Annotated in this window: 47 protein-coding genes (1 of these 47 running past the window's edge); 29 read left to right on the top strand and 18 right to left on the bottom strand. The window is 64.6% G+C overall.

From position 1 onward, the window contains the following. Both P0Y43_RS01320 and aguA read left to right on the top strand, forming a co-directional pair. Positions 1–101, top strand: the 3' portion of a protein-coding gene (locus P0Y43_RS01320; protein WP_275635491.1) for an aminotransferase. Its footprint begins 2,800 nt before the window's first position; the window shows 101 of its 2,901 coding nt (coding positions 2,801–2,901); its start codon lies off the left edge, out of view; the stop codon is at positions 99–101. A gap of 242 nt (positions 102–343) precedes the next feature. Further along, positions 344–1,450 carry an agmatine deiminase gene (gene aguA, locus P0Y43_RS01315; protein WP_275635490.1) on the top strand — a complete coding sequence of 369 codons (1,107 nt, stop codon included), beginning with the start codon at positions 344–346 and terminating at the stop codon, positions 1,448–1,450. Between the two features lie 504 nt (positions 1,451–1,954). On the opposite strand, the gene P0Y43_RS01305 is transcribed toward aguA, so the two are convergent. After that, positions 1,955–4,057 (bottom strand): TonB-dependent receptor, encoded by a 2,103-nt coding sequence (locus P0Y43_RS01305; protein ID WP_275635488.1) that lies wholly within the window; start codon positions 4,055–4,057, stop codon positions 1,955–1,957. Between the two features lie 482 nt (positions 4,058–4,539). Here P0Y43_RS01305 and P0Y43_RS01300 point away from each other — a divergent pair, with 482 nt between their 5' ends. Then, a complete protein-coding gene (locus tag P0Y43_RS01300; protein ID WP_275635487.1) occupies positions 4,540–5,862 on the top strand; it encodes an OprD family porin in 1,323 nt (440 codons plus the stop codon). 101 nt (positions 5,863–5,963) lie between these two features. Here P0Y43_RS01300 and P0Y43_RS01295 read toward each other — a convergent pair whose 3' ends face one another. The 14 genes from P0Y43_RS01295 to tssA form a co-directional block, all read right to left on the bottom strand. Beyond that, positions 5,964–6,629: a hypothetical protein gene (locus P0Y43_RS01295; RefSeq protein ID WP_275635486.1), complete on the bottom strand. Its 666-nt coding sequence runs from the start codon at positions 6,627–6,629 to the stop codon at positions 5,964–5,966. 2 nt (positions 6,630–6,631) lie between these two features. After that, the gene (locus P0Y43_RS01290; protein ID WP_275635485.1) at positions 6,632–11,005 is read right to left on the bottom strand and encodes an RHS repeat-associated core domain-containing protein; all 4,374 of its coding nucleotides are present in this window, start codon (positions 11,003–11,005) and stop codon (positions 6,632–6,634) included. Positions 11,006–11,014: 9 nt separating this feature from the next. Then, positions 11,015–11,443 (bottom strand): DcrB-related protein, encoded by a 429-nt coding sequence (locus P0Y43_RS01285; RefSeq protein ID WP_275635484.1) that lies wholly within the window; start codon positions 11,441–11,443, stop codon positions 11,015–11,017. Between the two features lie 13 nt (positions 11,444–11,456). Beyond that, a complete protein-coding gene (locus P0Y43_RS01280) occupies positions 11,457–13,394 on the bottom strand; it encodes a type VI secretion system Vgr family protein (protein ID WP_275635483.1) in 1,938 nt (645 codons plus the stop codon). 11 nt (positions 13,395–13,405) lie between these two features. Then, positions 13,406–16,075, bottom strand: a complete 2,670-nt coding sequence (gene tssH, locus P0Y43_RS01275) for a type VI secretion system ATPase TssH (RefSeq protein WP_275635482.1) — start codon at positions 16,073–16,075, stop codon at positions 13,406–13,408. Next, positions 16,068–17,120, bottom strand: coding sequence for a type VI secretion system baseplate subunit TssG (gene tssG, locus P0Y43_RS01270; RefSeq protein WP_275635481.1), 1,053 nt, complete (start codon positions 17,118–17,120; stop codon positions 16,068–16,070). Before tssG ends, tssH begins: the two co-directional genes overlap by 8 nt. Further along, positions 17,084–18,946 (bottom strand): type VI secretion system baseplate subunit TssF, encoded by a 1,863-nt coding sequence (gene tssF / locus P0Y43_RS01265; protein WP_275635480.1) that lies wholly within the window; start codon positions 18,944–18,946, stop codon positions 17,084–17,086. The genes tssG and tssF overlap by 37 nt, the downstream gene beginning before the upstream one ends. Beyond that, entirely contained in the window at positions 18,943–19,458 is a 516-nt protein-coding gene (gene tssE, locus P0Y43_RS01260) for a type VI secretion system baseplate subunit TssE (RefSeq protein ID WP_275635479.1), read from the bottom strand. Before tssE ends, tssF begins: the two co-directional genes overlap by 4 nt. After that, complete coding sequence (locus P0Y43_RS01255; protein ID WP_275635478.1) at positions 19,452–19,892, bottom strand: hypothetical protein; 441 nt, start codon at positions 19,890–19,892, stop codon at positions 19,452–19,454. The genes tssE and P0Y43_RS01255 overlap by 7 nt, the downstream gene beginning before the upstream one ends. Beyond that, complete coding sequence (locus P0Y43_RS01250; protein ID WP_275635477.1) at positions 19,889–20,329, bottom strand: type VI secretion system amidase effector protein Tae4; 441 nt, start codon at positions 20,327–20,329, stop codon at positions 19,889–19,891. The genes P0Y43_RS01255 and P0Y43_RS01250 overlap by 4 nt, the downstream gene beginning before the upstream one ends. 63 nt (positions 20,330–20,392) lie before the next feature. Further along, entirely contained in the window at positions 20,393–20,881 is a 489-nt protein-coding gene (locus P0Y43_RS01245; protein WP_275635476.1) for an Hcp family type VI secretion system effector, read from the bottom strand. Positions 20,882–20,985: 104 nt separating this feature from the next. After that, a complete protein-coding gene (gene tssC, locus P0Y43_RS01240) occupies positions 20,986–22,479 on the bottom strand; it encodes a type VI secretion system contractile sheath large subunit (RefSeq protein ID WP_275635475.1) in 1,494 nt (497 codons plus the stop codon). Between the two features lie 10 nt (positions 22,480–22,489). Continuing rightward, positions 22,490–23,005 (bottom strand): type VI secretion system contractile sheath small subunit, encoded by a 516-nt coding sequence (gene tssB, locus P0Y43_RS01235; RefSeq protein WP_275635474.1) that lies wholly within the window; start codon positions 23,003–23,005, stop codon positions 22,490–22,492. Positions 23,006–23,061: 56 nt separating this feature from the next. Beyond that, on the bottom strand, positions 23,062–24,093 hold the full coding sequence (gene tssA, locus P0Y43_RS01230; RefSeq protein WP_275635473.1) for a type VI secretion system protein TssA: 1,032 nt from the start codon (positions 24,091–24,093) through the stop codon (positions 23,062–23,064). Positions 24,094–24,486: 393 nt separating this feature from the next. Here tssA and tagH point away from each other — a divergent pair, with 393 nt between their 5' ends. From tagH to P0Y43_RS01155, 15 genes are all read left to right on the top strand, one after another. Continuing rightward, a complete protein-coding gene (gene tagH, locus P0Y43_RS01225) occupies positions 24,487–25,827 on the top strand; it encodes a type VI secretion system-associated FHA domain protein TagH (RefSeq protein ID WP_275635472.1) in 1,341 nt (446 codons plus the stop codon). Between the two features lie 48 nt (positions 25,828–25,875). After that, positions 25,876–26,373 carry a type VI secretion system lipoprotein TssJ gene (tssJ, locus tag P0Y43_RS01220; RefSeq protein ID WP_275635471.1) on the top strand — a complete coding sequence of 166 codons (498 nt, stop codon included), beginning with the start codon at positions 25,876–25,878 and terminating at the stop codon, positions 26,371–26,373. Between the two features lie 15 nt (positions 26,374–26,388). Beyond that, positions 26,389–27,723 (top strand): type VI secretion system baseplate subunit TssK, encoded by a 1,335-nt coding sequence (tssK, locus tag P0Y43_RS01215; RefSeq protein ID WP_275635470.1) that lies wholly within the window; start codon positions 26,389–26,391, stop codon positions 27,721–27,723. Positions 27,724–27,729: 6 nt separating this feature from the next. After that, positions 27,730–29,040, top strand: coding sequence for a DotU family type VI secretion system protein (locus tag P0Y43_RS01210; protein ID WP_275635469.1), 1,311 nt, complete (start codon positions 27,730–27,732; stop codon positions 29,038–29,040). Further along, positions 29,037–32,543, top strand: coding sequence for a type VI secretion system membrane subunit TssM (tssM, locus tag P0Y43_RS01205; protein WP_275635468.1), 3,507 nt, complete (start codon positions 29,037–29,039; stop codon positions 32,541–32,543). Before P0Y43_RS01210 ends, tssM begins: the two co-directional genes overlap by 4 nt. Then, positions 32,540–33,196, top strand: a complete 657-nt coding sequence (tagF, locus tag P0Y43_RS01200) for a type VI secretion system-associated protein TagF (RefSeq protein WP_275635467.1) — start codon at positions 32,540–32,542, stop codon at positions 33,194–33,196. Before tssM ends, tagF begins: the two co-directional genes overlap by 4 nt. Further along, entirely contained in the window at positions 33,193–33,912 is a 720-nt protein-coding gene (locus P0Y43_RS01195; RefSeq protein ID WP_275635466.1) for a PP2C family protein-serine/threonine phosphatase, read from the top strand. The genes tagF and P0Y43_RS01195 overlap by 4 nt, the downstream gene beginning before the upstream one ends. Before the next feature lie 11 nt (positions 33,913–33,923). Beyond that, positions 33,924–36,893 (top strand): serine/threonine-protein kinase, encoded by a 2,970-nt coding sequence (locus tag P0Y43_RS01190; protein ID WP_275635465.1) that lies wholly within the window; start codon positions 33,924–33,926, stop codon positions 36,891–36,893. Then, the gene (locus tag P0Y43_RS01185; RefSeq protein ID WP_275635553.1) at positions 36,893–37,609 is read left to right on the top strand and encodes an ABC transporter ATP-binding protein; all 717 of its coding nucleotides are present in this window, start codon (positions 36,893–36,895) and stop codon (positions 37,607–37,609) included. The genes P0Y43_RS01190 and P0Y43_RS01185 overlap by 1 nt, the downstream gene beginning before the upstream one ends. Beyond that, entirely contained in the window at positions 37,609–38,805 is a 1,197-nt protein-coding gene (locus P0Y43_RS01180) for an FtsX-like permease family protein (RefSeq protein ID WP_275635464.1), read from the top strand. Before P0Y43_RS01185 ends, P0Y43_RS01180 begins: the two co-directional genes overlap by 1 nt. Further along, the gene (locus P0Y43_RS01175; RefSeq protein ID WP_275635463.1) at positions 38,798–40,570 is read left to right on the top strand and encodes a formylglycine-generating enzyme family protein; all 1,773 of its coding nucleotides are present in this window, start codon (positions 38,798–38,800) and stop codon (positions 40,568–40,570) included. The genes P0Y43_RS01180 and P0Y43_RS01175 overlap by 8 nt, the downstream gene beginning before the upstream one ends. Before the next feature lie 69 nt (positions 40,571–40,639). Next, positions 40,640–41,575, top strand: coding sequence for a type VI secretion system-associated lipoprotein TagQ (tagQ, locus tag P0Y43_RS01170; protein WP_275635462.1), 936 nt, complete (start codon positions 40,640–40,642; stop codon positions 41,573–41,575). Between the two features lie 129 nt (positions 41,576–41,704). Then, a complete protein-coding gene (locus P0Y43_RS01165) occupies positions 41,705–42,604 on the top strand; it encodes an NAD synthetase (protein WP_275635461.1) in 900 nt (299 codons plus the stop codon). Further along, entirely contained in the window at positions 42,601–43,041 is a 441-nt protein-coding gene (locus P0Y43_RS01160) for a hypothetical protein (RefSeq protein ID WP_275635460.1), read from the top strand. The genes P0Y43_RS01165 and P0Y43_RS01160 overlap by 4 nt, the downstream gene beginning before the upstream one ends. A 34-nt stretch (positions 43,042–43,075) precedes the next feature. Further along, positions 43,076–43,498 carry a hypothetical protein gene (locus tag P0Y43_RS01155; protein WP_275635459.1) on the top strand — a complete coding sequence of 141 codons (423 nt, stop codon included), beginning with the start codon at positions 43,076–43,078 and terminating at the stop codon, positions 43,496–43,498. Between the two features lie 71 nt (positions 43,499–43,569). On the opposite strand, the gene P0Y43_RS01150 is transcribed toward P0Y43_RS01155, so the two are convergent. The 3 genes from P0Y43_RS01150 to P0Y43_RS01140 all read right to left on the bottom strand — a co-directional run bounded on the left by P0Y43_RS01150 (position 43,570) and on the right by P0Y43_RS01140 (position 46,158). After that, positions 43,570–43,881, bottom strand: a complete 312-nt coding sequence (locus P0Y43_RS01150; RefSeq protein ID WP_275635458.1) for a hypothetical protein — start codon at positions 43,879–43,881, stop codon at positions 43,570–43,572. 188 nt (positions 43,882–44,069) lie between these two features. Beyond that, on the bottom strand, positions 44,070–45,440 hold the full coding sequence (locus tag P0Y43_RS01145) for an ATP-binding protein (RefSeq protein WP_275635457.1): 1,371 nt from the start codon (positions 45,438–45,440) through the stop codon (positions 44,070–44,072). Between the two features lies 1 nt (position 45,441). Beyond that, complete coding sequence (locus tag P0Y43_RS01140; RefSeq protein ID WP_275635456.1) at positions 45,442–46,158, bottom strand: response regulator; 717 nt, start codon at positions 46,156–46,158, stop codon at positions 45,442–45,444. A 137-nt stretch (positions 46,159–46,295) separates the two neighbouring features. On the opposite strand from P0Y43_RS01140, the gene P0Y43_RS01135 reads away from it, so the two are divergent. The 11 genes from P0Y43_RS01135 to tnpC all read left to right on the top strand — a co-directional run. After that, positions 46,296–48,569 (top strand): TonB-dependent siderophore receptor, encoded by a 2,274-nt coding sequence (locus P0Y43_RS01135; RefSeq protein ID WP_275635455.1) that lies wholly within the window; start codon positions 46,296–46,298, stop codon positions 48,567–48,569. A gap of 287 nt (positions 48,570–48,856) precedes the next feature. Then, complete coding sequence (locus P0Y43_RS01130) at positions 48,857–49,096, top strand: type II toxin-antitoxin system RelB/DinJ family antitoxin (RefSeq protein WP_275635454.1); 240 nt, start codon at positions 48,857–48,859, stop codon at positions 49,094–49,096. Then, positions 49,086–49,385 carry a type II toxin-antitoxin system RelE family toxin gene (locus P0Y43_RS01125; RefSeq protein ID WP_275635453.1) on the top strand — a complete coding sequence of 100 codons (300 nt, stop codon included), beginning with the start codon at positions 49,086–49,088 and terminating at the stop codon, positions 49,383–49,385. The genes P0Y43_RS01130 and P0Y43_RS01125 overlap by 11 nt, the downstream gene beginning before the upstream one ends. Before the next feature lie 170 nt (positions 49,386–49,555). After that, positions 49,556–50,412, top strand: a protein-coding gene (locus P0Y43_RS01120) for an IS5 family transposase (protein ID WP_275635452.1) whose coding sequence is annotated in 2 segments (ribosomal slippage) — positions 49,556–49,904 and positions 49,904–50,412 — 858 coding nt in all. Because the reading frame shifts where the segments join, the coding sequence is not laid out codon by codon here. Between the two features lie 287 nt (positions 50,413–50,699). Continuing rightward, complete coding sequence (locus P0Y43_RS01115) at positions 50,700–51,419, top strand: hypothetical protein (protein WP_275635451.1); 720 nt, start codon at positions 50,700–50,702, stop codon at positions 51,417–51,419. Between the two features lie 119 nt (positions 51,420–51,538). Continuing rightward, complete coding sequence (locus tag P0Y43_RS01110) at positions 51,539–52,552, top strand: protein NO VEIN domain-containing protein (protein ID WP_275635450.1); 1,014 nt, start codon at positions 51,539–51,541, stop codon at positions 52,550–52,552. 573 nt (positions 52,553–53,125) lie between these two features. Further along, positions 53,126–54,013 carry a sce7726 family protein gene (locus tag P0Y43_RS01105; RefSeq protein WP_275635449.1) on the top strand — a complete coding sequence of 296 codons (888 nt, stop codon included), beginning with the start codon at positions 53,126–53,128 and terminating at the stop codon, positions 54,011–54,013. Next, positions 53,974–54,882: a sce7725 family protein gene (locus P0Y43_RS01100; RefSeq protein ID WP_275635448.1), complete on the top strand. Its 909-nt coding sequence runs from the start codon at positions 53,974–53,976 to the stop codon at positions 54,880–54,882. Before P0Y43_RS01105 ends, P0Y43_RS01100 begins: the two co-directional genes overlap by 40 nt. Before the next feature lie 137 nt (positions 54,883–55,019). Beyond that, positions 55,020–55,910 carry an RES family NAD+ phosphorylase gene (locus P0Y43_RS01095; protein ID WP_275635447.1) on the top strand — a complete coding sequence of 297 codons (891 nt, stop codon included), beginning with the start codon at positions 55,020–55,022 and terminating at the stop codon, positions 55,908–55,910. Positions 55,911–56,315: 405 nt separating this feature from the next. After that, positions 56,316–56,675, top strand: a complete 360-nt coding sequence (gene tnpB, locus P0Y43_RS01090; protein WP_275635446.1) for an IS66 family insertion sequence element accessory protein TnpB — start codon at positions 56,316–56,318, stop codon at positions 56,673–56,675. 18 nt (positions 56,676–56,693) lie between these two features. After that, positions 56,694–57,671 (top strand): IS66 family transposase (gene tnpC, locus P0Y43_RS01085; RefSeq protein ID WP_275635445.1); only part of this gene is annotated, 978 nt, incomplete at its 3' end.

Below are 57,671 nucleotides of genomic sequence, written 5' to 3'. Positions count from 1 at the left end.
ACCTGAACATCCTGAAGATCAAGCCGCCGATGTGCACCACGCGAGCGAGTGTGGATTATTTCGTCGACAGTGTGGATCGGGTGCTGGCGGAAGGGCTTTGATTCGATTCGTATCGAGTTAAATGTGATCGTTATGCTTTATTGGTCTCTGTTGTTGCTTTTAAAGTCGATATATATCGGTTAGATTTATTACATTCGGCGGCCCTATCGCGGGGCAAGCCCGCTCCTACAGGGGACAGCATTGTCGTTGTAGGAGCGGGCTTGCCCCGCGATAGGGCCCGCACAGACACCCACATCCCCAACCCCCTGGCACACACCCCCGCCGGGCCACCCAGAGGTTACCCATGAAAACCCTCAACTCGACTCCCCGCGCCGACGGCTTCCACATGCCCGCCGAGTGGGCGCCGCAGACCCAGGTGTGGATGGTCTGGCCGGAGCGCCCGGACAACTGGCGCCTGGGCGGCAAGCCGGCCCAGGCCGCGCACGTGACCCTGGCCAAGGCCATCGCCCGGTTCGAGCCGGTCACCGTGGCCGTGTCCGCCGGCCAGTACGAGAATGCCCGCCGCCAGTTGGACCTGCCGAACATCCGCGTGGTCGAGATCAGCAGCGACGACGCCTGGGTGCGCGACACCGGCCCGACCTTCGTGATCAACGACCACGGCGAAGTGCGCGGCGTGGACTGGGGCTTCAATGCCTGGGGCGGCTTCGACGGCGGCCTGTACGCGCCGTGGAACCGTGACGAGGAAGTGGCGACCAAGATCCTCGAGATGGAGCGCAGCCAGCGCTACCGCACCGAAGGTTTCGTGCTCGAAGGCGGTTCGATCCACGTCGACGGCGAAGGCACCCTGATCACCACCGAGGAATGCCTGCTCAATCGCAACCGCAACCCGCACCTGAACCGCGAGCAGATCGAGGCGATCCTGCGTGACCACCTGGCCGTCGACACCATCGTCTGGCTGCCCGATGGCCTGTACAACGACGAAACCGATGGCCACGTCGACAACTTCTGCTGTTACGTCAGCCCGGGCGAAGTGTTACTGGCCTGGACCGATGATTCCAACGACCCCAATTACGCGCGTTGCCACGCCGCCTACGAGGTGCTGAAAAACAGCCGTGACGCCAAGGGACGCGAGTTCGTGGTGCACAAGATGCCCATTCCTGGGCCGTTGTACGCCACCGAGGAAGAATGTGCCGGCGTCGACCAAGTGGTCGGCAGCCAGGAGCGCGACCCGTCGGTGCGCCTGGCCGGCTCCTATGTGAACTTCCTGATCGTCAACGGCGGGATCATCGCGCCGAGCTTCGATGACCCGGCGGATGCCCAGGCTAGAGCGATTCTGGCCAAGGTCTTCCCGGACCACGAAGTGGTGATGATCCCCGGTCGCGAGCTGCTGTTGGGCGGCGGCAACATCCACTGCCTGACCCAGCAGCAACCGGCACCGGCCAAGCGCTGATTTTCCTGTGTTCGCATAAGCCCCTCATTTGAGGGGCTTTTTTATGCCGGATGACGACCGGTGGGCTTTGCTGGCATAGCTCTTGTATTAATTTTCCATTGCGTTTCAAGCGGATACGAAAAAGCCGTTCTGTAACAAAACCCAAGTAATTTAGCCGCTCACGGCCCGGGGAGTACGTGTAAATGAATGCAATTAGTGAGTCGGCATTGCCCCCATCGGGAATGAATCACGAATCGCTCAAGGTATTGGCGCAGTGGTTGAAGCACCATGGAAGCGAGCGGGTCAGGATGACCGACACACGTCGATTGCTGGACGGGCGATACCCGCAGGGGTTGATCAGTGACGCGGAGCTGGAGGCCTTGATGGCTGTCTGGCACTGATTGTCAGCGTGCAGTACGCCACCGCGAATGCGGTGGCGTTTTTGTTTGTGGGGTGTCTGTGCCGGCCTCATCGCGGGGCCGCGCCGTCCCTGGAGCGGGCTTGCCCCGCGATGAGGCCCGCGAATCAGAAACTGTAGGTCCCGGTGACCACCAGGCTGCGCGGGTCGCCGAACTGGATCTGCGCCGCGCTGGTCGCCGAGGTGTAGTAGGTCTTGTCGGCGATGTTGTTCAGCGCCGCGCGCACGTCCCAGTCACGGGTGCGCAAACCCGCCAGCGCATCCCAGCGCCCGTACCCTGGCAGCACCGTGGTGTTCTGCGTGTCGGCATAGCGGTCGCCGACCAGCGTCAGCCCGGTCTCGGCGTACCAGCCCAGTTCCGGCTTCCAGGTCACGAACAGGCTGGCGTTGCGCCGGGCGACGTTGTTCACCCGGTTGCCTTCCTGACCGTTGTTGTCCTCGACGATGGTCGCGTCCTGAATACCGATGCCCCCGCGCACGTACCAGTTGCCCACCACATTGCCGGTGGCGGTCAGCTCGACGCCACGCGAGCGCTGCAGGCCGGTCAGCAGGGTGATGGTCGGGTTGTTCGGGTCGCTGGTGCGGCGGTTGTACAGCTCCAGCTCGTACACCGCCAGGGTGGTGCTCAGGCGCTCGTCGAACCAGTCGCTCTTGACCCCGATCTCCTTCTGCCGAGTCTGCTCCGGGGCGGTTTCGTTGGCATTGCCCGTGGCGCCCGGGGTGATGCCGATCAGGCCACCGCCCACCGGCGAGAAGGTGCGGCTCCACGAGGCGTAGAACGAATGCTCGCGCCAGGGCGAGTAGACCACGCCCAGGCGTGGGCTGGTGCTGTTGTCGTCCTGTTTCTCGCGCAGGCCGCGCAGCTTGTTGGTGGTCTCGACCTCGAACTGGTCGAAGCGCACGCCGGCCAGCAGCTGCCACTGCTCGTTCAGGCGGATCTGGTCCTGCAGGTAGATGCCGCGGCTGTCGACCACGGTGTGGTTGTTGCTCGACACCACCATGCGCCCGTTGTGCTGCTGGCTGCGGTCGGGGTTGTCGAGGTCCAGGCTCGGCACCGGCTGGAAGCCCGCGCCGCTGGTGGCGGCGGTGTAGAGGATCGGGTCGCGGCGCTGGTTGCCGAACTCCAGGCCCACCAGCAGCTTGTGCTCCAGGCCCCAGGTGCTGACGTCGCCCTCGGCCTCGAGGTTGTTGAACAGGTTGCGGGTGTTCAAGTCCTGCTGCCAGCGCTGGCGGGTGACGCGGTTGGTGCTCGGGGTGTAGCCGGTCAGGTAGGTGTTGTCGAAGTCGCTGTTGAGCTTGAACAGGCCCAGGGTGTGGCGCAGTTGCCAGTTGTCGCTGAGCTGGTAGTTCAGGCGCGAGCGCAGCGACTGCGCCTTGTCGTCGATGAAGTCGCGCTGGGTGTCGCCGTAGGTGGTGTCGCGGCCCACGTCGGCCGGGCGGCCGCCCACGCCAGGAATGCCACGGTCGGGGGTGCGGTTGTAACGGCTGTATTCGTACTGCACCAGCCAGTTCAGGTCTGGGGTCAGCTGCCAGCTCATGGACGGTGCGAACAGTTGGCGGTTGCCGTCGACGCCGTCGCGGAAGCTGTTGTTGTCCTGATTGCCCAGGTTCAGCCGCAGGCTGACGTCGTCGCTGGGGTCGGCGCTGAGGTCGGCGTACAGGCTGCGCAGGTCTTCGCTGCCGCCCTGGGCTTCGATCGTCGAGCGGCGACCGTGCTCCGGCGCCTTGCTCACACGGTTGACGATGCCGCCCTGGCTGCCACGGCCATACAGCACCGCCGCCGGGCCCTTGAGCACCTCGATGCGCTCGATGTTGTGGATATCGCGCACGTACTGGCTGTCGTCGCGAACGCCGTCCAGGTAGAAGTCGTTGCTCGCGTCGAAGCCACGGATGCGCACGCTGTCGAAGCGCGTGTCGGCGCCGCTGCTGACGTTGGGGATGCCTTCCAGCGCCTTGCCCAGGGTGTTGCTGCCGTAGTCCAGCACGTTGCTGGTCTTCACCGCGTCGATCGCTTGTGGCACGTAGCGAGCTGGGGTCGAGGTGCGGGTGGCGGTGCTGACATCCTTGACCCGCGGGTTGTCGCGTTCACGCTCGGCGTCGGCGGTCACCGAGGTTTCCGGCAGGGTGGTGGTGGCGGCGCTGGCCAGGCCTGCGCTGAACAACAGCGACAGGCCCAGGGTCAGGGGAGACAGGCGGCAGGGAGCATGCATGACAGGCATCCGAAAGTAGGGTGGGCAGAAAAGGATGCGAATGGTAATGCTTGCTATTTGCTCTTGCTTGCCTGTTTGTCAGGGAGTTCCTTTACGTTTGTTTCAGCTTGTAACTGATTCTTGTTTGCTTGTGTGCGCTCGAATTTGGCAAGAATCCGCAGCGTGCGGGATCGGTACGAAAGTCCCGAAAAGAGAAGGATTATCTAGTCAATTGGCCAAGGGCATGGAATTGCACTAGGCCAAAGCGTTAATTTGGTTATATCAACCTTCATTTCACGATTTTTTGACATTCGAAAGCGCACGCGGCTAGGATTCGGCCCAACGCCTGCTGGCCACGATCTGGCCATGCTGCTGCACAGGCCCGCTGTTACCCACAGCGGGTCTTTCAGTTTGGATCCGCATAGCGTCGAACCTACGAAGGGGCGTTGGTTTCCTGGCGTTTTAAATCGCAGAGCGTTCTGATTGGAAATAAGGAAAGCAAAATGCTGAACACCCGGATCAGCCTGGTCGCCCTGGCACTGATTGCCGCGACCCAGGCCCAGGCCAATGAGCAGGCCGAAAGCAAAGGCTTCATCGAGGACAGCCACGCCAGCGTCCTCCTGCGCAACGCCTACATCAACCGCGACCAGAAGCACGGCACCAAAGACCGCGCCCAATGGGGCCAAGGTTTCATCGGCACCTTCTCCTCCGGCTTCACCCAGGGCACCGTTGGTGTCGGCGTCGACGCCTTCGGCCTGTACGCCATTCGCCTGGACGGCGGCAAGGGCCGCAACAGTGGCGCGGGCATCGACTTCTTCAAGCGTGAGAACACCACCGACGCCCAAGGCCGCAGCGCCGCGGCGAACGACCTGGCGCGTGCCGGTGGCGCGATCAAGTTCCGCGTCTCCAACACCGTGCTCAAGTACGGTGACATGATGCCGGCCCTGCCCGTGCTGCAGTACGACGACTCGCGCCTGCTGCCGGAAAGCTTCACCGGCGCGCTGATCACCTCCAAGGAGATCAAGGGCCTGGAGCTGAACGCCGGCCGCTTCACCCAGGAAGCGCGCAAGAGCGCCGAAGGCCGCGACAGCGGCGTGCTGAAGTCGATCAACGTCTTCGGCGGCAGCTACAAGGTCACCGACAACTTCACCGCGTCGCTGTACACCGCCGACAACGAAGACGTGATGAAGAAGCACTACCTGGGCCTGAACTACGTCTTCCCGATCGCCGCCGACCAGTCCCTGACCCTGGACTTCAACGGCTACAAGTCGGACCTGGACAAGAAGTTCGTCGAGCGTGCCAGCCTCAACGGTGACCGCAATACCATCTGGAGCCTGGCGGCCACCTACGCCTTCGGCCCGCACTCGATCACCCTGGCCCACCAGCGCAACACCGGCAGCGCTGGCTACAACTACGGCAGCTACCAGAACCAATCGTGGGGCGTGGGTGACGGTGGTTCGACCATCTACCTGGCCAACTCTTACTGGTCGGACTTCAACGCCGAGGACGAGCGTTCCTGGCAGTTGGGCTACGGCCTGGACTTCGGTGCCTTCGGCATTCCGGGCCTGACCTACAAGATCGCCTACGTGGTGGGTGACAACATCAACACCCGCAACCCGGATAACCCGCAAGGCTTCGGCGAAGGCAAGGAGCGCGAGATCTTCAACCAGCTGCGCTACGTGGTGCAGGACGGCCCGGCCAAGGACCTGTCGGTCAAGCTGCGCGGTTCGTGGGTACGCACCAACAACGCCGTGCAACAGAACAGCTACAACGACGACGGCAACGAAGTGCGCGTGTTCGTCGAGTATCCGATCAGCATCTTCTGATATCGATTGGGTGTGACCAGCAGCCCCGGCCTATGCCGGGGCTGTTGCGTTTTGGGGTGTCTGTGCTGCCCGCGCTGCGCCGAATGGGGGGCGTCGGCATTTCAGGTGAACTGAATGAAGAAGAAGCCAGCTTCGTCACCTTGCTTTCCTCGACGTGCTTGCCGATCAACGTAAAGGTAACCGATGCCTTCAGCCAGTATTCCCTCATGCTCAGGGCTGGATTGCGCCAGGTCGGCATCCAGTAACTGCATCAGGAACAAGTAGCGCTTAGGCTCGTAGATCGGATCCTGGAGCCAGGATGGGCGTCCAACGGGCTTGCTGAGTTCAATACCGCTGTCTTCGTCTTCCAGCTCTTCAGTGATTTCGTCTTCGGTCAATGGCTCGAAGTTGATAAAGCTGGGTTTCAGCAGCAACACCGGTTCGTTCGGCACGAGCGCTTCATCGGTCAGCGTGTGCAGGATGACCCGGGTATAGCCGTTGCCCAGTTTTTCCTTCAGGTCGGATTGTTGATGCACCGTATATTGCCGTTGGGTCGTGCGACTGAACTCGCCATTTCCCTTGCGGGTGGTGATAAACACAGTCAGGCCCATTCCGGGAGGCACGAAGGTGACCGGGAGAAACCGTTCAGTCAATGTGGCCAGCGGTGTCATCAGTTCGCCAGTGTCCGGCGCGCGTGGCCAGAGCGATGAGTCATCCAGGTACGGAGCTCCGCCCACCTGGCCAAACCCTTGGTTCTGGGTAGCAAGAATGATCTTCTGTGATTTCATGTTCAATAACATCCTTTGCCTTTGGCGAACGACTTGGCGTAGCGTCGAGCGGTCCTGAGTTGTTGTTGGCTGATCTTGCCCTTTACGACCAGGGAGTTGTAAATAGCTTCGGACATCAGACGGATCTCCAGCTTGCCGCGTTTGAGCATCTGGTTCGGCTTTAGCCCCATCTGCTTGCGTAAACGATTTTCCTCTCGGTGAACCTCGTCATGGTTTTCCGGGCTCAACGCAATGGATGGGTTGCCTTTCATGCGACGTTTTTTCTTAGCGAGTCCCTTGTCCTGAAGGAACTTGTTACGCATGAGCTCATGGGCTTCCAATCCATCGCCTCGGTGGGCCTTGGCTCCATATCCCGCAACCTCACCCTCGTTGAGCAACCCCCAAGGATCGATCCACGTAAATGGGTTCGGCGCATATTGATACTGGTTGACCCCACCCGCCAACCCGATTGGATCCGGCTGCGTGAAACGCCCGATATCCGGATCATAGAAACGGAACAGGTTGTAGTGCAGCCCGGTTTCGCGGTCTAGATACTGCCCTTGGAAGCGCAGGTTCTGCTCTTCCACGAATCCTGGCACGCGCCACTCTTCCCACGTGTTGCCCCACGTCAAGTAGCGCGCGGACCAGAGCGTCTCTCCCTGCGCATCGGTCAGCGACTCGGGCAAGCCGTTCATGTCGTTGTGATAGTGATGTAGCTGCGCATGGCCTCCGTGGCCATCCAACCGCGCCAGCGGCTCGTGGCCGTCGTCCGCATACAGATAGAGGGTCTGTAAGCCATGACGTTGCTCGCCCAGCAGGCGCAGGCCTTCCCAGGTAAAGCGCGTGCACGACAGTACTTGGCCATCCAGCGTGGACTCGATCTTCTCGATTCGCCGCCCCATCGGGTCGTAGCGCATGTCGATGATCCGCTCCCGCCCTGGCTGTAGGTTGCGCACCTGGGCCAGGCGGTGCTCGGCGTCGTAGCGAAACTGCTGAAGGCCGCGTCGGCGGCTGCGTTTTTCCACGAGGCGGCCGAAACCGTCGTAGCGATAGCGCTTGTCCTGGTAGGTCAGCACCCGGTTGTGACGTACCAGCCCGGTGCCTGAGTGGGGTGTGTCGAGCAGGTTCGCGGCGCGGTCGTAGCGGAACGCTTCGTGGTAGCCGGCTGGATGGTCTTCGCTGGCGACGACCCTTCCACCGCCATCGTGGTGCAGCACCTGCCGGTGATCCACACCTGGGCGCTGAGTGTGGCGCACGGCGAGGTTGTCCAGTAGGTCATAGTCGAAGCGCTGCTGAGCCGGTGCCGGCAGGATGTCCAGATTGGACGCCGACCGGCGCAGTCGTGCGCGCAGGCGTCCTGTTCGGTCGTACTCACTGCGGGTGCGCAATGCCCCTTGCTGACGCAGTGTTTCTCGGTGCAGTCGGTCCCGCTCGAAGTCGCAGACGATCTTGCCGTCGAGGTTGACCTGGTGCAGGTGGCCGCTACCGTAGTACAGGCGGTTGACCCAGCGGCCATCGGTCAGGCGCGTGCGGGTCAGATTTCCAAGCGGATCATACTGGTGTCGCAACGTGCCGGCGGGCCCCTGCTCCTCGCATAGCTGGCCCAGAGCGTCATGGACAAAGGCCAGGCGATGGCGCTCACCGTGCAGGTCGGTGAAGAGCATCTCGGTGGGCAGGTCCTGGTCATCGTAGCTGTAGTCGGTCTGACCGTCGTCGGTCTGCTTGAGTCGCAGCCGGCCGACCGCATCGTAGGCCATGCAGTGGACGATCGACTGTTCATGACTGCCCGGGGTAGGCACGAATTCGACCCGGGCGAGGTTGTCCAGTGGGTCGTAGGCATAGCAGCGGGCACTGCCATCCAAGTTGCGCTCCCGCACCAGGCGGTCGCTGTCATCCCAGTCGAAACCGTAGGCTTCACCGTTCTCGTTGCGCAGTTCAAGTTCCCGGCCGTAGTCGTCATGACGGTATTCCAAGCGCCGACCATGCGGGTCGGTGCGTGCCGTCAACTGGCCTCGGCGGTTGTAGCTGTATTGAGTGGTGTTGCCCGCAGGGTCGATATGACGCGTGGGCATGCCGTTGGCACCGCGCTCGACCTGCTCGGTGCGCCCGTCCGGCAGCACCGTCAGTAGCAGGCGGCCGTGCACGTCGTGCCGATATTCGGTCTGTTCACCCAGGGCATCGGTGATGGCTTGCAGGTGCCCCCGGCGGTCGTAGGTGAAACGTGTCCGGTAGCCGGAGCAGTCTGTTTGCTCCACAAGCAGGCCCTGGTCGTTCCAGCGCAAGTACCGGCTCCGTCCGGTGGCATCGATGATTTCCGCCGGGCAGCCATGCGCGTCATAGCGGTAGCGGGTCTGTTGCCCGAGTGGGTCGGTTTCGCGGATGCAGTTACCGCGAGCGTCATAGGTGAAGCTCCAGCGGTTTCCCGCCAGATCGCTCTGGCTCCTGGGGAGTGACCAGTGCTCAAGCCACTGGGTGGACTCGCTGCGGCCTAGCGGGTCGATCGTTTGCGTGATGTTGCCGGAGTCATCGTAAAAGTACTGCCAGCGGCCACCCTGGGGGTCGATAGCCGCCAGTAGCTGGCGTTCGTCGTTCCATTCGAAATGCCACACATGGCCCAGTGCGTCGGTGTAGCGCGTAATCTGGAACTGCCGATTCCACTGTCGGGTGCTAACCCGACGCAGGCCGTCGGTGACCTGGGTGAGACCTGCGGCGACATCGTAGTCGAACTGATAGGTATCCCCAGCATCGGTCCAGTGGCGCGTCACCCGCGAGCCATCCTCGAAGCGATCCCATGCGTAGAAACAGCGCAGGCCACTCGGCGTTTGGTGCTCCACCATGCGTCGGGCATCATCGTAGACGAAGCGTCGCAGCACGTTGCTGTCAGCGTCGCGCACCAGCGCCAGATCGCCGTGGCTGTCATAGTCGTAGCTGACCAGCACCTCGGTCTCGCCAGTGGGGTAGCAGCGCTCCAGATGATCGATACGTTGGGGCCAGCGCTGGCTGTAGTGCACCCGCACCTGGAGCCGCTCACTGGTGCCTCGCAGGTGGCTCAGCCGGCCTTGCTCGTCGTAATCGAGGTAGATCCGGTTGTCGTTGCGGTCGCCGACTTGACTCAGGCGCAGCTGGCTCGGTCGCCCTGGGGTGGGCTGGAACAGCCGGTACTGGCCTTCGCGGCTTTCCGTGAGCAGCTCGCCATTTTCCGCGCGTCGCACGCTCAATCCTTCGCCGACACTGAAAACGGCATCGCCGGGCGGGATGGCGCCTATCTCCACCACGCGTCCCTGCTCATCCGTGAGCGACAGCGATTCGCAACCCTCGGCGTCCGTGCCGATGCGCACGCAGGCTTCGTAGGGTACGCTCCAGCCCGCGCCGAACAGGCCGTCCTGGCGTTCGTCACGGCTGTTATAGATACGCTGCCATTCAAGTGGGACGTGTGCGGGCAGGGTGAAGTCCAGCTCGTCATCGCCACACAGGATCTTTGCGCCGGTGGGGGCGTGGACCGGGTTTGGCGAACCCGCCATGGCGCGGGTCAGCGCCCCGATGGCCTGGCCGGTGGCAAAGTTCGCCACCCCCCCCACCAACATGCACCCAAACTTGCTATAAAACTTCCCCCCCCGTCCCCGCAACATCATCAACGCGGTGATCGCCAAGCCGATCCCCGGCGTCTTGCCGCTGCGAATCTCCTGCACCACGATCGGTTCGCCACCGATGCGCACGTTGTTCGACACCAGCCCGCCATCGACGATCACCGCCTCGCAGGTGCTGCGGTCGCCACTGCGGCACGCTGGCTGGCCGTTGATCAGCACCTTGCTGGAGCCCTCGGCGAGGAACTGCGGCGGCATTGGCGGGTGCTTGCTGCAGATGACCTTGTCGTCGGTCGCCGGCAGGGTGTTGGGCGCAGGCGAGGCGACCGTGGGGCGCCACATCTGCGAGAAGAAACCCTTGGCCATGTCGAGGAAGGTCTCTTCCTGTTCCTCGCCCGCCTCACCCTCGGCGCCACCCTCCAGCGGCGCCATCGGGCCCAGCACCACCCCGGCGGCGCGGGCCGCGCGCATGCCGTTGGTGCGGGTGTCGGGCGAGCCGCTGGCGATGGTGGCCTGCACCGTGGGCGGGAAGAGGAAGTTGCCGATGCCCTCGCATAATCGACTGAGCCCGGTGTCCGCGCCGGTCTTGGCCATCACCACGCCGACCACCAGGCCGACCACCGCGCCGAGCACGAAGCAACCCAGCCCGCCGGTGGCCACGGTGAGGCCCAGCGCGGCGGCCACCGCGGCAGTGGCCAGCGCGCCGATGGCGACGTTGGCGGCGACTTCCAGCACGCCGCCGATGATGTCGGCCATCACCGAGGTGTGCAGCAGCGCGTCGCCTTCGCGGGCGGCCCAGAGCGCGTCGGACATGGCGCTGGGTCAGCCCAGGTTGTCGAAATCGAGCGACTGCTTGAGCGCCGCCCAGTGCGCCGCCTCGGCCTCACCCAAGGGCTGCGCCTTGACGTAGCTCAGGGCGAACATCTTGCGGGTGCCGGGCAGCACCAGCGCCAGTTGGTACTGGAACACCTTCTCGCTGCCCTTGCTGAACTGGCTGGACAGCTCGATGGCATCCACGCCCTGGCCCACGCGCACGGCCTGCGCCGGCTGGAAGCGCAAATCCTTGACCTGCTGCTGCAGGCGCTGCAACTGGCCGTCGAAGTTGCTTTGCAGGGTCTCGCCCTCGGCCAGCAGGCTGCGGCTGACGATCAGCGAAGTGCCCAGCGCCTCGAAGCGCAGGATGTTGATGCTGGTGTCGTGCAGCCCTGTGTCGGGCAGGGCGAAGCGGAATTCGTTGAGGCGGTAGCTCATGGGGGCGTCTCGTTTACTGGCCTTTGTCGGAGAAGATCGCCTTCACCGAGTCGTCGATGGTGGTTTTCACGCCCTGGTCGTCGGGCGCGGTCTGCGCGCCGCTGCCGACGTTCAGGTCGAGGGTGCCGTCGGTGTTGATCTCGGCGTCTTGGCTTGCGTGAAAGCTGAACTGCACGCAGCTGAGGTTGATCTGCCCGCTGGCGTTGAGCTCGATCACGCTCTTGCCGCAGACCAGGCGCAGGTTGTCGCCGACTTCGATCAGGTAACTGGTGCTGATGCTGTCGGTCTTGCTCGCGCCGACCAGCAGCATGTCGTCGCGGCGCACCGCGCGGATGCGGTCCTGGCCGATGGTGATGGTTTCCAGCAGGCCCACGGTCTGCACCCGGCTGGCGCCCACCGACAGGGTTTCGTTCTGCTCCACCACGGTGTCCATGTTGCGTTCGGCGTGCACGTACAACTGCTCGGCGCCCTTCTTGTCCTCCATGCGGATTTCATTGAAGTTGGCCGGGCTGCCGCCCTTGCTGGAGCGGCTTTTCATGCCGCTCTGGGTGGCGCCGGCGGGCAGGTCGTAGGGCACCGCCTGCTCGGCGTTGTACACGCGCCCGGTGATGATCGGCCGGTCCGGGTCGCCTTCGAGGAAGCTGACGATCACCTCCTGGCCGATCCGCGGCACCTGCATCGAGCCCCAGTTCTTGCCGGCCCAGGCTTGCGACACGCGGATCCAGCACGAGCTGTTCTCGTTGGACTGGTCGTGGCGGTCCCAGTGGAAGTGCACCTTCACCCGGCCGTACTGGTCGGTCCAGATCTCCTCGCCGGCGGGGCCGACCACCACGGCGGTCTGCGGGCCCTTGACGATCGGCCGCAGGGTGCTGGCGACCGGGCGGTAGCTCTGCTGCGCGTCGATGCAGCTAAGGTTGCTTTCGAACTGCGGCGCGCCGCCGCCGCTGCCGGTTTCCAGACGCTCCTGGAGCACGTGGTAGCGCGCGCTGACGATCAGGTATTCGCGGTTCTGGTCCTGGCGTGCGAAGCCTTCGAGGTTGAACAGGTGGCCACTGCCAAGGCCGCGCGCGTTGCCGCGCAGCTCGATGCGCTCGTGCAGGCTTTGCAGCGACTCCAGGCGCGTGCGCGCGTAGTGCTCGCCGTCCTGGGTCTGGCTGTAGGCGCCGGGGTAGTCGTACAGCGGGTAGTCGCCGGCCTGGTGCGGGCGCGGCAGGGTCGAGCGCACGTCGATGCGCGCGCTGGGGCGCTGGAAGTCGTAGTCGTTGAGCTCCAGCGAACCGGGCTGCACCTCCTGGGCCAGGTACCAGTCGTTGATGTGGTCGCGCTCGCGGTGCTGGCCGTCGGGCGGGTAGAACGGCACCGTCTCGTAGCCGGGCGCCTTCTGGTGCGCGCCGTAGGCGTCGGCCAGCACCAGCACGTGGCGTTCAGCCTCGTGGCGGAAGAAGTAGTAGATGCCTTCTTCCTCCATCAGCCGGCTGACGAAGTCGAAGCTGGTCTCGCGGTACTGCACGCAGTATTCACGTTCGCGGTAGCCGCGGCTCAGGGCGTCCTCGAAATCGGAGAAACCCAGGTCGCGGAACACCTGCTTGATGATCTGCGGCGCGGTCTGGTGCTGGAAGATCCGGCAGTCGCTGGTGCGCGTCAGCAGCCACAGCCAGGGCCGCAGGGTGACCCTGTAGCTGGCGAACTGGCCACGCTGCACCGACTGGCTGCAACGCGCGACGATGCCATGGAAGTGGCGGCTGTTGCCGACGTTCAACTGCACCGACAGGCTCATCGGCTTGCCCAGCAACTGGTTGAGGTCGATGGCCGGATCGTCGCTGGTCAGCTGCAGCTCGTAGTCGAACAGGCGGCCGAGCTCCTCGCCGCCGGCCATCTCCTCGAGGATCAGCACGTCCGGGCCCAGGGGGCTGTTGATCTGCGCCAGGCGCGTGAGTTGCTTGAACAGCATGGTCGGTTCCGTCAGCCCGTGGCGCCGAAGTCATAGTGCAGGTCGTTGTCGCGGCGGCTGATGCGCACGCTGGCCAACGGCTGGCCTTCGAGCAGGCGGGTGAGGAACTCGCGGCTCATGTCCGGCAGCAGGCCGTTGGTGAGGATCGCGTCGATCATTCGCCCGCCGCTCTCGGTCTCGGTGCAGCGCGAAACGATCAGCTCGACCACGCCATCGTCATAGGCGAAGCCGACCTTGTGGGTGGCCTCCACGCGCTTGCGGATGCGCTCCAGTTGCAGGCGGGTGATGGCCTGCAGCATGGCGTCGCTGAGCGGGTAGTAGGGGATGGTCACCAGGCGCCCGAGCAGGGCCGGCGGGAAGATCTCCAGCAGCGGCTTGCGCAGTTGCGTGGCCACCGCATCGGGCTCGGGCAGCGCCTCGGGGTGCTTGCAGATGTCGGCGATCAGCTCGGTGCCGGCGTTGGTGGTGAGCAGGATCAGCGTGTTGCGAAAATCGATCTGGCGGCCTTCGCCGTCTTCCATCACGCCCTTGTCGAACACCTGGAAGAAAATCTCGTGCACGTCGGGGTGGGCCTTTTCCACCTCGTCCAGCAGCACCACGCTGTAGGGCCGACGGCGCACCGCCTCGGTCAGCACGCCGCCTTCGCCATAGCCGACGTAGCCGGGGGGCGCGCCCTTGAGGGTGGAGACGGTGTGCGCTTCCTGGAACTCGCTCATGTTGATGGTGATCAGGTTCTGCTCGCCGCCGTACAGGGCCTCGGCCAGGGCCAGCGCGGTCTCGGTCTTGCCCACGCCGGAGGTGCCGGCGAGCATGAACACGCCGATCGGCTTGTTCGGGTTGTCGAGCCCGGCGCGGGAGGTCTGGATGCGCTTGGCGATCATCTTCAGCGCGTGGTCCTGGCCGATGATGCGCTTGGCCAGGTGGCTGTCGAGGTTGAGCACGGTCTCGATCTCGTTGCGCGCCATGCGGCCCACCGGGATGCCGGTCCAGTCAGCGACCACCGAGGCCACCGCCTGGTAGTCGACGGTCGGCAGAATCAGCGGCGCTTCGCCTTGCAGCGCGGCCAGGCGCTGTTGCAGGTCGACCAGTTGCTCGCGCAGCGCATGGCTGCCCTCGACCTCGTGGTCGACCACGCCCACCTGCTCGCGCAACTGCGCGCGGGTGGCCAGCAGTTCGTCCACCAAGGCTTTCTCATCGGCCCAGCGGCTTTCCAGTTCGGCCAGGCGCTGGCGCTCCTCGCCCAGCAGGGTCTCGGCCTGGGCCTGGCGCTGCCCGATGGCCACGCCGATGGCGGCCTCGCGGGCGATGATCCGCAACTCGACCTCCAGCGCCTCGATGCGCCGGCGGCTGTCGTCGACCTCGGCCGGCACGGCGTGCAGGCTGATCGCTACCCGTGCGCAGGCGGTGTCGAGCAGGCTCACCGACTTGTCCGGCAACTGGCGCGCCGGGATGTAGCGGTGCGACAGCTTCACCGCCGCCTCCAGCGCCTCGTCGAGCACCTGCACCTGGTGGTGCTTCTCCATGGTCGAGGCCACGCCACGCATCATCAGCAAGGCCTTGGCCTCGCCCGGCTCGTCCACCTGCACCACCTGGAAGCGGCGGGTCAGGGCCGGGTCTTTCTCGATGTGCTTCTTGTACTCGGCCCAGGTGGTCGCCGCCACCGTGCGCAGGCTGCCGCGGGCCAGGGCCGGCTTGAGCAGGTTGGCGGCGTCACCGGTGCCCGCCGCGCCACCGGCGCCGACCAGGGTGTGGGCCTCGTCGATGAACAGGATGATCGGCTTGGGCGAGGCCTGCACGTCCTCGATCACCTGGCGCAGGCGCTGCTCGAACTCGCCCTTCATGCTGGCGCCGGCCTGCAGCAGGCCGACGTCCAGGCTGCGCAGCTCGACGTCCTTGAGCGCGGGCGGCACGTCACCGGCGACGATGCGCAGGGCGAAGCCTTCGACCACGGCGGTCTTGCCGACGCCGGCCTCGCCGGTGAGGATCGGGTTGTTCTGCCGACGGCGCATGAGGATGTCGACCAACTGACGGATCTCCTCGTCACGGCCGACGATGGGGTCGAGCTTGCCGCTGCGCGCCTGCTCGGTGAGGTCGACGGTGAAGCGCTTGAGCGCCTCCTGCTTGCCCATCGCCGCCGGCGCAACGGCACCGCTGGCTTCGCCCGGCACCCCGGCGTTGAAGCCGTCGCTGGCCGCCAGGTGGTTTTCCGGCGAGTCGCCGACGTACTCGTCGAAGCGTTCGCTCAGGGCCTCGACCTTGAGCTTGGCGAACTCGCCGCAGAGGCTCAGCAGGGCGTTGCGCAGGCTTGGGGTCTTGAGGATGCCCACCAGCAGGTAGCCGGTGCGCACCTGGCTTTCGCCGAACATCAGGCTGCCGTACACCCAGCCGCGCTCCACCGCCTCCTCCACTTGCGAGGACAGGTCGGTGATCGAGGTCGAGCCACGCGGCAGGCGGTCCAGGGCGTCGGTGAGGTCACGCGCCAGGCGCGCCGGCTCGACGTTGAACTGGCGCACGATGCGGTGCAGGTCGCTGTCTTGCAGTTGCAGCAACTGGTGCAGCCAGTGCGCCAGTTCCACGTAGGGGTTGCCACGCAGTTTGCAGAACACCGTGGCGGCCTCGATGGCCTTGTAGGCGACGCTGTTGAGTTTGCCGAACAGCGCGGCGCGGCTGATTTCACCCATGGTCCATGCTCCTTGTGGCAGGCGATTCGACCGGTTGCCCGGCGTAGTAGCGGGCCAGCGACAGGTCGTTGGCGTCGTGTGGCGGGCGCCCCAGCCAGGTGTCGAAACCCAGGCGGCGGCCGCTGTCGGTGCGCAGGGCGGGCACTTCGCCCTGCTTGAGGATCAGGTTGAGGTCCCAGTCCAGCTCGTGGCCCAGGTATTCGGCGACCCACGCGGCCAGCTCGACGAACGCCTGCCCACCGGGCAGCAGGGCGTGGTACTGGTCCAGGGTCAGCGGGCCGAGGCACAGGCGGAACTTGTGCTGGCGGTCCCAGGTGTAGCGGCCCAGGCACAGGTCATGGCCCAGGCGGTTGGCGCGCACGCCGAGCTGGCTGCGTTCAGGCAGTTCCAGCCACTGGCCGACGTACTCCTCCAGGCGCACCGGCACGCCGAAGTAGCCGGCGAGGATGCTGCACAGGCCGTCCGGGTAGCGGGTCTGCGCCGCCAGGTGGCCGGCGTAGTGCAGCTTGGCGGTGTCGGCCAGCGGCCCCTGGCCGAGCAGCGCGGGCTGCCCGCGCCCGCTCAGCGCGGCCAGGCGCGCGGCCCAGTAGTCATCGCCCGGGCGGTCATGGCTGACGGTCGGCCGGGCCTCGGCCCAGGCGCGGTAGAACAGGCTCAGCAGGCGGTGGTGGAAGATGTCGAGGAAGCGCTTGCTGGTGGCGTCGGCGTGGTTGCGCTGGCGCTCGCGCATGTACTCGGTCAGGTGCAGCGGCAGCGGGCCGTTGGGGCCGCCGAGGCCGAAGAAGAACTGCTCCAGGCGCGCCGGGCCCTGGTCTTCGGCGGGGGTGACCGAGGCCAGCGTGGCCGGGGCGAAGGCGCAGTCCAGGCGCTGGCCCAGGCGCACCGGCTCATCGGCCAGGCGCAGCGAATGGCCGAAGCGCGGTAGCTCGGGGTGTTCGGCCTCGAGGCGGCGCAGGGCCTGGAAGAAGTCGTACTGCCAGGGCTCGGCCTGCATCGCTTCGAGCGTGTTCACAGGGTCGGCCTGCGTCCGGGCTTGGCTTTCCATCGCATGATCTCGCCGCGTTCGGTGGTGCGCAGCACGGTTTCGGTGAAGCTGTTGATGGACACGTAGCGGGTCAGGAAGCGCTCGAACACCGCGCCGAGCAGGAACACGCCGGTGCCGCGGAAGGCGTTCTCGTCGAACTCCAGGGTGATCTCCAGGCCCCGGCCGAAGACGATCGGCCCGGGCATCGGCAGGCGCCGCGTGCAGGGCTGGCTGCTGACTTCGCGCAGGCCGTCGATCTGCAATTGCAGGGCGCTGTCCTGGCTGTCGCCGTACAGGCGCAGCAGTTCGCGCAGGGCGGCAGCGCCCTGGCCGCGTTCGGCCAGCGACAGGTAGTTCAGCGACAGTTGGCTGATCAGCCGCCAGGCGCGGTTGTCGTGGGCGTGGCTGGCGCGCGGGCGGCTGGGGCCGGCCAGGCAACGCACGGCCGATACGGGCGCGCTGTCGGCCAGGCTGAAGTCGCTGCGCCCGTCGCCGACGGTCATGAACAGTGGCAGGTCGCGGTTGCTGCACAGCGCGCTGATGCCCAGCTGGCGCAGGTCGTGGCGGTACGGCGCCTGCTGGCCGTCGACCAGGCTGACGAAGGTCTCGCTGCCCATGTAGCTCGAGCGCGTGCCGTTGCGCCGCTGCTCGCTGGATAGCACGCGCGGCTCGCGGCGCACGATGTAGTAGGCCTGGTCGCGGCCATAGCGCGACGGGTCGCGCACCGCGTAGAACGGCAGGAACGCCTGGTCGGCGCCGGTGCCGTGGCCGGTCACCTGCTGCAGCGAGTGCACCTCGAAGTCGGTGGGCCGGGTGCGGTCGGCGATCACATGGTGCTCGTTGACCTTGTCGCTCAGGTGAATGCGGTCGACCCGGCGCGGGAACAGGTTGATCGCCGGGGTGCAGAAGGGCACGAAGCGCTGCGGGCCGACGCTGCCTTCCAGGCTCGGGTCGAAGCGCTCGAACAGCACCAGCAATTCGAGCTCCTGGCCGTCGCAGCGTTTTACCGCGCGCTCCAGGCCGGCGAAGTCGACGAACAGGAAGCGCTGCGGCAGGGCGAAGTATTCCTGCAGCAGGCGGTAGCCCTGGAACGCCTGCGGCACCACCGGCAGCGCCGCCTCGCGGTCGTCGAAACCGCACGGGCGCAGGGCGTCCTCGACGGCGATGCGCTCGACCCAGTCGCCGCCGGGCTGGCGCGCGAACACCGCGCAGGCGTTGCCCAGCAGTTGCTCGTAGAGGCGGAACGGCGTTTCGTCGGCGCCGTTGAGGTACAGCGGCAGGTGCGTCAGTGGCAGGCTGGCGAAGGGCGTTTCGGCGCCGCTGCGCAGGGTCAGGCGCAGTGCGGCGCGGGCCTTCGGCTCGCTGGCGGCGAGGCGCCCGAGCACCGCGCCGGGGTTGCCGAAGTAGTCGGCGCGGGCCACTTGCAAGGGCCACAGGGTGACGTCCTGGGTGGTGCGGAATTCGCACGGGGTTTGCGCGTCGCGGCCCAGGTTGGCGCGCAGCACGCTGTCGCGCGGCAGGGCGAAGCCTGCGCTGAGCGAGCCTTCGTCGGGGTCGGTCTGCAATTGCACCACGGTCATCGACGGGGTCGGCGCCAAGTAGTGCGGGTAGGCGATTTCCAGCAGGTTATGGGTGAAGGTCGGGTATTCGGCGTCGAGCTTGAGCTGCACCCGCGCGGTGAGGTAGGCGAAGCCTTCGAGCAGGCGCTCGACATAGGGGTCGGCGCAGTCGATGCCCGACAGGGTCAGGCGCCCGGCGATCTTCGGGTATTCCTTGGCGAACTCGGCGGCGCTCTCGCGGATGTGCCGCAATTCCTGGTTGTACAGCTCGAGCAGGCGCGGGTTCATGCCCGCCTCCGGCGCTCGGCAGGGGCCACGCGCACATGGCCGGACTCCAGGTCCAGGTCGGTGTGCAGCAGCAGCGGCAGCGCCGCCGGCTGGGCCCACAGGTCGCCTTCGATCTCGAAGCTCAGGGCGTTGGCGTTCATCTCGCCGGGGGCGGCCTGGGCGCGCACCTTGAGGGTGTGGGCGAGGATGCGCGGCTCGTAGGTGGCGATCGCCTGGTGGATGATGCGTTCCAGCGCGCCGAGGTCGATGTTCGAGGCGCTGTTGCCGGCCAGCGCCGGCAGGCCGTAGTTGAGCACCGAGGCGCCGGCAGGCGTGCCCAGGGTGGCGGCGGCGTCGAGCAGCGAGGTGGTGTTGAGCAGCCAGGCCAGGTCGCGCAGCACCGAGGCCTTGAGCTGGTGCAGCGACAGCACGCGTTTGTCCGGGGCTTCCTGTGGGTTGCCGGGGTCGTCGTCGGTCAGGCGGTCGAGCAACGAGGGTTGCAGGCGATCGCGGGCGGCGATGTCGGCTACCACGTGAACAGCCCCACGAAGTCTTTCTGGTCCACCGGGCCGGTCGAGCAGCTTGCGCCGGTTGCCAGGATGGAGGGCTCGAGCCGGGTCTTCATCAGCCGCACGGCCTGGTACTGGCTATTGCATCGGCCTGGCTGCGACGGGTCGGCTGCCACATGGCTCACGATGATGATCTGTGCGCCATTGAACCGCTCCACGCGAGGCTTGCCGCTGTTGCGCTCCGGGCTCAACTGGCAGGGCCATGGCATTTGCAGCTCGAGCAATGACTGATCGGCCTTTTGCAGCGCGCAGCGGCCTTGGTGATTCACCAGCGCAAGCCGGTGTTCGCCAAGCCTGACCTGTAGGCCGGGCGGCGAAGATGACGGGGCTGGTTGGGCACACGCATTCAGGGCCAGCGCGATCAGCAGGCCAGGCGCCGCTTTGAGCAGTCTGTTCATTTCAGCTCCCAGAACCACACCGCCTTGGAGCGATGGGCTTGGTCGGCGAAGTAGCCTGTCACCCGGCCTCGGTCCCACAGGTCGATGTGGTCGCCGGTACGGTTTTCGAAGGACTGCCCCGCACGGGCGAAGCAATCCTTGAAGAAGATGATGCCGCGCTTCTCGCTGAGCTTGCGCCGGTCTGCGGCGCTGCCGCTCAGTTGCAGTGGCGCGCCGAGGTGGTGTTTCCACAGCCAGTTGGCCAATGACTCGGCGCCCCTGGCGTGGTCATGGGCGCAACGCGGCTCGCTGTAGGTCCTGGCATTGACCTTGATCGTATGCTCGCCGTTGAGCGCGATGCTCATGCGAATTGCGCATTGGTTGTCCCACGGGCCATCGCAAGGCGAGGCGTCGGTGGGGTAGGCATTCCACAGGTTGATGAAGGCAGGCTTGGCCATGGGGGCACCTTGCGCGGGTCAGGCGTGGGGAGGGCGCTGGCGCCTTGGCGCCAGCGCGGCCGGTCAGATCTTGACGTTCTGGCGCACGTTCCAGCCGTACTTGATGGCGCCGCCGTCCTTGGTGCCGTCGGCCTTCTGCGGCTGGTAGTCGACGGTGACCTTGGCGAAGTTCAGGCTGACGTTCTCGGTCAGGCGGTCGTCGCTGCCCGAGCCGCCGGTGCTCAGCGAACTGATGATCACCTCTTCGAGGTTGATGATCATGTACTCGATCTGGCTCTCGCCGCCGGCCTTGCGCACGGTGAGCTTGACCTTGTCGATGTGCTTGCCGCTGGAGCAGTGGGCCATCAGGTTGGGGCTGGACTTGTCGACGTACTTGGTGATCGACAGGTCCTGGATGCTGACCTTGCCCGAGCCACCGCCGGTGCCCATGTGCATGTTGCCGGACTGGGACATGCCCCAGCTCCAGTTGAGCACGTCGATTTCGTCCTTGTGGGTCTTGTCCATGGACTCGCCCTTGATGTCGCCGATCTTGATGAAAATATCTACAGCCATGATGTCCTCGGAGTTTCGCGTCGGTTGGCGGTTCTATCGGGGCTGCTGCGCAGCCCATCGCGGGCTTGCCCCGCGAAGGCGCGCGCGGCGGCCCCCGTTCAGGCTCAGGCCCCTTTGGCCGAAGGCAGCTTCGACACCAGGCGCAGCGACACCGTCAGCCCTTCGAGCTGGTAGTGCGGGCGCAGGTAGAAGCGCGAGTTGTAGTACCCCGGGTTGCCTTCGACCTCCTCGACCACCACCTCGGCGGCCGCCAAGGGATGCTGGGCCTTGGTGGTCTCGGTGGAGTGCGCCGGGTCGCCGTCGACGTAGTTGAGGATCCAGTCCTGCAGCCAGCGCTGCATCTCGTCCTTCTCCTTGAACGAGCCGATCTTGTCGCGAACGATGCACTTCAGGTAATGGGCGAAGCGGCAGGTGGCGAACAGGTACGGCAGGCGCGCGGCCAGGTTGGCGTTGGCGGTGGCGTCCGGGTCGTCGTACTCGGCCGGCTTCTGCAGCGACTGGGCGCCGATGAACGCGGCGAAGTCGGTGTTCTTCTTGTGCAGTAGCGGCATGAAACCGTTCTTCGCCAGCTCCGCCTCGCGACGGTCGGAAATGGCGATCTCGGTCGGACACTTCATGTCCACGCCACCGTCGTCGGTGGGGAAGGTGTGCGCCGGCAGGCCCTGCACCTCACCGCCCGACTCCACGCCACGAATGCGCGAGCACCAGCCGTAGTGCTTGAACGAACGGTTGATGTTCACCGCCATGGCGTAGGCGGCGTTGGCCCAGGTGTACTTGCTGCTGTCGGCGCCGTCGGTGTCTTCCTCGAAGGCGAAGGCCTCCACCGGGTCGGTCTTGGCGCCGTAGGGCAGGCGCGCCAGGAAACGCGGCATGGTCAGGCCGATGTAGCGCGAATCCTCCGACTCGCGCAGCGAGCGCCAGCCGGCGTATTCCGGGGTGGTGAAGATCTTGGTCAGGTCGCGCGGGTTGGACAGCTCCTGCCACGAGCCCATGCCCATCACCGTGGGCGAGGCGGCGGAGATGAACGGCGCGTGCATCGATGCGCAGACCTTCGACACCTCGCCCAGCAGCTCGACGTCGGGGGGCGACTGGTCGAAGTAGTAGTCGCCGACCAGGCAACCGTAGGGCTCGCCGCCGAACTGGCCGTATTCCTCTTCGTAGAGCTTCTTGAAGATCGGGCTCTGGTCCCAGGCGGTGCCCTTGAACTTCTTCAGGGTCTTGTGCAGGTCAGTCTTGGAGATGTTGAGCACGCGGATCTTCAGCTGCTCGTCGCTCTCGGTGTTGTTGACCAGGTAGTGCAGGCCGCGCCAGGCGCTTTCCAGCTTCTGGAAGTCATCGTGGTGGATGATCTGGTTGACCTGGGCGGTGAGCTTGGCGTCGATGGCGGCGATGATCTGCTCGATCGAGCCGATGGCGTCGTTGGACACCAGGCTGGTCTGCGCCAGGGCCTGCTCGGCGAGGGTGCGCACGGCGCTTTCCACCGCTTCCTTGGCGCGCTCGGTCTTGGGCTTGAATTCCTGAAGCAGCAGCGCGGCGAACTCGCTCGGGTCCTGGGTGGCGGCCGTGGCGGCCTGGGTATCGCGCAATGGGTCGGTCATGACGGGTTCCTCAGGCACTCGGCTCGGTGTCGGCGGGTTTCGGCGCGCTGGCCAGGGCCTGCAGCAGGGCGGGGTCCTTGATGGCTTTCAGGATGATGTCTTCGGCGCCGGTCTTGCCGTCCATGTAGGTCAGCAGGTTGGCCAACTGGGTGCGGGCCTCCAGCAGCTGGTTCAGCGCGTCGACCTTGCGCGCCACGGCGGCGGGGCTGAAGTCGTCCATGCTCTCGAAGGTGATGTCCAGGCTCAGGTTGCCGTCGCCGGTCAGCTCGTTGGGCACGTTGAACGCCACGCGTGGCTTCATGGCCTTCAGGCGCGAGTCGAAGTTGTCGACGTCGATTTCCAGGAACTTGCGCTCGGCCACTGCCGGCAGCGGTTCGGCGGGCTTGCCGGCGAGGTCGGAGAGCACGCCCATGACGAAGGGCAACTGGACCTTCTTCTCGGCGCCGTACAGTTCGACGTCGTACTCGATCTGCACCCGTGGCGCGCGGTTGCGCGCGATGAATTTCTGGGAGCTGTCTTTGGCCACGTGGTTCCTCCTGGGCGCCGCTCGGGCGGCGTCGTTCGTTGCGGCTGGCGGTGGTGTCAGTCGGCCTCGGGCCCGCGCAGGTTCTCGAACTGCGAAAGGCCGTCGGGGATCAGGTCGCGGACGATGGTCGCGAAGTCGGCATCGACCAGGTTCTTCGCCCGGCGCAGCAGTACCGGCAGCGGGCTGGAAGGCTCATGGCGGGCGTAGTACTGGAGCAGGCGGTCGAGGCTCTGGCGCACGTCTTCGCGGCTGTTCACCTCGCCGGGGCGGGCCGCCGGACGCGAGCTGGCCTGGGGCGCCTCGGACGCGGGCTGGGGGCTGTCAGGGCTGGCGGCCTCGGCGCTGTCTCCGGCCGGCGCCGCGCCGCCGGGGGCGTAGTCTGCGAGCACCTGCAAGGCCAGGCGCAGCGGCTGCTTGAGCTCGCCGAGGTCGACGCCGCTGGCCGAGCCGACCTGGTCGCTGACCCGCCGCTCGATGGCCTCGCAGGCCTCGCGCGCCAGCTTCAGCGCCTCGCGGGTCTGCGCCAGTTGCTCGGGGTCTGCGTCGCGCAGGGCGGCGGCCAGTTCCTCGACGCTCAGGTGCTCGCTGGCGAAGGTTTGCAGGCCGGCGGCGTGCAGCGCGGCGCGCAGCGTCACCGGGCCGAAGGCGCGCGAGCGGGCCAGCACGGCGTCGCGCAGCAGGGCGATATTGGTGTCGCAGGTCAGCCCGCCGAGGGCGTTGATGCGCACGGTCGGGTCGTTGTCGTCGGAGGCGTCGAGCTGTGGGTGCAGGTGCAGCCAGTACTCGCCGAGCAGGTCGCGGATCAGCTCGAGGCTGGCGGCCAGGCCTGGCAAGCCATGCAGCGCCAGGTTGGCCTGGACCAGGAAGTGGGTGATGCGCAGGTCCTTGCTGCGTTGCAGCAGGGTCGTGCTGGTTTGCTCGATGGCGCGCCACGCGGGTGGTTCGGCGGCCTGCACGGCATCGCCCATGACCCGTTCCGGGCGCCCTTGGGCGTCGCGCTCGAGTTGCAGGAAGTCGGCGTCGTACTCGAGGTCTTCACCACAGGGAAAGTCCGCGGAAACAGCGGCGAGCAGCAACGGTGAGTTCACCAGAATCGATCTCCGTATCGTCCCGTGGCGAGGGTGTTTAATGCGCTAAGTTGTTTTTGTGAACTGGCGCACAAACTTAAGAAACAATATAAAGCTGATATCAGGGTGATATCACATTGGCATTCAGAAGTTGCGCATTTATGGTTTATTTCCAAAACGCTGTCAAGGTAAGCTAGCCGCCCTGCAGTGGAGCTGTGATCGAGTTTGCAGGTTGGACAACCCATTTGTCGGCCGCTATCAAAGTGCCTTATCGATGGCGTTAAAATCCTCGTCCACACGCTGAAATTATTGATGAAGCTACTGATTTTTAAGGGTTTTATGGTTTTCTGAGCGCGGCTTTAAAAAAGCACTCGATTGAATGGATGCGTGTTTCATATATATGCAGGAGGCGTGATGGCACTTTGCCTAACTATCACCAGTTATCACAAGATTACGCCGGGTCAATGCCCGGAGAAGATTGTCGAAAACGGTGCCATCACTATTGGCCGTGGCGCGGACAATGATTGGGTATTGCCCGATCCAGAGCGCTTGGTATCGTCTTCGCACTGTGTGGTGCAGTTTCGCGACGGGCGGTATTACTTGACCGATAACAGCACCAACGGCGTGGAGTTAGTGCATGCCGGTGTACGCCTGCGGCGCGGTAACAGCGAGCCGTTGATGGACGGCGAAGTTATTCGGATTGGCGATTACGAAATCCAGGCGCGCATCGATTCGGGCTTTTCCCTGGCTTCGGCCAGTGCGCCAGGCGCGCAGAGCTTCGAGGCCCTGATGGCCAACCAGGCCGCGCCAGCGACACCCACCCTGGGTGCGGCGCCGGCGGCCTTCCTGCAAGGCGCTTCCAGCCACGACACGCTGCCCGACCTGTTCGATTTCCTTGGCCCGTCCAGCACCCCGCCGGCCAGCCAGCCGGACCACGTGCCGGCCCAGCAGCACGACTTCCGCCCGCCAACCCCCGTGGCCCCGACGCCACCGCCCCAGGCTGCGCCGCCCGCCGCCCCGGGGGTGATCCCGATGGACTGGAACCTGCTCGACGACACCTCGCCACTGGCGCCGCCGCCTCAAGCCACCCCGCCGCGGGAGGTCGCGCCTGCGCCCCTCCCAAGCCCTGCGCCCACGCCCGTCGCGCCGCCCACCGCCGCCACGGGCGATGCGCTGTTGCAGGCGTATCTGCGCGGCGCCGGCATCGAGCACCTGCGCATCGACGCGGGCGACGCCGCCGCGCAGATGGAAGCGCTGGGGCGCAGCTACCGGCTGATGGTCGAGGGCCTGATCGACGTGCTGCGCGCGCGCAGCAGCCTCAAGGGCGAGTTCCGCATGCAGCAGACCACCATCGCCCCGGTGCAGAACAACCCGCTCAAGTTCGCGCCGAATGCCGACGAGGCGCTGCTGTTGCTGCTGCGCCACGGCAACCCGGCGTTCATGGCCCCCGACCAGGCCGTGCGCGACAGCTTCGACGACCTGCGTGCCCACCAATTGGCGGTGATGGCCGGTGTCGAGGCGGCCATCAAGCAGTTGCTGGCGCGCTTCGAGCCGGGCCTGCTGGAGGCCCGCCTGGCTCCCGCCGCAGGGCTGGCCAAGCTATTCGGCGGTTCGCGCCAGGCCCATTGCTGGCAGCAGTTCACCGCGTTGTACCAGCAGATTTCCCAGGAAGCCGAGGACGATTTCCAGGACCTGTTCGGCCGCGAGTTCAGTCGCGCCTACGAGGCCCACAACGCCCGTTTGCAACGCGCCTGAGGGCCGGCACCCCGGCAGGAAGAACACCAATACGTCATGAGGACGAGGATGAGTGCAACAAGACTGATCGCAGCCGTGGCCTTCGTGCTGCTCAGTGGCTGCGGCAAGGACGCGGCGGTCGCCCCGGCGCCCGCGCCAGACGCCCAGGCGCCCGCCGTCACCCTGTACTTCAGCGCCGCCGCCGGCCTCAACCCCGGTGCGACCGGCAGCCCCGCCCCCGTGCGGGTGCGTCTCTACGAACTGAAGAACACCGCCACCTTCGCCCGCGCCGACTACTTCGCCCTGGCCGAGCGCGCCCAGGCCACGCTGGGCGCCGACCTGCTCGACCTGGACGAGGTGCTGCTGCACCCCGGCGAGCAACTGCGCCTCGAGCGTCCGCTGCACCCGGCCACGCGCCAGGTCGGCCTGGTGGTCGGCTACCGCGAGGTCGACCAGGCGCAATGGCGCAGCGTGCTGCCGGTGCCGCCGCGCGACTACCAGATCAGCCTCGATGTGCGCGCCGTGCGCAGCGCCGTGGCCGCCCCGCAACCTGAGCCTGCCCGCTAGGCAATCGGAGAATTCATGTCCTGGAACAATCGTGTGGTCTGGTCGGAAGGCATGTTCATCACCACCCAGCACTTCCAGCAGCACGACCGCTACCTGGAGAACTTCATCGACGCCCGCAGCCGCCCGTTGTCGACGGCGGCCTGGGGGTTCTCCGAGCTGTTGATCGACCAGGGCCTGCTGGCCCAGGGCAAGCTGGCGATCCTCAGCGCCCGCGGCCTGTTGCCTGACGGCACGCCGTTCGACATCCCCCGCGACGACCTGCCGCCGCCGCCGCTGGAAATCCCCGACGACTTGCGTGACGCGGTGATCCACCTGGGCCTGCCGCTCAAGCGCGCCGGCGCCCGCGACACGGTCGACGACGGTGAGCTGCCCGACGGTGCGCGCTACGTGGCGCGGGTCAGTGAGGTGCGCGACGACAACGCGCCGTTCGAGAACCGCGCGCCGCTGGCCCTGGGCAGCCGCGCCCTGCGCCTGCTGCGCAGCGAGGACGGCCTGGGCGACCACGCCGCGCTCGGCGTGGTGCGCATCCGCGAGAAGCGCGCCGACCGCGCCCTGGTGCTGGACGACAGCTACATCCCGCCGCTGCTCGACGTGGCCGCCAGCAACCCGTTGTCGGGTTTTCGCAGCGAGCTGCTGGGCTTGCTGCACCAGCGCGGCGAGGCCCTGGCCGGGCGCGTGGTGGCCTCGGCCAACGGTGGCGCCTCGGAGATCGCCGACTTCATGCTGCTGCAACTGGTCAACCGCGCCCAGCCGCTGGTCGAGCACCTGGGCCAGTTGAGCCCGCTGCACCCGGAGCGCCTGTACAGCGAACTGGTGGCCCTGGCCGGCGAATTCGCCACCTTCACCCGCGAAGGCCGGCGCCCGGAAAGCTACCCGGTGTACCAGCACGACGACCTGGCGGCGACCTTCCAGCCGGTGCTGGGCGCGCTGCGCGAGGCGCTGTCGACGTTGATCGACAGCAAGGCGGTGGCCATCCCGATCGTCGAGAAGGCCTATGGCGTGCACGTTGCCCAACTGGCCGACCGCAGCCTGCTGGACAGCGCCAGCTTCATCCTGGTGGTGCGCGCCGACGTGCCCAGCGAGACCCTGCGCAGCCGCTTCGGCCAGCAGAGCAAGATCGGCTCGGTGGAGCACATCCGCGACCTGGTCAACCTGCAACTGCCGGGCATCGGCCTGCTGCCGCTGCCGGTCGCGCCCCGGCAGATCCCGTTCCATGCCGGCTCCACCTACTTCGAGCTGGACCGTGGCAGCGAGCACTGGAAGCAGTTGCAGCACTCCGGCGGCTTCGCGTTCTACGTCGCCGGCGAATTCCCTGGCCTGAACCTGGCCTTCTGGGCCATTCGAGGATAAGCCGCGATGCAACCCGACGACCCGCAGGCCTTCGACCGTACCCAGTTCATGCCGCGCCCTGGTGGCCGTGGCCCGCAGCCGGCGAGCCCGGCCCAGGCCGCGCCCGCGCCGCAGCCCCAGGTGCCCGCCGAGCCGCTGGCGCCCGGCCAGGGCCAGGGCCTCAACCCCCTGGAGCAGGCCGCCGGCCCCTTGCTGGCGCTGCTGACCCGCCTGCGCAACACCCTGGCCCACCCGGCGCCGGCCAGCCTGCGCGCGCAACTGCTGGCCTACCTGCGCCAGTTCGAGGAACGCGCCGAAGCCGCTGGCGTGCCGCGCAACGAGGTGTTGCTGGCGCGCTACGCGCTGTGCACCGCTCTCGATGAAGCGGTGCTCAGCACGCCTTGGGGCAGTGCCAGCGACTGGGGCAAGCAGAGCCTGCTGATCACCGTGCACAACGAGGCCTGGGGCGGCGAGAAGGTGTTCCAGCTGCTCGAGCATTGCCTGCAAAGCCCGCGTGAGCGGCTGAACCTGCTGGAGCTGCTGTACCTGTGCACCAGCCTCGGTTTCGAGGGCCGTTACCGGGTGATGAACGGCGGCCGCGCGCAGCTCGAGGCGCTGCGCGAACGCACCGCGGCGACCCTGCGCGCCACCCGTGGCGAGATCGAGCGCGAGCTGTCGCCGCACTGGCGCGGCGTCAGCGTCAGCCGCGACCGCCTGGCGCAGTTCGTGCCGCCGTGGGTCGGCCTGGCCATCGCCCTGGCGCTGTTGCTGCTGGTGCTGTTCGGCCTGCGCCTGAAGCTGGCCGCTGATGCCGAGCCGATATTCCGTGGCATCCACGCCCTGGGCGAGATCCCGGTGCAGGCCATGGACCGCCCGGTGGTGCAGCCCAAGCCCGTGGAGCGCCCGCGCCTGGCAGGCTTGCTGGCCGAAGACATCAAGGCCGGGCGGGTCGCCGTGGAAGACGCGGTGGACCGTTCGGTGGTGACCATTCGCGGCGACGAGCTGTTCGCCTCCGCCAGCGCCAGCATCAAGGGCGACTTCCAGCCGCTGATGCTGCGCATCGCCGAAGCGCTGGCCAAGGTCAAGGGCAACGTGCGGGTGACCGGCCACAGCGACAACCAGCGCATCGCGACCCTCCGTTTCCCCTCCAACTGGGCACTGTCCCAGGCCCGCGCCGAAGAAGTGCGCGACCTCCTCGCCGCGCGCACCGGCCAGCCCGTGCGCTTCACCGCGCAGGGCTTGAGCGACACCGAACCGCTGGCGTCGAACGACAGCGCCCAGGGCCGGGCGAAGAATCGCCGGGTTGAAATCACCGTATTGGCGGAGGGCGTCGAGTGAAGGCGTTTTTCGGTTTTCTCGTGCGCTGGGTGATCCCGGTGCTGGGCCTCATCGCCCTGAGCCTGATCATCTGGTTCGTCGGCCCGCTGCTCGACTGGCTGGCGCCGCCGACGCCGCGCTGGCTGTTGATCGCGCTGCTGTTCCTGGCCTGGGGCGGCTATCGCGCCTGGCGCATCGTCCAGGCCCGGCGCCAGGCCGCCCAAGTGATGGCAAACCTGGCCGCCGAGACCGCGCCAGACCCTGCCAGCGTGGCCACCGCCGAAGAGCTGGCGACCCTGCGCCAGCGCATGGACGAAGCCCTGGCGCTGCTGAAGAAAGCGCGCCTGGGCGGTGACGAGCGGCGCAACCTGTACGAGCTGCCCTGGTACGTGATCATCGGCCCGCCCGGCTCGGGCAAGACCACCGCGCTGGTGAATTCCGGCCTGCACTTCCCGCTGGCCGCGCAGATGGGCGAGGGCGCCATCCGCGGCGTCGGCGGCACGCGCAACTGCGACTGGTGGTTCACCGACCAGGCCGTGCTGCTCGACACCGCTGGCCGCTACACCACCCAGGACAGCCACGCCGAGGTCGACAAGGCCGCCTGGCTGGGCTTCCTCGACCTGCTCAAGCGCCAGCGCGCGCGCCGCCCCATCGACGGCGCGTTCATCGCCATCAGCCTGTCCGACCTGCTGCTGGGCAGCGACGCCGAGCGCGCCGCGCACGCGCAGGCCATCCGCAAGCGCATCCAGGAGCTGTACACCCAGCTGGGCGTGCGCTTCCCGATCTACCTGATGCTGACCAAGCTCGACCTGGTGCCGGGCTTCATGGAGTACTTCGACAACCTGGGCAAGGAAGAACGCGCGCAGGTGTGGGGCATGACCTTCCCGCTCGACGACGGCCAGCACGGCGACGGCCCGCTGGCGCAGTTCGACGCCGAGTTCGCGCTGCTCGAACAGCGCCTGAGCCAGCGCCTGGTCGAACGTCTGCAACAGGAGCGCGACCCGGCGCGGCGCGACCTGGTGTACGGCTTCGTGCAGCAGTTCGCCGCCCTGCGCGGCAACCTCAAGGCCTTCCTCGATGGCGTGTTCAAGCCCAATGCCTATGAAGACCGCGCCCTGCTGCGTGGCGTGTACTTCACCAGCGGCACCCAAGAAGGCAGCCCCATCGACCGGCTGATCGGCAGCATGGCGCAGAGCATGGGCCTGGACCGCGCGCACCTGGCGCGGCAGAACGGCAGCGGGCGCAGCTACTTCATCGAGCGGCTGTTCAGCGCCGTGGCCTTCGCCGAACGCGGGCTGGTCGGCAGCGACCCCAAGGTCGAGCGGCGGCGCAAGTGGCTGGCCCGTGGCGCCCTGGCGCTGAGCGTCGCCCTGGTGCTGGTGGTCGGCACCCTGTGGACCCTCAGCTACCGCGCCAACCAGCAGTACATCGCCGAGGTCGACAGCCGCCTCAAGCCCCTGGGCAAGCGCGTGCAGGAACTGAGCCCGGCCCAGCGCGAGGTGATCGAGGTGCTGCCGCTGCTCAACGCCGTGCGCCGCCTGGCCGACGACCCGCCGGCCTGGGCCGAGGGCCTGGGGCTGTACCAGGGCGACATGCTCGAGGGGGAATCCAGCAGCGTGTACCGCAAGCTGCTGATCGCCATCTTCGCGCCGCGCCTGGTCACCCGCATCGAGGAGCAGCTGTATGCCGGCGGCCCTTCGGACTACCTCTACGAGGGCCTGAAGGCCTACCTGATGCTGGCCGACAACGCGCACTACGACGCGGACTTCATCAAGGCCTGGATCAGCCTGGATTGGGAGCGCCACCTGCCGCGCGACCTGGCCCCCGAGCAGCGCCAGGCCCTGGAGCAGCACCTGGCGGCGCTGTTCGACAAGCGCCCGCCCAACGCCCGCCTGGACCAACGCCTGATCGACGACACCCGCCGCCAGTTGCAGCAACTGCCGGTGGCGCAGCGCGTGTACGACCGGGTCAAGCGCCAGAAGCTGCCCGCCGGGGTCAGTGACTTCCGTATCAGCGACGCCGCTGGCCGCGATGGCACGCTGGTGTTCCAGCGCAAGAGCGGCAAGCCGCTGACCGAGCCATTGCCGGGCATCTTCACTGTCGACGGCTACCGCAAGGCGTTTCTCGCCGCGAGCCTGGCCCATAGCGAGACCTTGGCCGAAGAGCGCTGGGTGCTGGGCCGCGAGCTGGGCGAGTCGGGCGATGCCAAGCGCCTGGCCGACGACGTGCGCCAGCTCTACTACCAGGACTACATCCGCCACTGGGACGCGCTGCTGGCCGACCTCGACTTCGTGCCGATCACCAGCGTCGGCCAGGCCGCCGACGTGCTGCGCGTGCTTTCCGGGGCGGCCTCGCCGCTGAAGAAGCTGCTCCAGGCCGTGGCCAAGGAAACCGACCTGCAACAGCCCAGCGTGCTCGACAAGGCCCAGGCCAAGGTCGAGCAGGCCGGCGTCGATCAACTGCGCCAGCGCCTCGGCGGCTTGCTCGGCGATACCCCGCTGGCCAGCGACAGCCAGGCCGCGCGCGAGGTGGACCCGGTGACCGCGCACTTCGCCGACCTGGCGGCGCTGGTTGCCAGCGGCGAAGGCCAGCCGGCCGCGCTCGATGGCCTGCTCAGCGACCTCAACGCCCTGTACGTGCAGGTCAGCGGCATGGTCGGCGCCAGTGGCGAGGCGCTGCTCGGCGAGGCCAAGAACCAGGCCCAGGCCGCCGCGCAGCGCGTGGCGCTGGGGGCGGCGCGCCAGCCCAAGGTGGTGCAGGAACTGGTCGGCTCGGTGGTCGGCTCGACCAACGCCATCGTCATGGGCGGTGTGCGCAACCAGCTCAACGCCGCCTGGGCCAGCGAGGTGCTCAACGTCTACCGCCAGTCGCTGAGCGGGCGCTACCCGCTCAGCGCCGGCAGCCCGCGCGATGCCACCTTGGAGGACTTCGGCCAGTTCTTCGGCGTCGGCGGGGTGATGGACAACTACTTCCGCAAATACCTGCAACCCTACGTCAACACCGCCACCACGCCGTGGAGCTGGCAGCCGGGTGCGGCGCAGAAACTGGGCATCAACGCCAGCGTGCTGGGCACCTTCCAGCGCGCGGCGAACATCCGCGATGCGTACTTCCGCAACAGCGCTGGCCTGCAACCGGGGGTGCGTTTCGAGCTCAAGCCGGTGGCGATGGATGCCTCGATCACCCAGTTCCTGCTCGACCTCGATGGCCAGCAGGTCAGCTACGACCACGGGCCGAGCCGGCCGGTATCGTTGCAGTGGCCCAACCCCAACAGCATTGGCGTGGTGCGCCTGTCGATCTCGCCGCCCTCTGGCACGGGCCGCTCCGGGCTGACGCTGGAAGGGCCGTGGGCGTGGTTCCGCCTGCTCGACCAGTCCGACCTGATCGCCGGCAGCACGCCGGAGCGCTTCAGCCTGCGCCTGCGCGTGGATGGCGCCAGTGTGTCCTACGAGCTGCGCGCCAGCAGCGCCTTCAACCCGTTCCGCAGCCGAGTGGTCAGCGGTTTCAGCCTGCCGGAGCGCCTGTGAACGACGTCGGTTTCTATGGAAAGTTGGCCAGCCGTGGCGATTTCGTCAGCCGTGGGTTGCCGCAAAGCTTCATTCAGCCGTGGGACCGCTGGTTGGCCGCAGGGTTGCAGGCCAGCCAGCGGCAACTGGGCGAGCAGTGGTTGCAAGCGTACCTGGTGAGCCCGCTGTGGCGCTTCGCGCTGGCGCCGGGGGTGTGTGGCGCGGAGGCGGTGGTGGGGGTGGTGATGCCGAGCATTGACCGGGTCGGGCGGTATTTTCCGTTGACCGTGGCGCAGGTGTTGGCGCCGGGGGAGTCGTTGGCGGGGGTGGTTGCCGGGGGCGATGCGTGGTTCGAGGGGGTTGAGGATGTGTTGTTGGCAACCCTCGAAAGCGATGCCTCCTTCGAGGCCTTCGAGGCTGCGGTGCAGCCTTTTCGCGACGCAAGGCCGCTCCCACAGGGGGCGCGCCTGGCCATCGGTGGCTTGCAACGCTTCGAAGTGACTTCCGCCGAGGGGCGGGGGGGGGCGTTGGCCGAGTGTGGGTGCGAGGGCATGAGCCTGTGGTGGGGGCGCGGGTCGGAGCGCATCGCGCCGGGGTTGATGCGCTGTGCCGGGTTGCCACGCAGCGAGGACTTCGCCGGGTTCATGCTCGGCAGCGAGGCTGTGGCCGTATGAGTGGCGTGATGTATTCGGCAGCCAGCCACAGCCATGTCGGCATGGTGCGCAAGATCAACGAAGACGCCTGCCTGGAGCTGACCGCCGAGGGCCTGTGGGCCGTGGCCGATGGCATGGGTGGGCATGCGGCGGGCGACTACGTGGCCAGCCTGACCGTCGACAGCCTGCGCCAGTTGCCCCCGCTCGCCGGGCTGGACGACTGCGCCGAGGCCGTGCGCGAGACGCTGGTGCGGGTCAACCGGGCGGTGCGCGAGGAAACCCGTCGCCGCGGCGTGGCGCTGATGGGCAGCACCGTGGTGGTGCTGGCCGTGCGCGGCGACCGGGGCATCGGCCTGTGGGCCGGTGACAGTCGCCTGTACCGCCTGCGCGACGGGCGCCTCGAGCGCCTGTCGCACGACCACAGCTACGTCCAGGAGCTGCAGGACAGCGGCCTGCTCAGCGAGGCCGAGGCGCGGGTGCACCCGCGCGGCAACATCGTCACCCGCGCCATCGGCGTCGAGGACCACCTCGAGCTGCAAAGCGTGGCCCTGCAGGTGCTGCCCGGCGACACCTTCCTGTTGTGCAGCGACGGCCTGACCAAGACCGCCGAAGACCACGAACTGGGCGAGGTGCTCGGCCACGCCGACCCTTACCAGATGGTGCGCGGGCTGGTCCACCTGGGCCTGACCCGGGGCGCCCCCGACAACATCACCGCCGTGGTCGTCAAGGCCGAGTGAAGAGCACCCGCATGGACATGCAGATCCCCGGTTTCGACATCGACAGCGAGCTTGGCCAAGGCGCCATGGCCAGCGTCTACCTGGCCACCCAGCGCTCGCTGCAGCGCAAGGTGGCGCTCAAGGTCATGGCCGCCAGCCTGGCCGCCGACCCCACCTTCTGCGAGCGCTTCCTGCGCGAGGGCCGCACCCTGGCGCGCCTGGCGCACCCGAACATCGCCACCATCCACGACATCGGCAATGTCGGCGCGCTGTACTACATGGCCATGGAGTACCTGCCCGCCGGCACGCTCAAGGAGCGCATCGCCGCGGGGCTGAGCCCCGAGCAGGGCGTGCTGTACGTGCGCCAGATGGCCCAGGCGCTGGGCTACGCGCATGCCCAGGGCCTGGTGCACCGCGACGTCAAGCCGGCCAACATCCTGTTCCGCGCCGACGGCACGGCGGTGCTGTCGGACTTCGGCATCGCCAAGTCGCTGGACGACCGCACCCAGTTCACCCAGGCCGGTTTCGCCGTCGGCACGCCCAGCTACATGAGCCCGGAGCAGGCGCGCGGCCAGGAGATCGATGGCCGCGCCGACCTGTACGCGCTGGGCGTGGTGCTGTACGAGATCCTGGTCGGCAAGCTGCCCTACAGCGGCACCGACGCGCTGTCCACGGCGCTGGCGCACCTGACCGAGCCGCTGCCGGAGCTGCCCATCGAGCATGGGCGCTACCAGGACATCCTGCGCGGGCTGCTGGCCAAGGACCCCAACGAGCGTTTCGCCGATGCCGCCGCGCTGCTCGCCGCGCTCGACCGGCTGCCGGCGGAGGAGGCCGGTGGCACGCTGGTCCGCCCGCTGCCGTTGCCCCCGGCGCAGCCGGACCTTGGCGGCCTGACGCCGGTGTCGGTGGAGATCCCCAAGGCCGCGCCGCGCCCGGAGCCCACGCCGACACCGCCTGCGCCGCCTACGGCAAAGAAAAAGCCCGCCGTGGCGCTGCTCGCCGTGGCCATCGCCGCGGCCCTCGGCCTGGGTGGCGCGGGCTACTGGCTGCTGCGCGGTGACGACCAGCCCGCGCCCGAAGCGCCGTTCGTGCTGCAAACGCCGGTCGATGTGCCGGCCCAACCCGAAGCCTCGCCGCCGCCCGTGGACGACCAGCGTCCGCTGCTGATGCCCGGCAAGAAGACCCTGTTCCAGCGCGTGCTGAGCAAGCCCGGCGCGCTGCTCGCCGACAACCCCGGCGCGGCGGCGGGCCAGGCGTTGCCGGCGTTCTCGGTGCTGTACGTGTACCAGCGCAAGGCGGTGGCGGGCGAGACCTGGGTGCAGGTCGGCGCCGCCAGCGATGGCCAGCGCGAGGGCTGGGTGCCGGCCGCGCAGCTCAGCGACTGGAAGCAGAGCCTGGTGCTCAAGTTCACCGAACGCTCCGGGCGTTCACCGGTGATGTTCCTGCGCCAGCCCGACGACGTGCAGCGCCTGCTGGAGGATGCCGGCAAGGCCCGCGCCGACCTGCTCGCCGCGCAGAACGACCCGGCCAAGGTGCCGCAGGTGATGGCTCTGGAGCCGACGGCCAACGCCGTGCCCCTGGAGCAGTTCTACCTGATGCCGATCTTCGACTACCGCGAAAGCTTCGACGCCGATGGCCAGCCAGTGCAACTGCTCAACATCGCCTCCATCGACCCCGGCGCCAGCGCCAACGCGCCCACGGCGGCGGGGGTGGCCACCGCGCGCGACGACGGTTTCCGCACTGGCATCGTGCTGGTGGTCGACACCTCGGTGTCGATGCAGCCCTACATCGACCGGGTGCGCCAGGTGGTCAGCGAGTTGCAGCAGCAACTGGCGGCGCGCGGCGAGCTGGGCAGCGTCAGCTTCGGCCTGGTGGGCTTTCGCAACAGCATCAAGCGCACCCCAGGCCTGGACTACCTGAGCAAGACCCTGGTGACCCTGGACGAAGGCCGCGACCCGGCGCGCTTCCTCAAGGCGGCCTCGCAGGTCAAGGCCACCACGGTGTCGAGCCATTCGTTCAACGAGGACGCCTTCGCCGGGATCATGCAGGCGGTCGAGGGCATGGACTGGTCCGGCTACGGCGGGCGCTTGATCCTGCTGGTCAGCGACGCGGGCGCGCTGCGCAAGAACGACCCGTTCAGCAGCACCCAGATGAACGAGGCCGAGGTGCGCCAGGCGGCGCTGAGCAAGCAGATCAAGCTCTACGCCCTGCACCTGCGCACCCCGGCCGGGGTCAACAACCATGGCTCGGCCGAGCAGCAGTACCGGGTGCTCACCGCCGACGCCAACCCGCGCATCGGCGACCTGTACGTGGGCGTGCCGGGTGGCGAGGTCGGGGCGTTCGGCGAGCGTGTGCGGGAGATCGGCGCGACCTTCGCCGAGCTGGTGCACCAGGTGCGCAACCAGCAGCCGCAACCGGTGCCGCTGCTGGCCGGCGGCGCCAGCCTGGCGGCCAAGTCGCAGGCGGTGGGCTACGCCATGCACATGGACTTCCTCGGCCGGCGCAGCGCCAGCCAGGCGCCGCAGCTGGTCAGCGCCTGGACCGCCGACCGCGACCTGACCAACCCGGCGCTGCCGACCCTGCAGGTGTGCGTGATGCTCACCAAGCTGCAACTCAACGACCTGCAGCAATCGCTGAAGCTGATCGTCGACGCCGCGCGCAAGACCCGCAGCTCGCCCGGCGACTTCTTCAACGAGATCGCCAGCGCCAGCGCCTACATGAGCCGCGACCCCGGCGCGCTGCGCAAGGGCGCCAACCTGGCCCAGGGCGGGGTGCTCGGCGAATACCTTGACGGCCTGCCGTACCGCAGCAAGTCCCTGAGCATGACCCAGGACCTGTGGCTGTCGCTGTCGGTGGCCGAGCAGGAGGACTTCATCGACGAGCTCGACTCGAAGGTGCGGCTCTACGAAACCTTCCACAACGACATGGCCAACTGGGTGCGCTTCGGCAACGCCGAACCGGGCGACGCCCTGTACCGTGTGCCGCTGTCGACGCTGCCGTGATGGTGCGCCTGGACGTGGTGCGCAAATCGCGCGGGCAGGGTGCCCAGCGTTACAGCCTGGAGGTCGACCGGCTGCACCTGGCCGTGGGCGAGCGGGTGGCCTTGGTCGGCCCCAGCGGCTGCGGCAAGAGCACCTTGCTCGACCTGCTGGCGCTGGTGCTGGCGCCGGATGCCGCCGAGGGCTTCAGCCTCGAACTGGGCGGGGCGGCGCAGGACATCGCCGGGCTTTGGCGCGGGCGCCAGCTCGACCGCCTGGCGGCGCTGCGCAGCCGCCACCTGGGCTACGTGCTGCAAGCCGGCGGGCTGCTGGGCTTTCTCGATGTGCGTGGCAATATCGGCCTGCCGCGCCAACTGCTGGGCCTGGGCGACGATGGCAGCGTCACGCGTCTGGCCGAGGCGCTGGACGTGCAGGACCAGTTGCGCAAGCGCCCGGCGGCGCTGTCGCTGGGCCAGCGCCAGCGGGTCAGCTGCGCCCGCGCCCTGGCCCATGCGCCGTCGCTGCTGCTGGCCGACGAACCGACCGCCGCGCTCGACCCGGTGAATGCCGGGCGGGTGATGCAACTGCTGCTGCGCGAGGCCCAGGCGCGCCAGGTGACCTGTGTGGTCGCCACCCACGACGAGGCGCTGGCGCGCTCGGCGGGCCTGACGGTGTGGCGCATGCACTGCCGCCGCGACGCCGACGGTGGCGTCACCGCGCGCCTGGAGAGGGCGGCCTGATGCGCCCGCTGCTGATCGCCGGGCTGGCCTGGCAGGACTACCGCCACGACGCGCGCCTGTCGGCCTGCGCGGTGCTGGCGCTGGTGGCGGTGATCGCCCCCTTGCTGGTGCTGTTCGGCCTGAAGTTCGGCCTGGTCGGTAGCCTGACCGAGCGCCTGCAACGCGACCCCGGCGTGCGTGAGGTCATCCCGCTGGGCGGCGGGCGCTTCAGCGCCGATTTCGTCGCCAGCCTCGCGGCCCGCCCGGACGTCGCCTTCGCCATGCCCCGCACCCGGCAGATCGCCGCCACCGCCGAGCTGCTGGCGCCCGAGCAAGGGCGCGGGGTGACCGTGGAGATGCTGCCCACCGCCGTGGGCGACCCGCTGCTGGACGGCGTGGCGGTGCCGCAGGCGCTGCGGCAGGTGGTGCTGAGTTTCACTGCGGCGGAAAAGCTCGGGGCCAAGGCCGGGGACACGTTGCAGGCCAGTTTCAGCCGCCAGCAGGCCGGCCAGTTGCAATGGCGCCAGGCGCCCGTGCAGGTGCTGGCGGTGTTGCCGCTGGCGGCGTTCGAGCGCGATGCACTGTTCGCCCCGCTGGCGCTGCTGGAAGCCGCCGAAGACTACCGCGATGGCCGCGCCGTGCCCGCGCTGGGCTGGCCCGGCGAGGCCGCTGGCGCGGCGCGGGTGTACCCGGCGTTTCGCCTGTACGCCCGCGCGCTCGACGACGTGGAGCCGCTGCGCGAGTACTTCGCCGAGCGCAAGTTGCTGGTCTCGACCCAGGCCGCGCAGATCGCCCAGGTGCGTTCGCTGAGCCGCAACCTCGACCTGGTGTTCTGGATCATCGCCGCGCTGGCCGTGGCCGGTGCGCTGGCCGCTATAGCCGCGGGCGCGGTGGCGGCGGTCGAGCGCAAGCAGCGCGAGCTGGCGGTGCTGCGCCTGCTTGGCTTCGGCAGCGCCGCGCTGCTGCTGTTCGTGGTCTTGCAGGCACTCTACAGCGGCCTGCTGGCGGCGGCCCTGGCGGCGCTGCTGTATGCCTTGGCCGAGCAAGGCCTGAACCGCTTGTTCATGCAGGTGCCTGGCGAGTACGCCAGCCAGCTGCTGCCCTCGCACTATTTCGTCGCGCTGCTCGGCGTGCTGCTGGCCAGCACCGGCGCCGCCGCCCTGGGCGGCTGGCGGGTGGCGCGGATCGACGCTTCGCAAGGAATTCGTGATGTCTGATGCCCGCTCAATCCCTTGGGGCCGCTGCAAAGCCATCGCCCTGTCCATCGCCTTCACCGGCCTGGCCGCCTGCTCCCAGGCCGACGGCGACGAACCCAAGGCCCCCGCCGTCGCCGACAGCAAGCTGGACAACCCCAAGCCGCTGCCCGACGACGTCAGCCTGCCGCTGCCGTGCGGCGGCGAGATCGTCTTCCGCCATGTCTACGTGCTGGCCCAGGGCAGCCTGGACGACCGTGAGGTCAACCTCGGCTACCCCTTCAGCGAGGGCGATGCCGGCTACAAGCAGTCGTTCATCTCGGGCTACCGGCGTGATTTCATCAACGGCCAATTCAGCCTCCAGGACCTGTCGCCCGCCTGGCAGAAACAGGTGGCGCCCAGCTTGCCCAAGGCCGAGGCCGGCAGCCCGCTCAAGCCGATGATGTACTTCATCGGCAAGTACGAGGTGACCGCTCGCCAATACGCCCAGGTGATGGCCCAGGCCCAATCGCTGGCCAGCGGTGAGGCGCCGCCCGCCTGCGCGCCGGTCACCGAGGCGGCGGGGCGCCTGCCCAAGGTCAAGCTGTCGCGCTTCGAGGCCGAGCGCTTCGCCGCGGTGTACAGCGCCTGGCTGATGAAGCACCACCGCGAGCTGTTGCCGGTCAGTGGCCGGGGCAGCAAGCCCGAGGACGGCGGCATCGGCTTCGTGCGGCTGCCCACCGAGGTCGAGTGGGAGTTCGCCGCCCGTGGCGGTTCGGCGGTCAGCCGCCAGGAGCTGGACGGGCGGCTGTTCCCGCGCAAGGTCGAGGGCGCCGAGGGCGACGGCCCGCTGGGCGACTGGGCGGTGTTCAACCAGGTCGCCGGCGGCACCGGGCAGGCCGCGCGGTTGATGCCGATCGGCACCAAGCTGGCGAACCCGCTGGGGTTGTTCGATGTGCTCGGCAACGCCGCCGAGATGGTCCAGGAGTCGTTCCAGCTGGTGCACGCGGGACGGCGCCAGGGTGCCTACGGCGGCTTCGTGGTCAAGGGCGGCAACTACCTGGAAGGCGAGGGCACGCTGTTCACTGGCATGCGCCGCGAATACCCGCTGTTCGGCGCCGACGGCACCGAGCAGCGCAACGAGACCACCGGCTTCCGGGTGGCCATCGGCGCGCTGTCGGCGCCGCGCTCGCGCTACCAGGAGCTGTTCGAGCAGTGGCAGAAGGAGGGCCGCCTGGCCAACCTCACCGACGACATCGCCGCCGCCAACGACCCCACCCAGCGCCTGGACGGCATCATCGCCGGCACCGCCGACCCGCGCTTGCAGGCCGAACTCGGGCTGGTCAACGAAGAGCTCAAGCGCAACGTCTCGCTGATCGCCCGCCAGCGCGAGGACGCGGCTGGCAACCTGATCCAGTCCGCCGCGTTGGTGGCCGAGACCATCAACAACTACAACATTCGCCTGACCAACCTGCAGGCCACCCAGGCCAAGGCCGAGGCCTCTGGCGACCAGGCCAGCGCGCGCCTGTACGGCGCCGCCATCGGCAACGGCCGCAGCGCCCTGGACGGCGCCCTGGCGATCTACATCGACAACCTGGCCAGCGGCACGCGCTACACCGACGCGGTGATCCAGGCGCAGTTCCAGCGGGTCAAGCAAGAGCTCGAGCGCAAGCCGGTGCTGGGCAAGAGCCTGGAGGCGCGCGCCACCCTGTTCGTCCGCCACGTCGGGGAGTACCGCCAGAACCGGCGGGCCGACCCGGCGACGATCCTCAAGGAGCTGCTGGCCTCCGCTGCCGCGCCCCGACCCTGAAAACCCGAAGTCGACCCCGGCGGGCATGAGGCCCGCCGGATGCGTACAACCCCAAGAGAGAACCTGACCATGCGCCTTACTCGCAAGCCCCTGATCACCGCCTCCAAGGCCCGTGCCGCCCTGCTGCTGGCCGCCGGTTTCAGCAGCGTGCTGCTGGCTGGCTGCGCCGGCTCGCCGGTGTCGAAGATCGGCGCCAGCACCAAGGTGGAGTACTACCCCAACTGCTACGAGCCGGTGCAGCACCTGCGCTCCACCGACGGCGACATGACCCGCTCGGTGGCCACTGGCGCGCTGCTCGGCGCGGTCGGCGGCGCCCTCACCGGGGCCTTGGTCGACGGTGACAACCGTGGCCGCAACGCCGCCATCGGCGCGGCGGGTGGCGCCTTGGTCGGTGGTGCGGCGGGCTACTACACCGAGCGCCAGAAGCAGATCAGCGACGACAAGCAGCGCATCGCCTCCTACGCCAGCGACATCGACAAGAGCGCCGCCGACATGGACCGCACCACCCAGTACGCCAAGGCTTCCCAGGCCTGCTACCAGCGCGAGTTCGCCAGCCTGATCCAGAACCGCAAGGCCAACCGCATCAACGACACCGAGGGGCGCAAGCGCCTGGCCGAGATCGTCGCCGGCCTGCAGGAGTCGAACAACCTGATCACCGCGGTCAACGGCCGCCTGGGTGAGAACCTGGACAACTACACCCAGGCCTACGAGCAGGACCTCAAGCAGGTGGGTGTGCAGCGCACCGACGTGGCGGTGGTGGCCAAGGCCGACACCAGCAAGGTGGCCAGCGCCAGCGGCGGCAAGAAGACCGGTGGCAAGGCCAGCAAGGCCAAGCTGCCCGTGGTGCCACAGGAAGCCGTGGCCACCGAGAAGACCCTGCAGAACGCCTCCGGCAAGAAGACCGAGGCACAGCAGGTGGCCAAGGCTGGCCAGGACCAGGTGAACAGCATGTGCCGCAACCCGGACATGGGTGACTGGGCGCCGGTGCCTTGCCCGAACGTGTGATCGAAGTCTCGCCCATGGGCTGCCCGTGGGCGTGATGGTTTTGCAGGGGCTGTGCCGGCCCTATCGCGGGGTAAGCCCGCGATAGGGCCGGCACAGCCCCACAAAACCCCCTGGCGATAAGGAATCCCCATGACCACCCCCTTGCCCCTGGGCAACGCCTCGCAGTTCCTCGCCCGCCAACGCCTCCAGGCGCGCATCGACCAGCAGAAGCTGTTCAAGGCCATCGACGCCGACCCCGGCATCGTCGGCGCGGGCGTCGTGTACATCGACGCCGACTACAACGTGATCGTGCTGCGCGAGTTCCAGCCGATCTGCAGCATCAAGCCCAAGCGCATCATCCTGCGCGAGGCGCCTCGCTACACCTCGCCCGAGCAGTTCATGAGCCAAGTGCAGACCAACCCGCGCGAGTCGCGATTGGTGAAGGAGGCGGTCAATACGACACTCTCATGCGCAGGCGCGATCATCGGTTGGGTCGTCATGTTCAGTGGAACGGTTGCCGTGCCGTTTTCCGGTGGGACGAGTGCCGTACTCACCGTTGCGGGCTATGCCGCGGCAACGGCGGGCACCGCCCAGTGTTTCATTGGCATCGCCAGAACGATGAACGAGGCGAACGACCCGTCAGCTAACGACGCGATGGACCAGGAAGCCTGGTACAAGGCCGCGTCACCCGTGCTGGACGCCGTTTCGCTGCTGGGCGTTGGCGCATCAGGGTTGAGCACGCTTCGATTGCTTCAGGTACGAAAGGCGGCGACTGGCTCCAGTTGGTATGAGCTGACGCGATCGCTGAGCAGGCAGCAGCGCAAGGCGCTGACCAAAGAACTGCTGTTGATCAAGCATCCGTCCCTGACGGCGAAGCAACTCAAACTCCGGCAAAGTGCGGGCGAAATGGTGAAGCGCTATTCACCGACGCAGATTCAACATGCCACCCAGACCTTGATGAAGGATGCATTGGGGGCAACGATAGGATTCGCCGGGAGCGGCACCGTGCAGAACATTGCGGTGGGCCTGTACGAGGAGTTGGAAGAATGAGCCGTCATCCTGAACTGCAGCAATTCCTCAATCGCTACTTTACGGTGTTTCTTTCGGCTTACTTTCTTTCCATCTATGCGGCCGCAGGGACATTTTCCCTGGTCTGGAGCACTTATTGCCGAGTGTGCGCGAGAGAGAATACCTACCCCTTGAGCTTGGCGGTGGTCGTTCTGGCATTCGTGACGGCCCATGCAGCGGTAGTGCGTGGGCGGCGTTGGGGAACATGGGGCGTGGCGCTTATCTGTATCGGTTGTGTTCTGATGGTGCTGCCCACCTACGGTTATCGGCCGCATCTGTTCGTTTACGCAAGTGTGCTGCTGACCGCCCTCCTGGCATTGCTGGTGCTCAACAGCCAGCGCTACCGAGAAATGTGCGAACGCTTGGCGCACTACAGGCGGCAGCGAAACGTTGAGAGAGCCGCAAAGGCCAAACGATGAGCGTCTTTCAGACAGCACGGAGGTGGCGGGAACCATGATGGAGTTCGAAGCATTCATCGCCTTCATGCGTCGCTACTTCCCAATCTTCGCCTTGGGTTTCTTCACGTCTTTGCTGTCGATCGCGATGGCCGTGGTGGTGTGGGTCGACCACCACTGGCGCCGCGATCCCGACTATTTGTCGTACAGCATGGCCGTGGGCGGGGTGTTGGTGCTGGTGCTGTGCGTCGGCCACTTCGTGATGATCCGGGGCCTGGGTTGGGCGATATGGGCCGTATTGCCCGTACCCATAGCGACATTGCTGATGGCATTGAGCGTATTTGGCAGTGGCGTGAACGCTGTGCTGCTAGCGAGCGCCTTGGCTTTGCCGCTGCTGGCATTGCTGGCGTTCAACAGTATGCGGCATCGGCAGATGCGCCAGCGCTTGGTGGCATTGCGTCGAGAACGAAAGAGCGTTTAGAACACGCCATTGGTCTTGGGAAAAACCCGCGTGCGCCTCGCCTGGCGCACGCTTCGGTGATGGGCATGGGCTCAACCGCGTTGCTGATGATCGTGCAACCGGTCCGAACCGCCTTCGGCGACGCGCAGCATGCCTGGGGTACGTTCGGAACCGTTCTCGGCAACACGCTGGCCCGCTGGGGTTCGCTCGAAACCACCTTCGGCAACACGCTGGCCCGCTGGGGTGCGTTCGAAACCACCTTCAGCTACACGCTGCCCAGCCGGGGTGCGCTCGAAGCCCCCCTCGGCGACGACCGGTTGCTGGGGTTTGCTCGGCACGGCGAAAGCGCTGGCGCTGGTGGCGATCAGGGTGGCGCTGAGGATGAGGGTAGTGATCGATTTCATGGCGGCGACTCCTATCAAGTTGGGGTGAGTCGGGCGAGGCAGCCATCGTGGTTCGCTGCTGGACCCGGTGCAGTGGGGTAGCCCTTGCTGCATGGGTCCAGATTACGGAGTCGCTGTGCTCGGCGTTATCGGATGAATGTCCGGTTCTTGCCTGTTTCTGCCTGGGTGACGTTGCCGTCGGTCATCGCTCAGGCACTTGGCAGGTACAGGCTGGCGCGCAGGCCGCCGCCGTCGCGGTTGGCCAAGCGCAGCGCGCCGCCATGGCTGGCGGCGATGCGCTGGACGATGCTCAGGCCCAGCCCGTAGCCGCCCGAGGCCTGGTTGCGCGAGCCTTCGCCGCGCACGAAGGGGTCGGTGATGGTCGCCAGCAGGGCCGGCTCGATGCCCGGCCCACGGTCCTCCACCGCGATGCGCACCCCGGCGTCATCACGGGTGAGCGCCACCGTCACCTCCCGCCCATAGCGCAAGGCATTCACCAGCAGGTTCTGCAGGCAGCGTTGCAGCAGCAGCGCATCGACCCGCGCCTGCCCCGCCTGGCCGTGCACCGGCAGCGGCTCGCTGGCGCTGGCCAGGTCGGCGCAGGCGCGCGCCACCAGGTGGTCGATATCCACCGCTTCGAGGTTCAATTGCTCCCCCGCGCGCAGGTAGTCCAGCACCTGGCCGATCATGCCGTCCATCTGCGCGATGTTGTGCCGCAGGCGCTCCTTGTGTTCGCCGTCCTCCAGCCGCTCCAGGCGCAGGCGCATGCGCGTCAGCGGGGTGCGCAGGTCGTGGGAGACGGCGGCGAGGAAGTAGGCCTTGTCGTTGACCATGGCAATCAACCGCTGCTGCATGGCGTTGAACGCCTGCGCCGCCTGGCGCACCTCCTCGGGGCCTTCCAGCGGCAGCGCCGGCTGCTCCAGGTTGCGGCCCAGGCCGCGCGCGGCGTCGGCCAGGCGGCGCAGCGGGCGCAGGCACAGGCGCACGGCCAGCAGGCACACCAACAGCACCGCGACGATGCGCAGGGCATAGACGCGCAGCAGGTAGTCGCTGATCAGCACCCAGGCCGACTCGCCGCTCCAGCCTTGCAGTTCCTGGCCGTCGACCAGCAGCCAATGGCCGTCGGCGCGGGGCACGGCGAACTGGATATGCGCCTGCGCGGTGCGCAGGCCGAACAGGCTGCGCCAGACGATCGGCTGGCCCAGCTCGTCGCTCAGTTGCACCTTGAGCAGGCGCGCCTGCGAGGGCTCGCCCAGCTCGTAGGCCAGGGCCTGGTGCAACAGCAACTCGACCCGGTGGCGCCCACGACGGTCATCCTGCTGGGCCTTGGGCAGGGTCTCGACGCAGCGCGCCTGGTAATGCGCCGGCACCGGCACGCTGCCAGCATGGCAATCGGCCTGGGCGAGCAGCGGGGCGCTGCGGGCGGCGATCAGCCGCACCGGCGCCTCCAGCACCTGGGCGAAGCGCACGTCGAACCAGATGCTGCTGGACATCAGCTGGATCAGCAGCGTGCCGCTGACCATGATCAGCAGCAACTGGCCGAACAGCGTGCGGGGCCACAAGCGGCGCAGCAGGCGCACCTCAGGCGCCCGGGCCGCTGCGGGTAAGGGTCAGCAGGTAGCCTTCGTTGCGGATGGTGAGGATCTGCACCGCGCCGGGCGCGCTGCGCAGTTGCTGGCGCAGGCGGCTGATGCACATGTCCACCGAGCGGTCGTCGGGCAAGTGGTCGCGGCCAAACGCGCTGCGCGTCAGGTGGTCGCGCGAGACCACGCGGTTGTTGGCGTCGAGCAACTCGCGCAGGACCCGGTAGTCCGAGCGCGGCAGGGTCAGCACCTGGCCGTCGGGGTGGGTGAGCAGGCGTTTGACGTGGTCCAGGTGGAAGCCAGCGAACAGCTGCGGTTCGAGGGTGGGTTCGTCTGCTGGCGTGTCCAGGCGCTGGGGGCGGCGCAGCACGGCCTTGATGCGGGCGATCAGTTCGCGCGGCTCGAAGGGCTTGGCCAGGTAGTCGTCGGCGCCGACCTCAAGACCGATGATGCGGTCCAGGGTGCTGCCCTTGGCCGACAGCATGATCACCGCCAACCCCGGCTGCGCCTGCAACTGGCGGCACAGGCTCAGGCCGTCCTCGCCGGGCAGCATCAGGTCGAGCACCACCAGGTCGACCTTGCGCCGCGCCAGTTGCTGGCGCATTTCCTCGCCATCGGCGGCAGCCAGCACCTGGTAACCGGCATCGCTCAAGTAGTCGCAGAGAAGTTCGCGGATCTCGTCGTCATCGTCGACGACCAGCAGGGTCGTGCTCATTGGGAAACACCTGTTCGGCAGGGCCCGCGCGGGCCGTTACGTTCAATTACATGCCCGTACAAGCCGGCCATGGAGCCCCGGGGGCGGATGCCTAGAATCGTAACAAAAAATCATCTGCGAATACGAAGCCTTCCCAAATGACTCGACAGATTTTACCCAGCGACTGCGCACGCCTGCGTCTCTCGCCGCTCGCCCTGTGCCTGGCCCTCGCCGCGCCCGGCCTCGCCCTGGCCGACCCTCTGGAGCTGGGCGCCACCACCATCGAGGACAGCGCCCTGCCCAGCGCCGACGACACCGGCCAGCTCGGCTACACCGTCGAAAGCACGCGCAGCGCCACGGGCCTCGAGCTCACCCCCCGGCAGACCCCGCAGTCGGTCACCACTATCACCCGCCAGCAGATGGACGACCGCGACATCCACAGCATCGAGCAGGCGCTGGACACCACCCCCGGTGTGAGCATGAGCAAGATGGAGGTCGGCGGGCGCACCGATTTCCGCGCCCGGGGCTACTCGATCACCAATTGGAAGATCGACGGCTTGCAGTTCCCCGGCGCCTCGGACTTCAGCGGCGGCGGCAACGCGCTGAACCTCGACCTGTACGAACGCATCGACATCGTTCGCGGCGCCAACGGCCTGCTTGGCGGCACCGGCGACCCGTCGGCCACCGTCAACCTGGTGCGCAAGGCCCCGACCCGCACCTTCGGCGGCAGCGCCTACGCCACCTACGGCAGCTGGGACAAACGCCGCCTGGGCGCCGACCTCAACCTGCCGCTGTCCGAAGACGGCCGCCTGCGCTCGCGCTTCGTGGTCACCCAGCAGGACGCTGGCTCGTTCCGCGACAACCAGTCCGAACGCTCGCGCGCCGCCCTGGCCAACTTCGCCTTCGACCTGGACGACGCCACCACCATTGGCGCCGGCTACCAGTACGAGTACGACAAGGCGGTCGGCGCCGGGTGGGGCGCCAACATCCCGATCTGGTATGGCGACGGCAGCAAGACCGACTTGCCGCGCAGCACCAACCTGGCGCCGAGCTGGAGTTTCGGCGAATACCTCACCCGCACCGCCTTCGGTTCCCTGGAGCACCGTTTCGACAACGACTGGACCCTCGACCTCAAGGCCGCCCAGAGCACCGGCGAAGCCCTCAACCACCGCGGCCTGGCCAAGGTCAACTCGTCGGGGCGCAACGTCTACGGCGGCTACTGGAACCAGGACGGCAGCGGTGCGGTGCTCAACGGCCTGCACAGCTCCACCGACACCACCCAGCAGTCGGCGCAGTTCGACCTCTCCGGCCCGTTCCAACTGCTCGGCCGCAGCCACCAGGCGATGTTCGGCTACAGCGACAGCCGCACGGTGGCCTGGTCGCCGCAGTACACCTGCACCATGGTTGGCGGCGGCCGCGTCAGCACGCCGTCGCTGGGTTGCCAGTTCCGCGCCAACAACGGCCTGCCGTTGAGCAACTGGCTCGACGGCGTGGACGACGACTACGACATGCTGGCCTCGAAGACCGGCCTGCACAGCAAGACCACCACCCGCCTGCAAGGCCTGTACGCCGCCACCCGCCTGAGCATCACCGACCCGCTGTCGCTGATCCTCGGCGTGCGCAGCAGCGACTACTCGGCGATCACCCGCGGCACCGACGGCAGCCGTTCCAGCCAGGCCGAGAACGGCGTGGTCACCCCGTACCTGGGCGCGGTCTACGACCTGAACGACACCTACTCGCTGTATGCCAGCTACACCGACATCTTCACCCCCCAGTCCGAGGAAACCCGCACTGGCGGCAAGGTCGAGCCGATTCGTGGGCAGAGCTATGAAACGGGGATCAAGGGGGCGTGGTTCGATGGCCGGCTGAACGCCTCGGCGGCGTATTTCCGCACCAAGCAAGAGAACAAGGCGGTCACCGACGGCGACCTGCTGACCCCGACCGGCGCCACCGCCTACAAGGCCGGGTCCGGGCAGGCAACCGACGGCATCGACCTGGAGTTGGCCGGTGCGTTGAGCGAGAGCTGGAACGTCTACGGCGGCTATACCTACCTGCACTTCCGCCGTATCGACAGCGACGGGCGCAGCGACCCGTCGCACCTGTTCAAGGCATCGACAACCTATCGGTTGTCTGGCCCGCTGGAGCGCCTGACGATTGGTGCCGGCGTGACCGCGCAGAGCAACATCCGCGCCGTTTCCACCCCGGCGGGGCAGCCGAGCAATGGCGTGAGCCGCCGCGCCAGTGATGTGAACTGGTCGGGGTATGCGATTTGGAACGCCATGGCGAAGTATCAGCTGACCGAGGATACGACGGTGAGCCTCAATGCCAATAACCTGTTCGACAAGCATTACTACACGCGGTATGGGTTCTATGCGGGGGCGATTTATGGGGACCCGCGGAATTTGGCGGTGACGGTGAGTACGGCGTTCTAGAGAGGGCAGACGCCGCATTGCAACCCCATCGTTGGGTGCTGGCAGGTGGTTTGGAGAGGCGAGTAACGAAAAGGGCCACGCGTTTGCGGGGCCATTTTTTCGGCGCCAGGCGTACGGTTTCTTGCTGCAATGGCAGGGAGTTCGCGGCGCTGGAATTTGGCTATTTATGGAATCGAATCGGCGTCCACTGGCTTTGTCCTTCGTCGGCGAGTGCCCCTAAGCCACTTGTCTGGTGCCCGGAATTACATCACTGTAAAGACAAACGTCATTACAGTGGGCAATTCATCATGGCATCCATCAATGTTCGTATCGACGACGATCTCAAAATCCGAGCCTATCGTGAGCTTGAGCGGTTGGGTGTTACGCCCTCCGAGTTCATGCGCCAAGCATTGCAGTACGTCGCCGAGCGCGGGCAGTTGCCTTTCAAACCTGTGCTCATGACCGATGAGGATGAGGCGCTGCTAGCGACCGTTCGCGAGCGCCTTGCTGATCCTCAGCGAGTGAAGGTTTCGCTGGATGACCTATAGCCTTGAGTTCGATGCGCGAGCGCTAAAGGAATGGCAAAAGCTGGGGGATACGGTCCGGCAGCAACTCAAGAAAAAACTCGTCTCGGTTTTGCTGAATCCGAGGGTCGAGGCGAACCGGCTGCACAGCTTGCCAGACTGCTACAAGATCAAGCTGCGCAGTAGCGGCTACCGATTGGTCTACCAGGTGATCGATCAGGAGGTTGTTGTTTTTGTGGTGGCTGTGGATAAGCGCGAGCGAGAACAGGCTTATCGCAAGGCGGCAGAGCGAGTGGTAGGTACAACGTCATAACCGACAACCCGCCGTAGGGCGGTCGTAGTGGCCTTGAAATTATTCGTTGGTATGCAGCTGAGGTAGGTGCGGCACTAGGCTCTGTCTGAAATCCCAAGAAACTCAAATGTGGCCCTGGAGCAGCTTGGGTTCTGTACATTCGCCGACCATCTACGGAAAGGAATTCTGTGATGGCAAAGCGGTACGAACTCTCGGATGAAGCGTGGGCAGTGGTCGCTGATCTCTTTACGGCAGTCCACGTCAGGGGCCGGCCGCGCAGCAGTGATCGCTTGATGCTCGATGGTGTGCTCTGGGTGCTCTGCTCAGGAGCAGCCTGGCGAGATATGCCCGAGCGTTTCGGATCTTGGGCGACTGTCTATCACCGCTTCCGAGTCTGGCGAAACCGCGGAACATTCGATCAGATGCTCAGACGATTGCACCTCAGACTTAATGACAAAGGCTTGATCGATCCCCACACCTGGATGATTGATTCGACCGCTGTGAGAGCAACCCGTGCTTCATCTGGAGCGCGGAAAAAAGGGGGCCTGACGAGCCTGCCGATCACGCTCTAGGCCGCAGCCGTGGCGGCCTGACAACCAAAATCCACATGCTCTGCGACGCCAACGGAACACCGCTGCGCTTTCTCCTCTCTGGCGGTCAAGCCAGTGACATCAGCTACGCACAACCACTGTTGGACGAGGTCAGCATTCCATCGAGTCAGCGTGGCCGCCCGCGCAAGCGCTGCAAATGGCTGCTCGCCGACAAGGGCTACGACGCCGAAGCGCTACGACGCTACTGCGACCAGTATCGAATGCAACCCGTCATCCCGCTGCGCTCGATGAAGCGCAAACCCAAGCCTGGCTTACCCAGACTGTTCGACCGGCCCAAATACCGACAGCGCAACATCATCGAACGCATGTTTGGCTGGCTGAAAGAGAACCGCCGAATCGTCACGCGCTTCGACAAGCTCGCGAAAAGTTATGCCGCGATGGTCTCGCTGGCTTGTGTCATGCGGTGTATGCGACGGCTTTTTTCAGACAGAGCCTAGGAGTCGAAAATACGTATAATAGTATGATTCTAAATGGATTTATTATTTTTCATATAGGCCGCTATCCCTAAAAATATCCTTTGGTGCTCGCACGATCCCTTACGCTTTCAGATCCTCCTCTCCGAAAAAGCACCGAAATTACACACCAAGCGTGCGTCGTGTTTTCGTAGGTGATACCGAGGACGAATGATGGCATTCTGTACATCTCCTTAGCGCCACCCCGACATTTACTATGGGGACCTGGATGGAGTTGCAGCAGAATGACCACTGAAAAAAGGATTTTGTGAATGAGCCTTCCTCTTGTAAACACTTTTTCGCCCCCCTACGAAAAATGGGAAACAAGGTATCCCACCGTTGAGGAGATGCTGGCGGCCAGCAATTTCCATATGCGCGTAAAGGTCAGACTAGAGGCAACAGTTGCGAACGCTTACGACGCAGCTGTCTATATGGGCCGCGTCGGAGCCGACAACGGCCTCGGAAACTTCATCAACGCAGCGCTGGATGACAGTTCCGCCCACAAGCAGTGGCGACAAGCTATGCCATCCAAAACTCCTGATGCGCTGGCGCGGTATCAGAAGTCATATCCGAATTGTGACTTTGCCAAGGTATCGGCAGAGATAAATGAAATCGCAAAGGTGCTGAGTGAGGGCCAGTGCCTTTTTCATGCAGGGCTGTGGCCTGACTGTGCCACGTTAGTCACGGATCGTCCTTTATCTACATCATTTTGTCCCCAGGTAGCCCTGCGAAATGCAGACCACCGAAGCAAAGCATACGACGCAGGCCGCATTGATTTGTTCGTGCTAAAAGTAACTAGCCCAAAAACGAATGTCTTTGCTTATAAGCGCAATGGTACAAACTTGGGCCATGAAAATGAGGTTCTGTTCGCCGAAGGTGCCAATTTGAAGCTGGTGTCGTCCGAAGTTGTTAATACCGATTACCTAGCCGCGAAACCGGGATTTCCTGATAAACGAATTTCGGTTCGCGTAATCACCGTTAACGTCTCATAGTTGAGATTTTCAGCTGATGTGCTCAGCGTAGTGCCACGCACGAAATAATATGCGCGTGGCATTCTCAGTTTGTATGATCTAACCCGACATACGAAATCAACCAGGGCAGGGCAAGGTCTGTGAAAAAAATTCTATGGGTGAAGTTCGGCTGGTCGGAATATTATCGCGGCGGCCCGGTCGACGGTAATTTTGGGTGGATCAACGAAAACAAGGGCAAAAAAAACGAAGGACGGGGGCACGAGGCTTTTAACTTTAACCCTGGGCCTGATGGAACCTATTATTGTTATGTTCCGCCCCAAGCAAGCGAGTATGCACCGTCAAACGATGATCCAAATGGTTGGACAGTGATTTGCCTCGCGAAAAATCCAAAGCACACTGGCGTCCATATTGTCGGTTGGTACGAAAATGCCACCCTTCATGGTGAATGGCTTGAACCTCCAGAGAGTCTGGTCAAAAAGCGAGGTGATGCTGTGCACCCGGCCTATGACTGGTCGTACTGCATCTCTAGCAATACCGCATACTTCGTTCCGCCTGAGTATCGAACTATGCCCTTTTCGGATCCGTCCGTGAGGCAGGGCAAATATTCCTTCCTAGAAGGACCAGGCATAGACATTAATAAGAACAAAACGCGCGTACTGAAACTTCTCAACAGTCGTCTGAAAGCGATGACCCGATTCGCTATCCAGAACCCTAACGAAGGATCGTTACCCGATCCCGAACTCGACGCAGCCGATCCTCTAAAAGGATTCGGTACACCAGAGCATCGAAAAAAGGTGGAACTGGCAGCAGAGTGCGCCGTTATTGAGTACTACAAAGCAAAAGGATATGCCTGCGAACGCGTTACGCATCTACCCTGTGGGTATGACTTTGCTTTTACCAAAGGTAAATCAGTGCTGCACGTCGAGGTCAAAGGTACATCAAGTCCCACTCCTCAATTCTTTATTACTCGGAATGAGTATGGAAAGGGTGTATTAGCCAACCCAGCATGGCGTCTTGCTATGGTTACTTCTGCCCTGTCCGAAACTCCTAGCATAACTGAATACGATGCTCTCGGGCTGAAGCAAGCGTTTGATCTAGAACCCTATGTATACATCGGAAAGTTTATCCCGAAGTCGGAGAGTCAAACAGTCTGACTAATATAGCCATTCGCTATATTAGTGAGGAGCCTATAATAGTTCAATAATTTTCTTGACTGAGTATCCCGATACCATGTCAGCATTCCTCACCTTAACATGGTATCGACGTACTGTTTCCAGTGAGCGTGACGGCTTGGCTTGCGAAGCGTGAAGGTTGGGCAGCCACGTAAAGATGAATGAGTACAGAGTATCGACGAAAAGACTACCCACCCCAATGCCCAGTTAACCCCAACATAGCAAGAGCAGTCCGACGCTCGTGAGTCGTAAGGGTAAGGCGCTTGGGGCTTCCGTAGCATTGCTCTCCTCCAGGCGAGAAATGGAACGCGACTGGTTAGGCTGCTCATCCTAGCGCCGAGCAAGCATTAGTTTATGCGCAGCCTTTCATGTTGGCGTATCCTTAGCCTTAGGTACGTGCTGGCCATCTTGCACTGGTAGAAACACCCTGTATGCTGCTCGCGGGTGCTGCACCCAGCGTATTTTGGCTAGCGTAGAAATGAAAATAGCACCGTCTGTCGGAAAGATGCCAAGCAAGGGTCTGACGATCGCTGACGTAGTGTAAGAGGTCTAAAAGTGTTCACTACAAGAGATGCAGCGAGACTGTTCTCCAGCAAGCGGCTCACGGAAGTAGCATCCGGAAATTTCGACTTTCTCTTGAAGGTGGCAACCCATTTCAGAGGTGGCCTCAGAGAAGAATTTACCGCCGCAGAAGTATTTGAACACTCATATTCAGCTCTTTCAAAAGAATATAGGGCTGAGTATTTTTTTAAAAACATTGTCGCCGAGAGATTGCTTTTAGGGAGACATTCCCTTAATACAGCAACCGTATTGCCTGAATTCAGAGTTGGCCGAAACAAGGCCGATTGCGTTATTTTAAACGGCACTTCTACATGCTACGAAATAAAATCAGACTTTGACAATCTGGATCGTCTTCCCGAGCAACTAGCTTCCTACAAGAAGTTATTTGATAAAGTTTATGTTGTTGTAGGTAAGTCACACTTATCGAAAGTTTTGAACTCTTGCGATAATGACGTAGGGATTCTGGAGTTAACCCCCAGGAAAAATCTCCGGACAATCCGAGAAGCAGTGATATCAACAGAGCCTGTTGATATCTCAATTCTAATGCGCTCTCTTCGCGTACACGAATATCGAGATATTGTAATGGCACTTTCAGATCAAAATGTAGACTACCCAAACACAGAAATTTTTTCTGCATGCGAAAGCATTTTACAAGAATTACCCTCTGCAGATGTTCGGAAAGCATTTTGTACAATTCTAAAAAAAAGCAGAAAAATCGAAAAAGATTTTATCCTTTCCCTTCCGCGCTCTTTATTGATGGCGGGGATTGGATTTAAACTACGAGCTGGCCACAGACGAAGCCTGGCAGAAAACTTAAACAAAACTTTTAGTAAGGACACTGCATGTACTACCCAATATTACGAGGCAAGCAGTTCGAACTGATAGCTCTGAGAGAACTAGCAGAAACAATCTCTCCTGACCTCATTCGTCCTGTTATTGAGCCCGTACGGGGGAATCTGGCTCCCCTACATAAAACAATTGAGGTATTACGCAATTCAGGTATCAAACCACTTGTAATTATCAATCCTAGCATCGGGGACTTCTCTAAAAGCGAAAAGATCTTGCTTAAAATCGCAGGCGATCGAGACTCCTATGTTCCCTGCATCAAAGCAAAAAGTATAGCAGACCTCTCTCTCTTACCAGATCTTGGCTTCTCCCTATCTGATAGCGCGATTTTGATAGACGGGGGTATCGATAAAGAGTTTGTCGAGAAACTTAGTGCCGCGTCTTGCGTTCTCGTTAACAAAGAGAGAATCCATCCTGGTGCGCTATCTCTGTTGAAAAATGTTGTTCTATTTGGCGATTTTTTTGATAAGAAAGTTCGAAATGCCGACTATGAGGAAAAGTCCTTCTACTCATCATTGCATACCGAATGGAAATCCTACTCAAATGCCATTGGCTTTGGTGATTACACAATATTAAGCGAGGAATATAGTGAGGCCGGCGGCCCTGCATATGTGGTAACTATCCACCTGAGCTATATTAATCGAATCGAATTTGACGCTATGTACGTTCGTCATTTTTCTTCCTTCAACGATGACTCACCCGCCAACCCTGGCGGCAAGTTTAAGTCGGCGCTCGAAAAACTCTGGGAATTCTCCGACGCAAACCCTGGCATATTCAATAAAACTCAAGGTTTTCAAGAACTTGTTTCATTAAGAGGCAGTCCGTTTCCTGGACTAGGCCAAGTGAAGAAGTACTCAATAAAGCATCATATTGAAACCACTTGCGATTTCGTCAGAGGTGAATGATGCCTAGATGCTGCGTTCAGTGTTTTCATGATTCTGTGATAGTTGCCAAAATAAACGCAGAGGGCGAGATAAGCCGATGCAGTTACTGCGGTACGAGTCAGGTTTCATGCATCGATCCCGCTGGCCTAGCTGACAAGTTGGAACTTTTCACCTACGGTTTGCGCGAGGATGAAAATGGGATTCCTTTCTCTGAAGTCTTAAAATCCTATGGCGTTTTGAGTAACGGGATTCGGCAGACAGAGGTGCTCGTTAATGATATTTTTGGGAAGAACACAGCAGAAAAGCGATTTTCGTTTGATTTTGACGTCGCTAGCTATACCGATCAGTGGGACGATTTCAAGATCGAGCTGAAGCACAAGAATCGGTTTTTCCCAAAGGCCACTATACACTCGTCCTTATTTAGCAGATTAACACCCGATAGTAATGAAGGTGTGTTATTTCAACTATTAGAGCAACTTAAAATCCCAGTTGATGTAAGGGAAAGCTTCTTCCGAGCTCGAATATCAGAAAAACCCTTGGATGCCAACCAGATGGGCTGCCCGCCATGCGAGATAGTTACCGGAGGACGGGCAAATCCGTTGGGGATCCCATATTTATATGTGGCGGACAGTTTGATTACTTGCATAAGCGAGGTCCGCCCAAGCAATTCAAGCGGTGTATATGTTGCGCAGATGACTCCTGTGCGCGAGCTCTCAGTCCTTGACTTAACATCGCCAAGAAAACACTGCTCTGCCTCAGCTTTCGGGGAGGAACAACTATCAGCTGTATTAGGATTTCTTGGGCTACTTGAGCTGTTCTCCGACGAACTTTCTAAGCCTATCAGACCTGAAAACAGCAATCTAGACTATATCCCCACTCAATTTTTATGCGAGTTCATCAAAAGCGAAGCGAAATTTGATGGCATTGTCTTTAACAGCTCGTTCGGCCAAGGCAAGAACTATGTATTCTTTGATGGAGACTCATTAACTCCAGCGGCCCCAATAAAGTACATCGTAAACAAGACTGTCCATGAGTACGAGCAGGCTTAATCGCGAAGCATGTGAGTTATTAAAAAGCCCGCTGCTGCGGGCTTTTGGGCATTAGTCAAAGTCTAAGCGTCACATAAAGCCACAAAGCGCGCAATATTTACATAAGTAAGCAGTGATATCTCTAGCTCTGTATGAGCGGCCTGTGACAGCCGATTGGTGCCGTTCGTTACCACCAGCATTAGGTCCGAATCAGAGATTAAAGACCCATGATTTTTCAAGGCGTCGAGCGAGCAGCCGGACCGTCAGCACGTAGTAATACCGCGTCGCTTCACTGCGCTGGCTCATACGATGATCGAGAAACCACGCGACATGCTTTCTCTGTAAGCGCTCCATAAACCCCACATTCAAAGCGCTCACCTGATTGTCGATGCTGTGCTCCCGATTTCTTTCAGGAGCCCGCACGCCATGATGCGTCCCGACGCCAAAGTCGAAAAAGTGTATCTCTACCCCAAGCCCGTCGACTTCCGAAAATCCATTGATGGCTTGGCGGCGTTGGTCGAGTTGGACATCAAGGTGGCGGTTTTCGACCCGGTGCTTTTCGTGTTTCTCAACAAGCCGCGCAACCGCGTGAAGATCTTGTACTGGGAGCGCAACGGCTTTTGCCTTTGGCTCAAACGCCTGGAATCCGAGCGATTCAAAACATCACCTGACGCGACCGACGAAGCGATTGTCCTCACCGTCCTGGAACTGAACTGGTTACTCGACGGTTTTGACCTCTGGCGCAATCGCCCGCATCAGGTTTTGACGCCGCGATTCGTCGCCTGATTCGGTATAATCCGCGGCATGATTTCCATGCCCGAAGACCTTCCTGATGACCCGGTACTGCTCAAGCAGATGCTTGCGCAGTTGTTGATGGAGCGCACGGTCGATAAGGGTCAAATAGTTGATCTCCAAGAGCAGATCAAGCTACTGCGCGACCGCCTGTTTAGTCGCAAATCCGAGCAGACCGTTGAGCCCAACACGCCGCAACTCGCGTTGTTCAATGAGGCGGAAAGCGTGTCGATACCTCAGCTCGATGAAGACGAGGAAGTGGTTGCCCCGAGCCCGCGTCGCGGCAAACGCAAACCGCTGTCCGCTGACCTGCCGCGCATTGAAGTCATCCACGAACTGCCCGAACACGAGCTGACCTGTGCCTGCGGTTGCCGCAAACACGTGATCGGTGACGAAACCAGCGAGCAGCTGGATATCGTTCCGATGCAGATTCGCGTGATCAAACACATCCGTAAAGTTTACGGCTGCCGTGGTTGCGAAACCGCTCCGGTCATCGCTGACAAACCCGCTCAGTTGATCGAAAAGAGCATGGCCAGCCCGAGCGTCCTGGCGATGCTGCTGACGACCAAGTATGTCGATGGTTTACCGCTGCACCGTTTCGAAACAGTGCTGAGCCGACACGGTATCGAGATTCCGCGTCAGACCTTGGCGCGTTGGGTGATTCAGTGCGGCGAGCACCTGCAACCGCTGCTGAATCTGATGCGCGACCGGTTGCTGGAAAGCCCGGTCATCCATTGCGATGAAACGCACGTTCAGGTCCTTAAAGAACCGGATCGAGACCCGACCAGTCAATCCTGGATGTGGGTGCAAGCCAGTGGGCCACCGGATCGAAAAGTCGTGCTGTTCGACTACACCTCCAGCCGTGCGCAGGAAGTGCCGCTGCGCTTGTTGGAAAATTATCGCGGCTATGTGATGACGGACGATTACGCCGGCTATAACGCCTTGGCGTTACAGCCGGGTGTCGAACGATTGGCGTGCATGGCGCATGCG

It is taken from the genome of Pseudomonas entomophila, from assembly GCF_029193575.1.
Taxonomy (GTDB): domain Bacteria; phylum Pseudomonadota; class Gammaproteobacteria; order Pseudomonadales; family Pseudomonadaceae; genus Aquipseudomonas; species Aquipseudomonas entomophila_G.
The sequence above is the reverse complement of the archived record's forward strand: the minus strand, read 5'-3'. Positions and strand labels throughout refer to the sequence as shown.

Excerpts from the sequence above, each read along its gene's own strand:
- aguA (WP_275635490.1), top strand. The coding sequence starts at position 344 with ATGAAAACCCTCAACTCGACTCCCCGCGCCGACGGCTTCCACATGCCC.
- P0Y43_RS01305 (WP_275635488.1), bottom strand. The coding sequence starts at position 4,057 with ATGCATGCTCCCTGCCGCCTGTCTCCCCTGACCCTGGGCCTGTCGCTG.
- P0Y43_RS01300 (WP_275635487.1), top strand. The coding sequence starts at position 4,540 with ATGCTGAACACCCGGATCAGCCTGGTCGCCCTGGCACTGATTGCCGCG.
- P0Y43_RS01295 (WP_275635486.1), bottom strand. The coding sequence starts at position 6,629 with ATGAAATCACAGAAGATCATTCTTGCTACCCAGAACCAAGGGTTTGGC.
- P0Y43_RS01290 (WP_275635485.1), bottom strand. The coding sequence starts at position 11,005 with ATGTCCGACGCGCTCTGGGCCGCCCGCGAAGGCGACGCGCTGCTGCAC.
- P0Y43_RS01285 (WP_275635484.1), bottom strand. The coding sequence starts at position 11,443 with ATGAGCTACCGCCTCAACGAATTCCGCTTCGCCCTGCCCGACACAGGG.
- P0Y43_RS01280 (WP_275635483.1), bottom strand. The coding sequence starts at position 13,394 with ATGCTGTTCAAGCAACTCACGCGCCTGGCGCAGATCAACAGCCCCCTG.
- tssH (WP_275635482.1), bottom strand. The coding sequence starts at position 16,075 with ATGGGTGAAATCAGCCGCGCCGCGCTGTTCGGCAAACTCAACAGCGTC.
- tssG (WP_275635481.1), bottom strand. The coding sequence starts at position 17,120 with ATGGAAAGCCAAGCCCGGACGCAGGCCGACCCTGTGAACACGCTCGAA.
- tssF (WP_275635480.1), bottom strand. The coding sequence starts at position 18,946 with ATGAACCCGCGCCTGCTCGAGCTGTACAACCAGGAATTGCGGCACATC.
- P0Y43_RS01255 (WP_275635478.1), bottom strand. The coding sequence starts at position 19,892 with ATGAACAGACTGCTCAAAGCGGCGCCTGGCCTGCTGATCGCGCTGGCC.
- P0Y43_RS01250 (WP_275635477.1), bottom strand. The coding sequence starts at position 20,329 with ATGGCCAAGCCTGCCTTCATCAACCTGTGGAATGCCTACCCCACCGAC.
- P0Y43_RS01245 (WP_275635476.1), bottom strand. The coding sequence starts at position 20,881 with ATGGCTGTAGATATTTTCATCAAGATCGGCGACATCAAGGGCGAGTCC.
- tssC (WP_275635475.1), bottom strand. The coding sequence starts at position 22,479 with ATGACCGACCCATTGCGCGATACCCAGGCCGCCACGGCCGCCACCCAG.
- tagH (WP_275635472.1), top strand. The coding sequence starts at position 24,487 with ATGGCACTTTGCCTAACTATCACCAGTTATCACAAGATTACGCCGGGT.
- tssJ (WP_275635471.1), top strand. The coding sequence starts at position 25,876 with ATGAGTGCAACAAGACTGATCGCAGCCGTGGCCTTCGTGCTGCTCAGT.
- tssK (WP_275635470.1), top strand. The coding sequence starts at position 26,389 with ATGTCCTGGAACAATCGTGTGGTCTGGTCGGAAGGCATGTTCATCACC.
- P0Y43_RS01210 (WP_275635469.1), top strand. The coding sequence starts at position 27,730 with ATGCAACCCGACGACCCGCAGGCCTTCGACCGTACCCAGTTCATGCCG.
- P0Y43_RS01195 (WP_275635466.1), top strand. The coding sequence starts at position 33,193 with ATGAGTGGCGTGATGTATTCGGCAGCCAGCCACAGCCATGTCGGCATG.
- P0Y43_RS01190 (WP_275635465.1), top strand. The coding sequence starts at position 33,924 with ATGGACATGCAGATCCCCGGTTTCGACATCGACAGCGAGCTTGGCCAA.
- P0Y43_RS01185 (WP_275635553.1), top strand. The coding sequence starts at position 36,893 with ATGGTGCGCCTGGACGTGGTGCGCAAATCGCGCGGGCAGGGTGCCCAG.
- P0Y43_RS01180 (WP_275635464.1), top strand. The coding sequence starts at position 37,609 with ATGCGCCCGCTGCTGATCGCCGGGCTGGCCTGGCAGGACTACCGCCAC.
- P0Y43_RS01175 (WP_275635463.1), top strand. The coding sequence starts at position 38,798 with ATGTCTGATGCCCGCTCAATCCCTTGGGGCCGCTGCAAAGCCATCGCC.
- tagQ (WP_275635462.1), top strand. The coding sequence starts at position 40,640 with ATGCGCCTTACTCGCAAGCCCCTGATCACCGCCTCCAAGGCCCGTGCC.
- P0Y43_RS01165 (WP_275635461.1), top strand. The coding sequence starts at position 41,705 with ATGACCACCCCCTTGCCCCTGGGCAACGCCTCGCAGTTCCTCGCCCGC.
- P0Y43_RS01160 (WP_275635460.1), top strand. The coding sequence starts at position 42,601 with ATGAGCCGTCATCCTGAACTGCAGCAATTCCTCAATCGCTACTTTACG.
- P0Y43_RS01155 (WP_275635459.1), top strand. The coding sequence starts at position 43,076 with ATGATGGAGTTCGAAGCATTCATCGCCTTCATGCGTCGCTACTTCCCA.
- P0Y43_RS01150 (WP_275635458.1), bottom strand. The coding sequence starts at position 43,881 with ATGAAATCGATCACTACCCTCATCCTCAGCGCCACCCTGATCGCCACC.
- P0Y43_RS01140 (WP_275635456.1), bottom strand. The coding sequence starts at position 46,158 with ATGAGCACGACCCTGCTGGTCGTCGACGATGACGACGAGATCCGCGAA.
- P0Y43_RS01135 (WP_275635455.1), top strand. The coding sequence starts at position 46,296 with ATGACTCGACAGATTTTACCCAGCGACTGCGCACGCCTGCGTCTCTCG.
- P0Y43_RS01130 (WP_275635454.1), top strand. The coding sequence starts at position 48,857 with ATGGCATCCATCAATGTTCGTATCGACGACGATCTCAAAATCCGAGCC.
- P0Y43_RS01125 (WP_275635453.1), top strand. The coding sequence starts at position 49,086 with ATGACCTATAGCCTTGAGTTCGATGCGCGAGCGCTAAAGGAATGGCAA.
- P0Y43_RS01115 (WP_275635451.1), top strand. The coding sequence starts at position 50,700 with ATGAGCCTTCCTCTTGTAAACACTTTTTCGCCCCCCTACGAAAAATGG.
- P0Y43_RS01100 (WP_275635448.1), top strand. The coding sequence starts at position 53,974 with ATGTACTACCCAATATTACGAGGCAAGCAGTTCGAACTGATAGCTCTG.
- tnpB (WP_275635446.1), top strand. The coding sequence starts at position 56,316 with ATGATGCGTCCCGACGCCAAAGTCGAAAAAGTGTATCTCTACCCCAAG.